This window comes from Nannocystis pusilla (assembly GCF_020073745.1).
Classification (GTDB): domain Bacteria; phylum Myxococcota_A; class Polyangia; order Nannocystales; family Nannocystaceae; genus Nannocystis; species Nannocystis radixulma.
The window spans coordinates 212,501-270,171 of record NZ_JAIRAU010000057.1 but is presented as its reverse complement, the minus strand read 5'-3'; the positions used below and the strand labels follow the sequence as shown (position 1 = coordinate 270,171).

The 57,671-nt window shown below is 71.4% G+C and carries 40 protein-coding genes, 2 rRNA genes and 2 pseudogenes (1 of these 44 cut by a window edge); 21 read left to right on the top strand and 23 right to left on the bottom strand.

Features of this window, described 5'->3' with window-relative positions; translation table 11 throughout:
- Positions 1–90 precede the first annotated feature (90 nt).
- Entirely contained in the window at positions 91–1,731 is a 1,641-nt protein-coding gene (gene lysS, locus K7C98_RS40770; RefSeq protein WP_224197343.1) for a lysine--tRNA ligase, read from the top strand.
- Between the two features lie 220 nt (positions 1,732–1,951).
- Here the strand turns inward: lysS and K7C98_RS40765 are convergent, their stop codons facing one another.
- Positions 1,952–3,073, bottom strand: coding sequence for a UDP-N-acetylglucosamine pyrophosphorylase (locus K7C98_RS40765; protein WP_224197342.1), 1,122 nt, complete (start codon positions 3,071–3,073; stop codon positions 1,952–1,954).
- 55 nt (positions 3,074–3,128) lie between these two features.
- On the opposite strand from K7C98_RS40765, the gene K7C98_RS40760 reads away from it, so the two are divergent.
- From K7C98_RS40760 to K7C98_RS40745, 4 genes are read left to right on the top strand one after another with little or no spacing between them, the layout of a single operon-like run.
- The gene (locus K7C98_RS40760; RefSeq protein ID WP_224197341.1) at positions 3,129–3,764 is read left to right on the top strand and encodes a hypothetical protein; all 636 of its coding nucleotides are present in this window, start codon (positions 3,129–3,131) and stop codon (positions 3,762–3,764) included.
- 47 nt (positions 3,765–3,811) lie between these two features.
- Positions 3,812–4,327, top strand: a complete 516-nt coding sequence (gene greB, locus K7C98_RS40755; protein WP_224197340.1) for a transcription elongation factor GreB — start codon at positions 3,812–3,814, stop codon at positions 4,325–4,327.
- Between the two features lie 18 nt (positions 4,328–4,345).
- The gene (locus K7C98_RS40750; protein WP_224197339.1) at positions 4,346–5,167 is read left to right on the top strand and encodes an SDR family oxidoreductase; all 822 of its coding nucleotides are present in this window, start codon (positions 4,346–4,348) and stop codon (positions 5,165–5,167) included.
- A 15-nt stretch (positions 5,168–5,182) separates the two neighbouring features.
- On the top strand, positions 5,183–6,568 hold the full coding sequence (locus K7C98_RS40745) for a sodium:solute symporter family protein (protein WP_224197338.1): 1,386 nt from the start codon (positions 5,183–5,185) through the stop codon (positions 6,566–6,568).
- A gap of 8 nt (positions 6,569–6,576) precedes the next feature.
- On the opposite strand, the gene K7C98_RS40740 is transcribed toward K7C98_RS40745, so the two are convergent.
- Positions 6,577–7,179, bottom strand: coding sequence for a hypothetical protein (locus tag K7C98_RS40740; protein WP_224197337.1), 603 nt, complete (start codon positions 7,177–7,179; stop codon positions 6,577–6,579).
- Between the two features lie 66 nt (positions 7,180–7,245).
- Between K7C98_RS40740 and K7C98_RS40735 the strand changes: the two genes are divergently transcribed.
- Positions 7,246–8,028 carry a GNAT family N-acetyltransferase gene (locus tag K7C98_RS40735; RefSeq protein ID WP_224197336.1) on the top strand — a complete coding sequence of 261 codons (783 nt, stop codon included), beginning with the start codon at positions 7,246–7,248 and terminating at the stop codon, positions 8,026–8,028.
- A gap of 99 nt (positions 8,029–8,127) precedes the next feature.
- Here the strand turns inward: K7C98_RS40735 and K7C98_RS40730 are convergent, their stop codons facing one another.
- Positions 8,128–8,919, bottom strand: coding sequence for a hypothetical protein (locus K7C98_RS40730; RefSeq protein WP_224197335.1), 792 nt, complete (start codon positions 8,917–8,919; stop codon positions 8,128–8,130).
- Between the two features lie 224 nt (positions 8,920–9,143).
- Between K7C98_RS40730 and K7C98_RS40725 the strand changes: the two genes are divergently transcribed.
- Positions 9,144–9,893 carry a hypothetical protein gene (locus K7C98_RS40725; protein ID WP_224197334.1) on the top strand — a complete coding sequence of 250 codons (750 nt, stop codon included), beginning with the start codon at positions 9,144–9,146 and terminating at the stop codon, positions 9,891–9,893.
- A 310-nt stretch (positions 9,894–10,203) separates the two neighbouring features.
- Complete coding sequence (locus K7C98_RS40720; protein ID WP_224197333.1) at positions 10,204–10,779, top strand: hypothetical protein; 576 nt, start codon at positions 10,204–10,206, stop codon at positions 10,777–10,779.
- A 55-nt stretch (positions 10,780–10,834) separates the two neighbouring features.
- Here K7C98_RS40720 and K7C98_RS40715 read toward each other — a convergent pair whose 3' ends face one another.
- From K7C98_RS40715 to K7C98_RS40705, 3 genes are all read right to left on the bottom strand, one after another.
- Positions 10,835–12,154 (bottom strand): radical SAM/SPASM domain-containing protein, encoded by a 1,320-nt coding sequence (locus K7C98_RS40715; protein ID WP_224197332.1) that lies wholly within the window; start codon positions 12,152–12,154, stop codon positions 10,835–10,837.
- Positions 12,155–12,175: 21 nt separating this feature from the next.
- A complete protein-coding gene (locus tag K7C98_RS40710; protein ID WP_224197331.1) occupies positions 12,176–13,120 on the bottom strand; it encodes a class I SAM-dependent methyltransferase in 945 nt (314 codons plus the stop codon).
- Positions 13,121–13,365: 245 nt separating this feature from the next.
- Positions 13,366–14,397 (bottom strand): hypothetical protein, encoded by a 1,032-nt coding sequence (locus K7C98_RS40705; RefSeq protein WP_224197330.1) that lies wholly within the window; start codon positions 14,395–14,397, stop codon positions 13,366–13,368.
- Between the two features lie 269 nt (positions 14,398–14,666).
- Between K7C98_RS40705 and K7C98_RS40700 the strand changes: the two genes are divergently transcribed.
- Positions 14,667–16,571: an acyl-CoA dehydrogenase family protein gene (locus K7C98_RS40700; protein WP_224197329.1), complete on the top strand. Its 1,905-nt coding sequence runs from the start codon at positions 14,667–14,669 to the stop codon at positions 16,569–16,571.
- 30 nt (positions 16,572–16,601) lie between these two features.
- On the opposite strand, the gene K7C98_RS40695 is transcribed toward K7C98_RS40700, so the two are convergent.
- The gene (locus K7C98_RS40695; RefSeq protein WP_224197328.1) at positions 16,602–17,345 is read right to left on the bottom strand and encodes an OmpA family protein; all 744 of its coding nucleotides are present in this window, start codon (positions 17,343–17,345) and stop codon (positions 16,602–16,604) included.
- A gap of 321 nt (positions 17,346–17,666) precedes the next feature.
- On the opposite strand from K7C98_RS40695, the gene K7C98_RS40690 reads away from it, so the two are divergent.
- On the top strand, positions 17,667–19,448 hold the full coding sequence (locus K7C98_RS40690) for an IgGFc-binding protein (protein ID WP_224197327.1): 1,782 nt from the start codon (positions 17,667–17,669) through the stop codon (positions 19,446–19,448).
- A gap of 53 nt (positions 19,449–19,501) precedes the next feature.
- Here K7C98_RS40690 and K7C98_RS40685 read toward each other — a convergent pair whose 3' ends face one another.
- The 4 genes from K7C98_RS40685 to K7C98_RS40670 are packed head-to-tail and all read right to left on the bottom strand — an operon-like array spanning position 19,502 to position 24,926.
- On the bottom strand, positions 19,502–20,044 hold the full coding sequence (locus K7C98_RS40685; RefSeq protein WP_224197326.1) for a hypothetical protein: 543 nt from the start codon (positions 20,042–20,044) through the stop codon (positions 19,502–19,504).
- Positions 20,045–20,060: 16 nt separating this feature from the next.
- The gene (gene xdhB, locus K7C98_RS40680) at positions 20,061–22,484 is read right to left on the bottom strand and encodes a xanthine dehydrogenase molybdopterin binding subunit (protein WP_224197325.1); all 2,424 of its coding nucleotides are present in this window, start codon (positions 22,482–22,484) and stop codon (positions 20,061–20,063) included.
- Positions 22,481–23,956 (bottom strand): xanthine dehydrogenase small subunit, encoded by a 1,476-nt coding sequence (gene xdhA, locus K7C98_RS40675; protein WP_224197324.1) that lies wholly within the window; start codon positions 23,954–23,956, stop codon positions 22,481–22,483. The genes xdhB and xdhA overlap by 4 nt, the downstream gene beginning before the upstream one ends.
- 31 nt (positions 23,957–23,987) lie before the next feature.
- Positions 23,988–24,926 carry an SMP-30/gluconolactonase/LRE family protein gene (locus tag K7C98_RS40670; RefSeq protein WP_224197323.1) on the bottom strand — a complete coding sequence of 313 codons (939 nt, stop codon included), beginning with the start codon at positions 24,924–24,926 and terminating at the stop codon, positions 23,988–23,990.
- A gap of 231 nt (positions 24,927–25,157) precedes the next feature.
- On the opposite strand from K7C98_RS40670, the gene K7C98_RS40665 reads away from it, so the two are divergent.
- The gene (locus tag K7C98_RS40665) at positions 25,158–25,991 is read left to right on the top strand and encodes a hypothetical protein (protein ID WP_224197322.1); all 834 of its coding nucleotides are present in this window, start codon (positions 25,158–25,160) and stop codon (positions 25,989–25,991) included.
- Between the two features lie 91 nt (positions 25,992–26,082).
- Here the strand turns inward: K7C98_RS40665 and K7C98_RS40660 are convergent, their stop codons facing one another.
- On the bottom strand, positions 26,083–26,700 hold the full coding sequence (locus K7C98_RS40660; protein ID WP_224197321.1) for an MBL fold metallo-hydrolase: 618 nt from the start codon (positions 26,698–26,700) through the stop codon (positions 26,083–26,085).
- Between the two features lie 157 nt (positions 26,701–26,857).
- Here K7C98_RS40660 and K7C98_RS40655 point away from each other — a divergent pair, with 157 nt between their 5' ends.
- Positions 26,858–28,927, top strand: coding sequence for an ATP-dependent helicase (locus K7C98_RS40655; RefSeq protein ID WP_224197320.1), 2,070 nt, complete (start codon positions 26,858–26,860; stop codon positions 28,925–28,927).
- Between the two features lie 70 nt (positions 28,928–28,997).
- Here the strand turns inward: K7C98_RS40655 and K7C98_RS40650 are convergent, their stop codons facing one another.
- Complete coding sequence (locus K7C98_RS40650) at positions 28,998–29,777, bottom strand: SMP-30/gluconolactonase/LRE family protein (protein ID WP_224197319.1); 780 nt, start codon at positions 29,775–29,777, stop codon at positions 28,998–29,000.
- A gap of 663 nt (positions 29,778–30,440) precedes the next feature.
- Here K7C98_RS40650 and K7C98_RS45335 point away from each other — a divergent pair.
- The 4 genes and pseudogenes from K7C98_RS45335 to pbpC all read left to right on the top strand — a co-directional run.
- Positions 30,441–31,016: pseudogene (locus tag K7C98_RS45335) on the top strand (histidine kinase dimerization/phospho-acceptor domain-containing protein); the annotation flags it as partial.
- A 255-nt stretch (positions 31,017–31,271) separates the two neighbouring features.
- A pseudogene (locus K7C98_RS45330) lies at positions 31,272–32,360 on the top strand (adenylate/guanylate cyclase domain-containing protein); the annotation flags it as partial.
- Positions 32,361–32,848: 488 nt separating this feature from the next.
- Positions 32,849–38,581, top strand: a complete 5,733-nt coding sequence (locus K7C98_RS40640; RefSeq protein ID WP_224197317.1) for an alpha-2-macroglobulin family protein — start codon at positions 32,849–32,851, stop codon at positions 38,579–38,581.
- Between the two features lie 88 nt (positions 38,582–38,669).
- Positions 38,670–41,072 carry a penicillin-binding protein 1C gene (pbpC, locus tag K7C98_RS40635; RefSeq protein WP_224197316.1) on the top strand — a complete coding sequence of 801 codons (2,403 nt, stop codon included), beginning with the start codon at positions 38,670–38,672 and terminating at the stop codon, positions 41,070–41,072.
- Between the two features lie 48 nt (positions 41,073–41,120).
- Here the strand turns inward: pbpC and dcd are convergent, their stop codons facing one another.
- Positions 41,121–41,687 carry a dCTP deaminase gene (dcd, locus tag K7C98_RS40630; protein WP_224197315.1) on the bottom strand — a complete coding sequence of 189 codons (567 nt, stop codon included), beginning with the start codon at positions 41,685–41,687 and terminating at the stop codon, positions 41,121–41,123.
- 105 nt (positions 41,688–41,792) lie between these two features.
- Between dcd and K7C98_RS40625 the strand changes: the two genes are divergently transcribed.
- Positions 41,793–42,233, top strand: a complete 441-nt coding sequence (locus K7C98_RS40625) for a Fur family transcriptional regulator (protein WP_224197314.1) — start codon at positions 41,793–41,795, stop codon at positions 42,231–42,233.
- Between the two features lie 265 nt (positions 42,234–42,498).
- Positions 42,499–43,095 carry a hypothetical protein gene (locus tag K7C98_RS40620; protein ID WP_224197313.1) on the top strand — a complete coding sequence of 199 codons (597 nt, stop codon included), beginning with the start codon at positions 42,499–42,501 and terminating at the stop codon, positions 43,093–43,095.
- A gap of 286 nt (positions 43,096–43,381) precedes the next feature.
- Here K7C98_RS40620 and K7C98_RS40615 read toward each other — a convergent pair whose 3' ends face one another.
- Positions 43,382–44,122 (bottom strand): hypothetical protein, encoded by a 741-nt coding sequence (locus tag K7C98_RS40615; RefSeq protein WP_224197312.1) that lies wholly within the window; start codon positions 44,120–44,122, stop codon positions 43,382–43,384.
- Between the two features lie 253 nt (positions 44,123–44,375).
- A complete protein-coding gene (locus K7C98_RS40610; RefSeq protein ID WP_224197311.1) occupies positions 44,376–46,226 on the bottom strand; it encodes an acyl-CoA dehydrogenase in 1,851 nt (616 codons plus the stop codon).
- 238 nt (positions 46,227–46,464) lie between these two features.
- Here K7C98_RS40610 and K7C98_RS40605 point away from each other — a divergent pair, with 238 nt between their 5' ends.
- Positions 46,465–47,343: a class II glutamine amidotransferase gene (locus K7C98_RS40605; protein ID WP_224197310.1), complete on the top strand. Its 879-nt coding sequence runs from the start codon at positions 46,465–46,467 to the stop codon at positions 47,341–47,343.
- Between the two features lie 99 nt (positions 47,344–47,442).
- Here K7C98_RS40605 and lpdA read toward each other — a convergent pair whose 3' ends face one another.
- Genes lpdA through K7C98_RS40585 form a run of 4 tightly spaced genes read right to left on the bottom strand, consistent with a single transcriptional unit; the run spans position 47,443 to position 52,142 of the window.
- Complete coding sequence (gene lpdA, locus K7C98_RS40600; protein WP_224197309.1) at positions 47,443–48,867, bottom strand: dihydrolipoyl dehydrogenase; 1,425 nt, start codon at positions 48,865–48,867, stop codon at positions 47,443–47,445.
- Positions 48,868–48,888: 21 nt separating this feature from the next.
- Complete coding sequence (locus tag K7C98_RS40595) at positions 48,889–50,202, bottom strand: dihydrolipoamide acetyltransferase family protein (RefSeq protein ID WP_224197308.1); 1,314 nt, start codon at positions 50,200–50,202, stop codon at positions 48,889–48,891.
- Between the two features lie 18 nt (positions 50,203–50,220).
- Positions 50,221–51,186, bottom strand: coding sequence for a transketolase C-terminal domain-containing protein (locus tag K7C98_RS40590; protein ID WP_224197307.1), 966 nt, complete (start codon positions 51,184–51,186; stop codon positions 50,221–50,223).
- Complete coding sequence (locus K7C98_RS40585; protein WP_224197306.1) at positions 51,183–52,142, bottom strand: thiamine pyrophosphate-dependent enzyme; 960 nt, start codon at positions 52,140–52,142, stop codon at positions 51,183–51,185. The genes K7C98_RS40590 and K7C98_RS40585 overlap by 4 nt, the downstream gene beginning before the upstream one ends.
- Before the next feature lie 426 nt (positions 52,143–52,568).
- On the opposite strand from K7C98_RS40585, the gene K7C98_RS40580 reads away from it, so the two are divergent.
- A complete protein-coding gene (locus K7C98_RS40580; protein ID WP_224197305.1) occupies positions 52,569–53,789 on the top strand; it encodes an aspartate kinase in 1,221 nt (406 codons plus the stop codon).
- Between the two features lie 128 nt (positions 53,790–53,917).
- Complete coding sequence (locus tag K7C98_RS40575; protein WP_224197304.1) at positions 53,918–54,475, top strand: hypothetical protein; 558 nt, start codon at positions 53,918–53,920, stop codon at positions 54,473–54,475.
- Positions 54,476–54,544: 69 nt separating this feature from the next.
- On the opposite strand, the gene K7C98_RS40570 is transcribed toward K7C98_RS40575, so the two are convergent.
- From K7C98_RS40570 to K7C98_RS40560, 3 genes are all read right to left on the bottom strand, one after another.
- On the bottom strand, positions 54,545–56,185 hold the full coding sequence (locus K7C98_RS40570; protein WP_224197303.1) for a L,D-transpeptidase: 1,641 nt from the start codon (positions 56,183–56,185) through the stop codon (positions 54,545–54,547).
- A gap of 125 nt (positions 56,186–56,310) precedes the next feature.
- Positions 56,311–56,427 (bottom strand): 5S ribosomal RNA (gene rrf, locus K7C98_RS40565).
- Between the two features lie 176 nt (positions 56,428–56,603).
- A 23S ribosomal RNA gene (locus tag K7C98_RS40560) occupies positions 56,604–57,671 on the bottom strand; it runs 1,875 nt beyond the window's last position.

The window sequence follows — 57,671 nt, the reverse complement described above, 5'->3', positions numbered from 1 at the left end:
CGGTTCTGCGGCCGTCGCCGCAAAGTCACCAGCGGTGTCGTGAGCGCGGGGCTTCTCGCCGCCCCGCGCTTCTGCGACAACCTTTCCGCCATGGATCCCGCAGCGGGTCAAGATCCGTACTTCAACCACTGGGCCGACGCGGCCGCCGCCAAGACGCTCGCCGCTCACCCCGACAAGTCGGTCGTCACCGTCGCCGCCGGCATCACGCCCTCGGGCGTCGTGCACGTCGGCAACTTCCGCGAGGTCATCACCGTCGACCTCGTCGCCCGCGCCCTGCGTGACCGCGGCGCCGAGGTCCGGTTCATCTACTCGTGGGACGACTTCGACGTCCTGCGCAAGGTGCCCGCCGACATGCCGCAGCGGGACATGCTGACCGCGAACCTGCGCCGCAGCATCAGCGCCGTGCCCGACCCGTACGGCGAGCACGACAGCTACGCCGGTCACAACATCGCCGCCTTCGAGAGCAGCCTCGCGCCGCTGGGGATCCAGCCCGAGTTCATCCGCCAGTCGCAGCGCTACCGCGCCGGCGCCTACGCCGAGGGCATCCACCTCGCGCTCAAGCACGCCGCCGACATCCGCGCGATCCTCAACAGCGTCCGCGACAAGAACACCGCCAACACCCGCCTCGAGGACGACTGGCTGCCGCTGTCCGGCTTCTGCGACAACTGCGGCCGCGACACCCTCGCCTTCCACGTCGCCGGCGAGTGGACCGTCCACTACGACTGCAGCGCTTGCAAGCACGCCGCCGACGTCGACCTGCGCGAGGGCGGCAACCTCAAGCTGCCGTGGCGCATCGACTGGCCGATGCGCTGGGCCCACGAGCGCGTCTGCTTCGAGCCCGGCGGCAAGGACCACAGCACCGCCGGCGGCAGCTTCGACACCGCCAAGGACATCGTCCGCGTCGTCTACGGCTGGAAGGCCCCCGAGTACGTCGGCTACGACTTCGTGCGGATCAAGGGCCGCGCCGGCAAGATCTCCAGCAGCAAGGGCGACGTCGTCACCGTCGCCGACTGCCTCGAGATCTACGAGCCCGAGGTGCTGCGCTGGCTGTTCGTCTCGTTCCGCCCGAACACCGAGTTCCAGATCAGCTTCGACCTCGACGTCATCACCCTCTACGAGAGCTACGACCGCACGCGCCGGATCGCCTACGGCGTCGAGCCGGCCAAGGACGCCCAGGCCAGGCTCGTCGCCCAGCGCACCATGCAGCTGGCGAGCGTCGACCACCGCCGGATCGGCGAGGGCGACGTCATGCCGTTCGTGCCCGGCTTCCGCCACCTCAGCATGACGCTGCAGATCTTCGAGGGCGACCTCGACAAGACCGTCGCCTACTACGAGGAGGCCGGCCAGGTGAAGGGCGACGAGTCGCGCCGGCTCACCCGCCAGCGCGCCCGCTGCGTGTGGAACTGGATCTCCGAGTGGGGCCCCGACGAGTTCCGCTACAAGCTGCGCCGCGAGCCCAAGCAGCGCGAGCTGTCCGGCGACGAGGCCACCTGCCTCGGCCGCCTCGTCGCCGCCCTCCGCGGCCGCGACGAAGTCCGCGAGGACGACCTCGTGCCGACCATGAAGTCGCTGTGCCAGGGCACCAGCCTCGACAACAAGACTTTTCTCCCGGTCGTCTACGACCTCCTCATCGGCCGCGACAAGGGCCCCAAGCTCACCACCCTGATCACCGCCATCGGCCCCGCCCGCGCCCTCGCCCTGCTCGCTCCGAGCCTGCCCGCAGGGGCATGACCTGAGCGACAGGTCACCAAAGACATGGCCCCGAGGACCTGTCCTCGGGGCTATTCGCGTCCAGCGAGCCGGGTCCACGCCGAACCCACGCCAGCCGCACCGCGTTGAGCGCCAGCCACCGCAGCGCCAGCGGCCGCACCAGCTCGTCCGGCACTCGGTCGCTCGTGCATACCCGAGCATACCGCCGCCGCTGCGGCCTGGGCGTTCGTTCACTCGCGCGTCACGGCTTCGCCCCGGCGATCACCGCGGCCTCGACCGCCCGCAACCACTCCACGCACGCCGCCACGTCCGCGGCCGCCAGCCCGCGCACCCACGCCACGTGGTCGACGTACGGCTCGTCGGCCGCGATCGCCAGCGGGCACGCCAGCTCGGGCGCCGTCAACCTCGGCACCGCCTCGCCGCGCTCCTTTAAAAAAGCCGCCAGCCGCTTCTCGCGCTCGGCGACGCACAGCGAGAGCGTAGCGATCGCCGCCGACATGACCTCTCGGACATCTTCGCGCGACCCCGGCACCCGCGCCAGCCGCACCTGCCGGTACCAGGCCAACAGCGCGTGCAGCTGGGCGATGTAGCGGATCTGCCGGCCCGCGCGCGGTTCGGCGGCGTCGAGCTGATCGGCCGCGAACGGCTGGTCGACCGCGCGCGGCGGCTGCACCACCAACCTGTCCTCCGGGACATCCTTGCGCACGACCTGCCCGGCCCCGGTCACCGCGCCGAACCCGACCTGTCGCGGCCCGACCATCCCGCCCGCGCCGCCGAGGAAGATCCGCCGCTCGCGCAGCAGCACCCCGCGCGGCACGTCGCCGACCAGCGACGCCGTCGCCTTGTCCCCGCGCGCCCCCCACGGCGTGAAGTTGAAGTGAATGAACCCGCTGCCGACCTCCGAGTGGTCCTCGCGCGACGTCCCGCCGGCGAGCAGCGCGTCGCAGAAATTGATCAGCGACCCGAGCGTCCCGAAGCAGAGGACGATCGTGTGCTTGAGCCCGACCGCGTGGGCCGTGCTCGCCTCCTCCTCGAGCAGGGTCCCCTCGCGCAGGTGCGCCGCCGAACCCGCCGAGGCGCCGCGCAGCAGCACCGCGCCGCACGCGTAGCCGCCGTCGATGCGGGCCTTCTCGCCGAGCACGCAATCCACGGCCACCACCGGCCCCTCGCGGCCGAGTTCGGCGCCCGGCCCGAGAAAAGTGCGCGGGCCCTGCAGCCGCGTCCCTGGGTGGAGCACCACCCCTGCGTGGATTCGCTCGACGCGCACTTCGGGCGCCACGTAGGTCTGGCGTGGATCGATGATCTGGACCCCACGCTGCGCCAGCGCCGAAAGCCGCGCCTCGATCGCTGCGACGTCCGTCATGCCGGCCGCTATACCACGCGCCGCGAGCGCAGAGATCGGGTACGCTTCGGAGGCGATGAACGCGGGACCTGGCCTTTCGGAACAGGAGCTGCGCGAGGCGGCAGCGGAGGCGGGAATCTCGCCGGAGGAGCTCCGCCGGGCGCTGGTCGAGCGCAACAGCCCCCAGGCCAACGGCAAGGCCCTGGTGCGGCGGCCCGAGAGCGCCGCGATGGCCCAGTACAGCGCCGAGACGCGGCTCGAGCTCCCCCCGGAGCAAGCCCTCGACCTCGTCCGCCGCTCCCTCGCCAAGCAGGTCGGCAACACCGGCCACCGCCAGGGCCCGAGCCGCGCCGACATCGTCGACGACAGCGCCGGTGTCGTCTACAAGATCAGCGCCGAGAACGACGGCCAGGGCGGCGCCCTCGTCAAGGTCGACGTCGACGCCGGCGCCGGCCGCAGCAACCTCGCCCTCGGCGGCTTCATCCTCGGCGGCTTCTCGCTCGGCATCACCGCCTTCGGCGCCCTGCTCGCCCCGCTCATCATGTGGGCCGGCATCACGCTCGGCGTCGTCGGAGCCACCGCCCTGTTCTTCGCCGCCGCCCGCCTCAGCCAGGGTCGCCGGCGCGCCGAGCTGATCGTCGCCCAGGCCCTCGTCGAGGCCGAAGAGGCCCCTGCCCCCGCCGGCCCCCCGCGCGCCCTCCGCCCCGGTTGAGCGATCGGGGTTGACCGCGGACCGCTCGCGCGGCCATCGTCAGGCGCATGGCGAACGACGCGCCCGAGGGCGAGCGCCCCAAGGCGCCGCATTACATCACCGCCGACGGCATGAAGAAGCTCCGCGACGAGCTCGACCACCTGTGGAAGGTCGAGCGCCCGCGGGTCACCAGCGAGGTCTCGGCCGCGGCTGCCCTCGGGGACAGGTCGGAGAACGCCGAGTACATCTACGGCAAGCGCCGCCTGCGGGAGATCGATCGGCGCCTCGAGTTCCTGGCCAAGCGCATCGAGTCGCTGACCGTGTTCCACCCGCCGGCGCGCGCCCCCGAGAAGGTCACCTTCGGCACCTGGGTCACGCTCGAGGACGAGGACGGCAACACCGTCCGCTACCAGCTCGTCGGCCCCGACGAGTTCGACGTCGAGGCCGGCAAGATCAGCGTCGCCTCTCCGGTCGCTCGCGCCCTCCTCGGCAAGGAGGTCGACGACGAGGCCACCGTCCAGCGCCCGCGCGGCAGCGTCACTTTCACGATCACCGCCATCTCTTACCAGCCGCCCCGACCCTGACCCGTCACGCGTGAAATCATGAGCACCCTGCAAGGCAAGACCCTCTTCATCACCGGTGCCAGCCGCGGCATCGGCCTCGCCATCGGCGTCCGTGCTGCCCGCGACGGCGCCAACGTCGTCATCGCCGCCAAGACGGCCGACCCGCACCCCAAGCTGGCTGGCACGATCTACACCTCCGCCGCGGAGATCGAGGCCGCCGGCGGCAAGGCGCTGCCGCTGGTGTGCGACATCCGCAGCGACGAGCAGGTGTACGAGGCGGTCGAGCGCGCGGTCAAGCACTTCGGCGGCATCGACATCCTCGTCAACAACGCCAGCGCGATCAGCCTCACCGGCACCCTCGACACGCCGATGAAGCGCTACGACCTGATGCACCAGATCAACACGCGCGGCACCTTCCTGTGCTCGCAGGCCTGCATCCCGCACCTCAAGCAGGCCCAGAACCCGCACATCTTGAACCTCGCCCCGCCGCTGTCGATGAAGGCGAAGTGGTTCAAGCCGCACGTCGCCTACACCATGGCCAAGTACGGCATGAGCATGTGCGTCCTCGGCATGGCCGCCGAGTTCGAGGCCGACGGCATCGCCGTCAACGCCCTGTGGCCGCGCACCACCATCGCCACCGCCGCCGTCAACATGCTCGGCGGCGAGATGATGATGTCGGTCAGCCGCAAGCCCGACATCATGGCCGACGCCGCCTATCACATCCTCACCCGGCCGAGCCGCGCCTGCACCGGCAACTTCTTCATCGACGAGGACCTCCTGCGCAGCGCCGGCGTCACCGACCTCGACCACTACTCGGTCAACCCCGGCGCCGAGCTGGCTCCCGACTTCTTCGTCGACTGAGCCCGCGCCGCGTCCGTGCTGATCGCCGGCGTCATCGCCTACGTCCTCGGCCAGCTCGCGCTCGGCCTGTGGGTGGCCCGGCGCGTGCGCAGCCAGGAAGACTTCCTGCTCGCCGGGCGCGACGTCGGCTACGTCCTGGCGACCTTCACGATCTTCGCCACCTGGTTCGGCGCCGAGACCTGCATCGGCGCCGCCGGCCAGATCGCCGAGCACGGCCTCGGCGGCGGCTCGGCCGACCCGTTCGGCTACGCCCTGTGCCTCCTGCTGATGGGCACCCTGTTCGCCGCGGCGCTGTGGCGCCGCGGGATCGCCACGATCGCCGACCTCATGCGCCAGCGCTACTCGCCCGCCGTCGAGCGGGTCACCGCGCTGCTCGTCGCGCCCACCTCGTTCCTGTGGGCCGGCGCCCAGATCCGCGCTTTCGGACAGGTCCTTTCGGCCAGCACCGGCATGAACATCGAGGTCGCCATCGCCCTCGCCGCCGGCACCGTCGTCGCCTACGCGTCCGCCGGCGGGCTCATGGCCGGCGTCGTCACCGACCTCGTCCAGGGCATCGCCCTCGTCATCGGCCTCGGCCTGCTCGGCTGGGCCGTCGTCGACGCCGCCGGCGGCCTCGGCCCCGCGCTCGCCGCCGTCGAGCCCGCGCGCCTGTCCTTCGGGTCATCCTCGACCGGCCTGCTCGACACCCTCGACGCCTGGGCGATCCCGATGTTCGGCTCACTCGCCGCCCAGGAGCTGATCGTCCGCGTGCTCGCCTGCCGCTCGGCCACCGTCGCCCGCCGCTCGACCCTCCTCGGCGGCGGCCTCTACCTGCTCGTCGGCCTGATCCCCATGCTCGTCGGCCTCGTCGGCGTCGGCTTCGTCGGCCCGCTCGAGCACCCGGAGCAGATCCTCCCCGCCGTCGCCGCGGCGCTGCTCGGCCCCGTCGCCTACGTCCTCTTCATCGGCGCGCTGATCTCCGCCATCCTCTCCACCGTCGACGGCGCGCTGCTGGCCGTCTCGTCGGTGGTCGCCCGCAACCTCGTCGAGCCGATGCGCCCCGGCATGACCGACCGCCAGCGCCTGCAGGTCTCCCGCCTCTGCACGCTCGTGTTCGGGATCCTCGCCTACCTCGTCGGCCGCAGCGCCGACGGCGTCCACGACCTCGTCGAGGACGCCTCCGGCTTCACCGGCGGCGGCCTCGTCGTCGTGTTCGCCTTCGCCCTGTGGAGCCGCTTCGGCGGCCCGCGCAGCGCCCTCGCGGCCATGCTCGTCGGCATCGCCCTGTGGCTGGTCGGCCGCTACGTCGGCTTCGTCCCCGCGCCCTTCCTCGCCTCGATGCTGGCCGCTCTCGTCGTCTACGTCGCCGTCGCCCTGCTCGAGCGCCGCCGCGCCGCCAGTCTTTCAGAACATGACCTTTAGAGCATGTCCTAACCGGCACCCGGGAACCCCGGGTCGCACAGGCACGCGCACTCCGGCGGCCCCTCGGTCAGCTGCCCCTCGAAGTCGAAGATGCACGCCCGCGCCGGCGCGGGCGGGCTCTGGCACCAGTCGGCGAAGCCGACGTTCACGGCGTCGTCCTCGCCGACCATGAACGCACCGCCGAAGCCCTCCGGGCCGCACGGCGACAGCGTCGCGCAACCTTCCTCGGAGCACGGCACGAACGCACACTGCCCGCGGGGGTCGCCGAAGCCGCACACCCCGTCCATCAGGCGCACCGGGAACCAGGCGATCCACACACAGCTGCCGCCCTCGAGCGCCAGCCCGTTGCAGCTCGCGCGGTCCGGCTGGCTCGCACACTGCTGCTCCGCCTCCGGCGGCGCCGCGTCGCCGCACACCCCGTTCATCGTCGTGCCGGTGGTGCCCACGCTCGTCCCGCCCGTGTCCGACCCGCTCGTCGGCGTCCCCGTCGTCGGCTCGACGCCCGTCGTCGCCGCCGTCGAACTCGAGCTCGTCGGGCTCTCCGTGCTCTCGTTCTTCTCCGGCCCGCACCCGCCCAGCGTCACCGTCAGCGCCGCGATCCACCGCACCATCCCGCCACTTTATCCCAACCCGGCCGGCGCGTGGCCAACCGCCGCCGTCTTCGTTACGCTCCGCCCATGACGATCGCCGGCTTCACCCGCGACGAACTGCTGCACGAGGCCCTCGTCGCCCCCTGCGACGGCCGGAGCGTCTGCGCCGACACCCAGGTCCACCAGCGCCCGGGCTGGTTTCAGCTCCTCACCCCTTCGTTCCGCCACGGCGGCTTCAACGAGGTCGCGTTCGCCCGCCTCGACGACGCCGACGTCGAGTCCGTCATCGACGCCACGATCGCGCAGTACGACGCCCACGGCCTGCGCTTCCGCTGGACCATCACCCCCGACTGTCGCCCCCTCGACCTGCCCGAGCGCCTCGCGCGTCGCGGCTTTCGCAGTGAAAGCGTCGTCGTCATGGCCGCCGCGATCGCCGGGCTGCAGATCCCCGAGGCCGAGGGCGTCGTGGTCGAGCGCGTCGGCCCGCACAACGTCGAGGTCCACGCCGACGTCTCCGCCCGCGGCTGGGGCACGGAGCTCGCGCCGCTCCTCGCCTTTCAGCGCGGCGTCCTGGCCGACCCGACCGACGACCGCAGCCACTTCTTCCTCGCCTCCCGCGACGGCGAGCCGCTCGGGATCGGCAACTACAAGGCCCTCCCACGCTCCGCCTTCCTCATCGGCGCCGTCGTCCTCGACGGCCACCGCTCGCGCGGCGCCTACCGCTCGCTCCTCGCCGCGCGGGTCCGCCACGCCGCCGCCCGCGGCCTCGAGCTCGTCACCACCCACGCCCGCGCCGCCACCTCCGCGCCGATCCTCGAGCGCCTCGGCTTCGCCCGCATCGCCGAGCTCCCCGTCTTCTTCAACCGCTGACCGCCGCCCGCGGCCGCATGTCCTCCGTGACATGCTCGATCAGGCATGTCGCCAGAGACATGCGCTTTGGGGCATGCCCGAACAGCCATCCCGCTCGGCTCACCCGCCGAGTCGCCGGCGCAGGAACAGCGCCGCCCCGAGCGCAGCGCCGCCGAGCACCCCCGCGACCGTCCGGCGCTGGCGGCGTCGTTCCTGGCAGCGGATCGTCTCGCGCGCCTCTTCCAGGCGGCGGCGCGTGTCCGCGTGCGAGGCGGTCTCGTCGGCCAGGGCCCGCTTCGCCGCCGCGGCGCGCTCGCCGAGCAGCGCCAGCTCCTGCGCCTGCGCCTCGCAGCGCGCCTGCGCCTCGAGCAGCACCGTCTGGTCGGCCGTCAGCTTCAGGCGCAGCTCCGTCGCCTCCGCGTTCGCGCGCTCGACCTGCGCCTGCATCGCGGCCAGCTCCTCGCCTGTCTTCGAGCGTCCGCCCTCGAGCGCAGCGACCCGCTCGCGCGTCGCCCGGTGATTGGCCTGCTCGGCCTGCAGCTCGCGTCGCGCGCCCTCGAGCTCGCGCTGCGCCTTGTCGGCGCGCTCGCGCTGGCGACTCGTCTCGCGCCGCGCGTCGGCCAGCTCGGTCTGCAGCTCGGCCACCTTGCTCTCCATCAAGTCGTGCGCCCCGCGGGTCTGCGCGTGGGCCTGCGCCTCCGCGTCGAGCCGCCGCCGCGCCTCCGCCAGGTCGCCGCGCAGCCCGCCGCGCTCGAGGTCCCAGCTCGCGTGCTGCGAGCGTTCGCGCTCGAGCGTCTCGTGCGTCGCTTGCAGCTCGGCCCTCAGCTCAGCCAGCCGTCGCTCGGCGTCGGCGAGGGCCGCTTCGGCGGCCTGGACCTGGGCATCGCTCGGGGCTGACTCGGGCTTCGGCATGGCGCCCGCATTATGCACCGATCGCCGCTCGCCCTCCTCCGCCGACTCTCGACCGCGGCCCGCCGCCTCCGCGTGCGCAGACGCGCCCCAGGCGCGAAGGCGATCGGTCCCCCCTCGCAGCGCGCGCAGGCGGCCGTGCGCCCGGGCGCTGCGCCGGCCTCGACCTTGCCCGAAGGACAGACGGCCTCAACCGCGACGGCCGGCCGATCTCGTACGATGGAGTCATGCGCGTCCTCTGCCTCTCGCTCCTCCTCGCCCTGCCGGCCTGCCAGATCATCGGCGATCCGGCGGACTCCAACGCCAGCGCCACCGACACCACGACCGAGGGGCCCGACCAGACCACCACCACCACGACCACCGACGGCGCCGTGACCACCACCGAGGGCACGACGAGCGAAGGCACCACCACCCAGGCGCAGCCCACCACCACCGGCACCACCGGCCCGGCCGACATGTGCCAGGGCTTCGACCAGGCCGAGTGCGCCGCCGCCGAGGGCTGTCGCTCCGTCGTCGGCACCCCGCTCGATTTCGCCGGCTGCAACCCGTTGCCGGCCTACCTCGGGTGCGCCGTCGAGGCCGACTGCGACCTCGCGCTCACCACCGTGTGTCGCCCCAACAGCCTCGAGGTCTACGTCATCGACGACACCTGCGTCCCGTCCGACCTCGAGGTCTGCGACAGCATGCTCCCGCTGTGCGGCGAGGAATGCCTCGGCCTCGACGAGGCCGCGTGTACCATGGACCCCAACTGCAGCGCCCACTTCGGCGCCCCGCACATCGAGGAGAACATGGCGGTCTGCGTCGACTTCGCCAACCCGCAGTTCCTCGCCTGCGACAAGTTGCAGCCGGCCTGTCCCCCCGCCGTCGTCACCGTCTGTCCCGAGGGACAGCCCGATGTCGCCTTCGACGTCGCCTCGGGCTGCACCCCCCCCGGCTTCGAGTCCTGCATGGACAACGCCGCCCCCGCCTGTCCGTGATCGCGCCGACGACCCGGCCGCCGAGCGCAAGAGAACACGGCCTGCATGTCCTGAAGAACATGTCTCATCAGCAAGTCGCATCTCTCGTCACCGTGCTCGGCCGTGGAGGCACCGACCGCGAAGTCGCTCGCGCGTCGCGGTTTCGCGGACTCCGCGCTCTGGGGGATGCGCCGAACCTCGCCTGCGTCGTCCCACCGACGTCCCGGCCCGCGCAGCGAATCGCCGTCGATCCGCGCGCGCGATCACGTCGCGCGACGTCGTCGTTCGCGCGGGGCTACTCGTCGGCCGCGAACTCGCCTATGCTGCTCGGGTGCAGCTCTGCCCCGCGTGTTCCCGTCACATCCTGGGCGACGTCGCCACCTGCTTCTTCTGCGCCGCTCCGCTGCGTTCGGCGCCGCTGATCCCCGCGCTCGTGCTCGGCGCCGTGCTCGGCATCGGGCTCACGGGCTGCGCCGGCGAGCCCGGCGACACCACCGTCAGCACGGGCAGCGACAGCGCCGGCAGTGACGGCGACACCAGCACCTCGCAGTCGACCCAGACCAGCCAGACCACCCTGACCGACGGCGGCACCGCCAGCGCCAGCGACACGGCCGAGCCTGACCCCACGACCGGCACCACTGCCACGGGCACCACGTCGACGAGCACCTCGACCACCACCGAGGGCACCACGACGTCGACCTCGACGACCACCACCGAGGGCACCACCACCCTCGACACCGACGGCACCACCACCCTCGACACCGACGGCACCACCACCCTCGACACCGACGGCACCACCACCACGAGCACGGGCACCGACACCGACTCGACCACCGGCGACACCTTCGACACCCTGCCGCTCCCCTACGGCGCCCCGCCGGCGCCGGACCCCGACGACCTCCACTGAACGCACATGTCCCCCGGGACATGGCCGCTCTTACTTTCTTGATATTTTTAAAAATTCACTTGAGCGGCGACCCGGGGCCGCGCGGCTCGTCGACACGGGAGCGCCTGGGCTCGTCGACGTGCACCGGCCCGTGCAGCGCCCGCAACGCCGGATCCTTGTACTCGCGGATCAGGCGGAACAACGCGTGGTCGAACGGCTGCCCCGGTGCCGCCCGGACCGGCTCGATGCGCTCGCGCAGGCCCTGGCGGTCGAGCTCGAGCGCGCGGTGGTGGCACATCGGGTTGTTGCCCGGACGGCCGAGCAGCGGCTCGCTCATCGACGTGCAGCCGCCCATGCACACCGACGCGTAGTAGCAGCTCGCGCACAGGCCCCACAGCTCTTCGCGCGTCCGCTGGCGCATGTACACGATCTCCGGCGCGCGCTCCCACAGCGCCGCGAACCCGTGCTCGCGCCACGACCCGCCGGTGCCCTCCTCGCCGAGGCTCGGGCAGCTCTTCACCTCGCCGTGGCTCGACACCGCCGCCCCGGAGATCCCCGCCTGACAGCCGAAGTAGTGCCCGCGCTGCGTCGAGTTGCGGCGCAGTCGCTGCTCGAGCGGACCGAAGTAGCCGAGGCTGTTGCCCGGGTAGAGCCGGATCCCCAGCGCCTCGCAGCGCACCAGCAGCCGCTCCACCACCTCGTACAGCGCGATCATCTGGTACGGCTGCAGCAGGATCTCCGGGTGATCGGCGGCGGCCCCGTGGGCCATCGTCACCTGGATCTGCCACGAATGGATCCCCTCCGCGGCCAGCAGCTCGAGCAGCGCCTCGAGGTCGGGCAGCGTGCGCGCGTTGAGCTGCGTGTTCGCCGAGATCTGCGAGCCCGCCGCCTTCAAGTGGCGCAGCGCCGCGAACGCCCGCGTGAAGCTGTCGGGTCGGCCGCGCAGCGCGTCGTGGCAGGCGGCGAGCCCGTCGATCGACACCGACACGCTCTGCACGCCGGCCTCGACCAGCGCCTCGGCGATCTCGCGCGACAGGCTGTAGCCGCCGGTGGTCATCGTGCAGCTCATGCCGTGCTCGCGGATCTGTCGCACGATCCGGAGCACGTCCGGGCGCAGGTACGCCTCGCCGCCGATGAGCGTCACCTCGCCGACGCCGGCCGCCGCCAGCTCGTCGACCAGGCGCAGCGCCTCGTCGGTGCTCAGCTCGTCGGGGCGCCGCTTGCCCGAGCGCGGCCCGCAGTGGGCGCAGCGCTGGTCGCACGCGCTCGTGAACTCCCACACCACGATCCGCGGCACCGGGGCCTGGCCGGGCGCGACCGGCAGCGCCTTGCGCGAGCGCGTCGGCGGGGCCAACGCCACGATCGGCAAGCGGCGACGCTCCTCGCGGATCCCCACCGCGGCAGCCTATCACGAACCTCAGGCCAGCCGCTCGACGTGCGCCGCGTAGGCCAGCTCGAACCCCGCCGCGCGCTCGAGCGCGTGCACCGCCTCGCTCACCATCGCCTCCGGCAGCGGCACCCGCGTGCAGCGGTACAGGTTCGCCGGCAGCATCGCCTCGACGAACGGCAGCCCCGGCACGTAGACGAAGCGCCCGCCCGGCTTCAGCGAGCGCAGCACCGCCATGTACACGCGCGCGTACGCGTACGCCTCCGGGCTCTGGGCCAGGTGGTGGTGGATGAAGTGGAGCGAGAACGCCTGGTGCGACACGATCGTGCCCCAGCGGTCCTGTCCGAACGGGAAGGTCAGCCAGTCGCCGACCAGCGCCACGTCTTCGGGCGCCTCGCGGTCGAGCCCGGTTGCCGCCAGGCCTTCGGCCCGCAGCGCGCGCACGAACCCTGCCGAGCTCCCGCAGCCGACATCGAGGATCGGCGGGGCCAGCGGCGCGTCGCCGAGGCCCAGCGCGTCGCGCTGCAGCGTCACCGCGTACTCGCTGCACACGACCTCGGCCTTGGCCCCGCCGCCCGCCCGCACCAGCGCCGCGACCCGCGCCTGCAGCTCCTGTCCCGCGCGCACTAGCCGTTCGGACATGTCCTTCGCGCCATCTTCGCCCGCGGCAGCCAGCGCGTCGGCGACCTCGTTCGCCGCGCGCCCGCAGGCCGCCGTCAGCGCCCCGCGGTCGAGGCGGACGTACTGGTTGCGGCTCCACAGCCACCGGGCCAGCCGCACGCACAGCGCCTCGGCGCAGGCGGGCGTGCGCAGCCAGGCCGCCAGGGTCGCGGTGTGCGCCAGCAGGTGCTGGATCAGCGCGGCCTTCGGCTCCGGCAGCGCCCGCCCGGCCACCAGCTCGGCCAGCGGCACCTCGGCCAGCGCCTGGAGCACCTCTTCGAACAGCGCGGCGAGCCTCTGGACCTCGGGCGACACGCCCGCAGCATAGCACCACCCGGGCCCCGAGCCCTGGCCGACCGCTCGCGTCGCTCCCTTCCATCACGCGCAGCAGGGCACGCCCGATGGAGGCGGGCGCTCGACCTCCACGCACCATCGCATTCGCACTCGCCCCTTCGCCGCCATGGCGTGCCCGCGTCCTCGGTCCCCTCCAGTGCGGCGACCTCTATCTAACATGCCCTTGAGGACATGCCCAATCAAGCATGTCCCGACGACCACCCCACTCACAGGTCGACGACGATCGTCGCCTGCGCGCTCGTCTCGCCGCTCGGCGCGATCGTCACCGCCTGGTTCGGCAGCGACACCCCGTCGCCCGCGTCGGGGAACAGCGTCTCGTCCATGTTGCCGTTGCGGTCGAGGACCACCGTCATCTTGTAGTCGCCCGGGTGGATCTGCTCGAGCGTCAGCGTCGACGACGTCGCCCCCGCCGGGGTGGCGGCCAACAGCGAGCGGCTGTGCTTGCAGGTGAATTGCAGGTCGCACGGCTGCGTCGTCAGGATCACCCACACCCCGCCGTCCTCCTCGAGCGCTCCGGTCCAGTTCACGTCGACCTTCAGCGTGGGCATCGTCGGGAACGGCGCGTCCTTGGCCAGCGGCGTCAGGTCGGCCGGGAACGGCTCCGGCAGCGCGCGCGTCTCCTCGCGCAGCGCGTCCCAGTACACGTGCTGCATCCCCTTCACCTTGACGTCGAGGATCACGTGGTCGTCGCCGTCGAACGAGAACGTGGCGTCGATGTAGTCGCAGCCCTGCGTCGCCGAGCAGAACCGCCAGCTCGAGTCGGTGTGCTCGGCGAGCAGCGCCCGGGAGTCGCGCAGCAGGCCGAGGAAGTAGCCGCCGTTGCGGTACACCAGCACCGGCCCCGAGCCGTGGTCCTCGACCTCGAAGGCGAAGCGCAGGCTGTTGTTCGCGTCGAAGTCGACCCGGCTGAACAGCACCTGGCCCGACGCCGCGCGCACGTCCATGTTCATCAGCGGGAACGTCCCGAGCGGCGTCATCGAGGCCTGCCCGCTCCACAGCCCCGCGAGGCGCTGCACCAACTCGAGCCCCGCCGCCACGCCCTCCTCGCCCGTCGTGCCGGTCGGCTCGCCCGTGGTCGGAGCCTCCGTCGCGCTCGTCGTCGGTGTCGCACCGGTGGACGTCCCCGTCGTCGGCGAGCCGGTGCTGGTCGGCTCGCCCGTCGAGCTGGCCGAAGAGACAGTCATACCCTCGCCCGGGCAGGCGACGAGGAGCACCAGGGTCATCGCAAGCAAACGCATGCCGCCGCACTATCACCGCCCGGGCCCGCCCGGACAAGCGCGGCATGCTTGCACTTTCTCCACCTGTCCCGGCAGACATGTGTTGCAGAACGCGGCGAGCGAGTGGCAGAACGCCGCGGGGCAGCGCCCCCAGCCGTGGAGCGCACGCGGGGCCCGCCGCGCCGCTCGGCGCAACACCCGCGGCGGCGTAGCCCTGCTTGTGCGGCCCTGTGTCTGGAGCGCCCGGAGCGCCCGGGGCGAGGTCGCGCAAGTGCGATCAGACTCGCGGCATGACGACACGCTCCACGAAGACGTTCACCGAGGCCGAGGCCCGCCAGGTCGCGGAGGAGTCCCGCGAGACCGAGTGGAGCGCCCCCAGCTTCCTCAAGGAGCTGTTCCTCGGCAACTTCCGCCTCGACCTCGTCCACCCGTTCCCCGACGCCCCGCCCGAGCGCCCGGCCTTCCGCGCCTTCTACGAGCGGATGCGCCGCTTCCTCGCCGACGAGGTCGACTCCGACGAGATCGACCGCGACGGCCAGATCCCGCAGCACATCATCGACCAGCTCGCGGCCATGGGCGCGTTCGGCATGAAGATCCCCGTCGAGTACGGCGGCCTCGGACTCACCCAGCGCGAGTACTGCGAGGTCATCAAGCTCGTCACCAGCCAGGACGGCAACCTCGTCGCCCTGCTGTCCGCGCATCAATCGATCGGCGTGCCGCAGCCGGTCAAGCTGTTCGGCACCGACGCGCAGAAGGCCAAGTACCTGCCCCGCTGCGCCCGCGGGGCCGTGTCCGCCTTCGCCCTCACCGAGCGCGACGTCGGCTCCGACCCCGGCAACCTCACCACCACCGCCGAGCGCACCGAGGGCGGCGACTACATCCTCAACGGCGAGAAGCTGTGGTGTACCAACGGCACCATCGCCGAGCTCTACGTCGTCATGGCCCGGCACCCCGACACCGGCAAGATCTCCGCGTTCATCGTCGAGCGCGACTGGCCCGGCGTCGAGGTCGTCCACCGCTGCCGCTTCATGGGCCTGCGCGCCATCGAGAACGGCGTCGTCCGCTTCACCAACGTCCATGTCCCGAAGGACAACTTGTTGTGGGCGGAGGGCCGCGGCCTCAAGCTCGCGCTCGTCACCCTCAACACCGGCCGCCTCACCCTGCCCGCCTCGTGCGCGGCCGCCAGCAAGCGCGCGCTCGAGATCTGTCGCCAGTGGGCCAGCAGCCGCGTGCAGTGGGGCCAGGCCATCGGCAAGCACGACGCGATCGCCCAGCTGCTCACCGACATGGCCGCGACCACCTTCGCCATGGAGGCGCTGTCCGACCTCGCCTCGGCGATGGCCGACATGGGCGACCGCGACATCCGCCTCGAGGCCGCCGTCGCCAAGATGTGGAACAGCGAGGAGGGCTGGAAGATCGTCGACCGCACCCTGCAGATCCGCGGCGGCCGCGGCTACGAGACCGCCGAGTCGCTCGAGGCCCGCGGCGAGCCGCCGATCCCGGTCGAACGCATGCTGCGCGACTTCCGGATCAACCTGATCTTCGAGGGCTCGTCGGAGATCTTGCGCCTCTTCATCGCCCGCGAGGCGCTCGACCGCCACCTCGCGGTCGCCGGCGCGCTGGTCGACCCCAAGGTGCCGCTGAAGCAGAAGCTGGCCACGCTGCCGCGGGTCGGCCTGTTCTACGCCGGCTGGTACCCCACGCGCTGGCTCGGCTGGGGTCGATGGCCGCGCTACCAGGCGTTCGGCCCGCTCGCGCGCCACGTCCGCTGGCTCGAGCGGACCACCCGTCGCCTGTCGCGGGCGATCTTCCACCTGATGGTCGGCAAGGGCGCCAGCCTCGAGAAGCGCCAGGCCCTGCTGTTCCGCTGCGTCGACATCGGCGCCGACCTGTTCGCCACCACCGCGGCCGTCACCCGCGCGGCGGCGCTCCAGCGCTCCGACCTGCCCGAAGGGGCAGCCGCCGTCGAGCTGGCCGACGCCTTCGCCCGCCAGACCCGCCGCCGCGTCCAGGACCGCTTCCGCGCGATCCGCTCCAACGACGATCGCGCCCGCTACCGCACCGCCCGCCGCCTGCTCGACGGCGAGTTCCGCGACCTGCTCGAGTCCGGCCTGGCCGACAGCGAGGCGCTGCGCGAGCTGTCCGAAGAGACAGTCCGCGTCCGGCCCGACGACAGCCGGATCGCCGCCGAGTGAGCCGAGGTCCGCGACCGGGGATCACGAGCATCACCGACACGCGTGCTCGCGCCGCACCTCGCCGAGCACGCTCTCGTTCGCCACGCTGACATCGATCCGCCGGTTCGCCGCCGGATCGGCCGCGTCGCCCGACCGCGGCTTGCTGTCGCCCCACCCGATGGCCTCGAGCCGCTCGCGCGCGATCCCCTGGCGGGCCAATTCATCCAGCACCAGCTGCGCCATCTCTTGCGAGCTCCGCCGCGCGACCTCCCGATCGCGCTGCGGCTCGACGTGCGCCTCGATCCTCACCCGTGCCGCCGGCGCGGAGCGCAGGTCCGCGGCCACCAGCTCGAGCGGCGCCAGCTCCTCCCGCGCCAGCCGCCCCACCAGCGCATATCGGATCGTCGCCAGCAGCGGCGGCGACCCACACACGATCGTCGGCGACCGCTGGTCCGGGCAGCCGTCCTCGTCCTCGATCCCGTTGCGATCCTCCGGCATGTCGCGGCAGTCGATGACCTCCCCGGCCTCGACGCGTAGCGCCCCGCCCCCGCCGCGCGCCGGATCTTGCGCGTGCCAGTCGTAGCTCACGCGATCGACGACCTTCAGGTCGCAGTTGATCCACCGCCCGTCCTCGAACCGCAGCGCGTCGACGATCCCGTCGGCGTCGTTGTCCCGGTCCACACAGCCGTCGTCGTCCGCGAAGCCGTCGTGATCCTCGGGCTCGTCCGGACACGCGTCGCGCACGTCGATGAGCCCATCCCCGTCCCGGTCCGCCACCGGCGACCCGGTCTCCACGACACGCCTCCCGCAGCCCGTATCGATGAGCATGACGGCGCCGAGCCTCACCAGCCGACCCGCGGCTCGAACCCATGGTGACGCCCCCATCACCTCCCTATCCTCATCCTATCCTCGACACCCGCGTGGCTCCACCGAGTCCACCCTCGAGCACTCGGGCGCGTGCGCGGGCCCATGAACGCCCCTGCGCGCTCTCGCCCGCGCCACCGCGAGCTTCGCCGCCCAAGTCACATGACTTGAAGAACATGTCTCCAAGTTTCCGCCATGTAACTCACGGCGCGCAGCCCAGGGTCTGGCGAGCGACCCTCATACCATGCGTTCATGGTCCGCTCTCTCTCGTGTGCGGTGCTCGCCCTCTCGCTCGCGGCCTGCGGTGACAGCGGTGGTCAGGTGACCACCGTCGCCAACCCTACCAGCGCGACCGCGCCCGGGACGAGCGCCTCGACCGGGGACACGAGCAGCACCACGAGCGAGGACCCGACCACATCGAGCGCGCCGACGACGTCGACGACCACCCCCGACCCGACCGCGCCGCCGGGTCCGTGTCCTGCGGGCGACATCATCTGCGACGGCGACGTCGCGCAGGTCTGCGACGGCATGGGCGGTTACAGCGACGAGACCCAGTGCGCCGGCGAGTGCGCCCCCGGGCTCGGCTGCGTCGACTGCATCCCCGGCACCAAGAAGTGCGAGGGCCAGAACGTCTTCACCTGCAACGAGGACGGCAACGGCTACGACGAGGGCTTCTGCGACCCTCTGCTCGGCCTCAGCTGCGACGACCAGGGCGGCGGCTGCGTCGGCGCGTGCGCCCAGCTCGGCAGCCTGAGCTACATCGGCTGCGAGTACTACCCGACGGTCACCCAGCAGTACGACATCTTCGACCTCAACAACCCGTTCGCGGTCGCCGTCTCGAACGCCGCCGACGCCACCGCGATGGTGACGGTCACCCGCGGCGACGAGCTCATCGCCCAGGTCACCGTGCCGGCCGCGGACGTCAAGGTCGTCACCTTGCCGTTCGTGAACGAGCTGATTCAAGGGTCGGGTCCGACCAAGCACGCCAAGAAGGGCGCCTACCGCCTGCGCTCGACCAAGCCCGTCACGGTCTACCAGTTCATGCCGCTCAACGCGGCCCAGTCGAACGACGCCTCGCTGCTGCTGCCGGTCAACACCTGGACCGGCAACTACCTGGTCGCCTCGTGGCAGTACTGGAACGACTACCTGCTGCCCGGCTTCTACGCGGTGGTCGCCAGCCAGGACAACACGATCGTCAAGCTCCAGGGCCCGCCGGGCGGCACCAACACGCAGGCCGGCGGCGGCGTCGACAACACCGGCAACGGCATGGCGCTGCTCAACACCGGCGACGTGCTGACCGTCTTCGCCGCCGCCGGCGGCGACCTGACCGGCTCGTTCGTGCGCGCCGACAAGCCGGTGCAGGTGATCGGCGGCCACGAGTGCACGCAGATCCCCATCGGCGTCGAGGCCTGCGATCACCTCGAGGAGTCGCTGTTCCCGATCGAGACCCTGTCGGGCGAGTACTTCGTCGGCCCGCCGGTCCAGACCCCCGACAACGCGCTCGAGAAGGCGATGTTCGTCCGCATCGTCGCCGCCGAGGACGACACCAACCTGGTCTACACGCCCGACCAGGCGGCGGCCAAGAAGCTGGCCAAGGCCGGCGATTTCATCGAGATCGCCAGCACCGTCGACCGCTTCAAGGTCGACGCCGACAAGCGCGTCCTCGTCGTCCAGTACATGGTCGGCCAGGGCGCCGGCTACGGCACCAGCGACCCGGCCATGGTCCAGGCGGTCCCGATCCTCCAGTACCGCGAGGACTACATCGTCTACGCCAACAAGCTGTGGGTCGAGAACTTCGCCGACATCATCGCCCCCGACGGCGCGACGGTGACGATCGACGGCGCCATGGTCACCGGCTTCGAGCCGATCGGCGGCGGCTACTCCCTGGCCCACGTCGAGCTGGCCGACACCCCCACCGGCGGCCACACCATGAGCTCGAACATCAAGTTCGGCGTCACCACCTACGGCGTCATGGACTACGGCAGCTACTGGTACCCGGGCGGCCTCGACCTGGCCCTGCTCCCGCCGCGGTGAGCTCGAAGGACATGAGCCCACGGGCCCGCCCGGGAGCGCGCGACGGAATGACATCAGCGCTCGATGACCGAGTGCTGCGCCACCATCTGCGCGGGCGTCATCTCGCCGTAGAACCGCGAGCCCACCAGGAGCCACGCCTCGCCGGGGAAGTTGGGGCCCTCCGTGACCCGCACGGCGCCTGCCCTGCACTCGAAGTTCTTCTCGAGGTCGTCGGACCGATCGACGCAATCTCCGAGCGCCGCGACGGCTTGCGCGAGGCTGGCCCCTGCCGAGATCCGCGTCTCGCCGACGCGAAGGTCCTGAGTGGCGCGAGTGACGGCCGCCTCGATGCCCTGCACGTACCCGCCCGGGCTCCAGTGGAGCGTGTAGGGCAGCGTCGTGAGCCCGGAGCTCTGCGGGTGACGCGGGAGTCGCACGACGGCGCGTACCTCGCTCGCCGTCATCCCCAGGCGCACGGGGCCGATCCCATGCTCGGGGTGCACCGCGATCGCGCCGTCCACCTCGGCCGGGAGCACGACCGGAGCGGCGGGAGCCGCCTCGCACCCCAGCAGCGCCGTGAGCACCGCGACCTTCACCCATTCGACAGTGTTTCGCATCGTGTCCTCGTGAGCATTACTCCGCCGCGTCGGCCGCCGGAGTCGCTGTCGCCGCGGCGCGCTGACGGACGACCGCGCGCAGGATCGCCTCCGGCGTGCACGGGATCTGCAGCGCCACCTCGCCGGGGCCGAACGCCGCGATCGCCTGACGCAGCGCCGAGACCACGCCGAGGCCGAGCATCAGCGGTGGTTCGCCGACGGCCTTGCTGCCGTGGATCGTGCCGTCCTGCTCGGCGTGCTCGAGCAGCGCCACGTTGAACACCGTGGGGCAGTCGCCGACCGCGGGAATTTTATACGTCGACGGCCCGTGCGTGAGCAGCCGGCCCTTCGCGTCCCAAACCAGCTCCTCGCCGGTGACCCAGCCGACCCCCTGGATGAATCCGCCCTCGATCTGGCCGAGATCGATCGTCGGCAGCAGCGAGCTGCCGACGTCGTGGAGCAGGTCGGCGCGCAAGATCCGGTGCTCGCCGGTCAGCCCGCTGACCTCGACCTCGATCGCCGCCGCCCCGTACGCGAAGTAGTGGAACGGCTTGCCGCGCCCGGCCGCGCGGTCGTAGGCGATGTTGGGCGTCGCGTAGTAGCCGGCGGCGCTGAGCGAGACCCGGCGCATCCACGCCGTCTTCGCCAGCTCGCTCCACGGCAGCTCGCGGCCGTCGGGGGCCACCGCCGCGCCGGCGACGAACTGCACCGCCTCGGGCGCCACGCCGAGCAGCTCGGCCGCCAGCGGTCGCACGCGCTCGCGGAGCTCCGCGCAGGCGCGCTGCACCGCCATGCCGTTGAGGTCGGACCCGCTCGAGGCCGCCGTCGCCGACGTGTTCGGCACCTTGTCGGTCGCCGTCGGCATGCAGCGGATCTGCGCCGTCGTCACCCCGAGCTCGTGGGCGCACACCGCCAGCATCTTGCTGTGCAGGCCCTGGCCCATCTCGGTGCCGCCGTGGTTGAGCTGCACGCTGCCGTCGGCGTAGATCAGCACCAGCGCGCCGGCCTGGTTGAGCATCGTGTTGGTGAACGAGATCCCGAACTTCACCGGCATGAAGCCGAGCCCGCGCTTTTGCCACGGCGAGCGGGCGTTGTATTCGGCGATCTCGGCCCGGCGGGCGTCCCAGTCGCAGCGCTGCAGCAGCTCGGCGTGGATCCGCGGCAGCCGGCAGTGCGGGACCTCCTGGTAGTACGGCGTCAGGCAGCGCGCCCGCACCAGGCTGATCACGCTGGCGCCGGCGCTGGTTTCCTCGCCGTCCGGGACTGGCACATCGACCATGTTCTCCGGGCCATGTTCGTCGGGGCAGTCGCCGTAGTAGTTGCGGCGGCGGATCTCCGCCGGGTCGAGGCCGAGCCGCTCGGCCGCGCGCGACAGCACCTCCTCCATCACCGCCATGCCCTGCGGCCCGCCGAACCCGCGGAAGGCGGTGTTCGAGGCCTTGTTGGTGCGCACCGCCTTGCCGACGAAGTGCAGGTTCGGCACGAAGTAGCCGTTGTCGATGTGGAACATCCCGCGGTCGAGGATGGCGGGGCTGAGGTCGACGCTCCAGCCGCCGTCGGCGACGAGCTCGACCTCGAGGCCGAGCAGGCGCCCGCGGGCGTCGAGGCCGGCGCGGTAGCGCGACCAGAACGGGTGGCGCTTGCCGGTCATCGTCATGTCGAGGTCGCGGCTGAGCCACACCTTGACCGGGCGGCCGGTGTGACGGGCCGCCAGCGCCGCGAGGGCCGCGAATTGCGACGCCTGCGACTCCTTGCCGCCGAACGCCCCGCCCATGCGCGGCACCGCCACGACGATCTGGTTGCGCGGGCAGCCGAGCACCTCGGAGCAGGCGATCTGCACCTCGGTCGGGTGCTGCGTCGAGCTCTCGAGGTGGATCGTGTCGTCCTCGCCGGGGATCGCCAGCGACGCCTGGGTCTCGAGGTAGAAGTGGTCTTGCCCGCCGGTGCTGAGCTCGCCCTCGATCACCAGCGCCGCGCGGGCCAGCGCGGCCGCCACGTCGCCGCGGCGCATCTCGTGCGGCGGGCACAGGAACGACCCGGCCGCCAGCGCCTCGGCGACGGTGAGGATCGCCGGCAGCTCCTCGAACTCGAGCTCCAGCGCCTGCGCCCCCGCGCGGCAGGCCGCGACCGAGTCGGCGATCACCAGCGCGACCGTCTGCCCGACCGCGAACACCTCGTCCTCGGCCAGCAGCGGCTCGTCGTGCACGATCGGCCCGATGCGGTTGTGGCCCGGCACGTCGGCGGCGAACAGCACCGCGCGCACCCCCGGCAGCGCCAGCGCGCGCTCGGCCCGGCGCGCCACCACGCGCCCGCGGGCCACCGGCGAGCCGACCGGCAGGCCGTGGAGCATCCCGCCCGGCTCGGGCAGGTCGTCGACGTAGCGCGCCGCCCCGGTCACGTGGGCGTGGGCGCTCTCGTGCACCGCCGGCTGGCGCAGCGGCGATCGCGTGGCGTCGGTCATCGCATCACCTCCAGGCGCACCGTGGCCGCCGGCCGCGGCGGCAGCTCCGGCCGCGGCGTCTCGGCCGTCTCGAGGAAGAAACCTCGGACCAGGTTCTCCGCGACATGTCCTCTGAACCAGGCCGAGGCGCGCTGGTCGGACAGCGGGCGGAAGTCACTCGCCAGCGCCGGCAGGGCCGCCTCGACCGTCGCCGGCGTCCACGGCCGGCCGCGCAGCGCCGCCTCGAGCCCGCGCGCCCGCGCCGGCGTGGCCGCCATCCCGCCGAACGCCGCCCGCACCTCGGTGACAAGGCCCTCAGGACATGTCTCCACGTACAGCCCTGCCGCGACCGCGCTGATGTCGAGCTCGCGCCGCTTCGACACCTTGTACGCGGCCGTGCGCGCCCCCGCCGGCGGCTCCGGCACGCGCACCGCCGCCAGCACCTCGCCGGGCTGGAGCGCCGTCTTGCGGTAGGCGAGGAAGAACTGGTCGAGCGGCAGCGTGCGCGCCGCCGCGGCCGAGCGCAGCACCACCTGCGCCCCGAGGGCCAGCAGCGCCGGCGCCAGGTCGCCGATCGGCGAGGCGTTGCACAGGTTGCCGCCCACGGTCGCGCGGTGCTTGATCTGGCGCGACGCGAAGTAGCGCAAGATCCGGAGCAGCGGCGCCAGCGGGCGCAGCGGGCCCATGCACGCCGCCTCGAGGTCCGCCAGCGTCGTCGTCGCGCCGATCTCGAACCAGCCGTCCTCCCCTTTCGAGATCCCGCGCAGCTCCGGCACGCCCTCGAGGCCGATCAGCTCCGGCAGGTCCTGGTAGCGCTGCGTCACCAGCAGCGCCAGGTCGGTCCCGCCGCACACCAGGCGCGCCTGCGGCCGCGCGGCGATCGCCGCGAACAGCGCCGGCAGGCTGGTCGGTTGCACGTAGCAGCGGCCCTCGCTCGCGCGCGCGAACTCGAGGTCGGCCGGCGTCGCCTCGGCGCGGCGCGTTTTAAAGATGTCTTCGGGACATGTCCCCGCGACCATGCCTACCGCGTCCCGAATGGGACGGTAGCCGGTGCAGCGGCACAGGTTGCCGCACATCTGGTCGTCGAGCTGCCACGGCTCGCGCAGGTCGTCGCGGTAGCAGGCCTCGAAGGCCGACATCACCACGCCCGGGGTGCAGTAGCCGCACTGCGAGCCGAGGTGTTGCACCATCGCCGCCTGCACCGGGTGCAGCGCGCCGTTGTGGCGCAGGCCCTCGACCGTGTACACGCGGCGGCCCTGGACCATCGGCACGAACATCAGGCACGAATTGACGGCGCGGAAGCGCGGCGCCGCCGGGTCGGTCTCGGCGTCGAGCACGACGACGGTACACGCGCCGCAATCGCCCTCGGCGCAGCCCTCCTTGGTGCCGGTGAGGTGCGCGCGCTGGCGCAGGTAGTTGAGGAGCGTGGTGGTCGGCGGGACCTCCGCGTCCTCGATCAGGCGGTCGTTGAGATGAAAGCGCAGGTTCGACATCGACGCCGGGCCGCCGAGCGTAACACGCGAGTCACGCCCCGTCGAAGAGCCCGGTGTCGATGTGTACGACCGCGAACGGCGGATCGGCCTGCTTCTGCGCGTGGAGCACCCGGAACGCGTCGCCGTCGATCGCGTAGAGCCGCCCCGCCGCATCGACGAGGCTGGTCAGGCCCGGGGGCACCGCCGTGGTCGTGCGCACCTCGGCGCGCGTGTGGCCGTCGCCGACGAAGCGCAGCTGCTGCACCCCACCGTCGTAGGCGACGTAGAGCGCCTCGCTGACGAACGCCACGCCGTCGGGCCCGGGGAACCGCGGGTCCCCCGACATCCCGAACGCGTCGCCCGTGAATTGCACCGCCACGACATCCGCCGGATCGGCCAGCCGCACGCGGAACAGCGTCGGCGGCGCCAGCTTGGCCACCAGCAGGCTCTCGCCGTCGGGCGAGACGTCGAGGCCGGTCAGCCCGAGCCCGCCCGGCTGCGGCGCGAACCGGGGGTCGTCGGCGAACACCGTCACCCCCGCCGCGTCGACGCGGAACACCCGCGGCTGCAGCGAGTCCGTCGCGTACACCGTCCCCTTCGCGTCGGTGACCACGTCGTTGCAGTACGCCTCCCCGAGCTCGACCGCGCGAGCGAGTCGACCGTCGCCGACGCGCAGCGCCAGCACCCGCGACCTCGGCCCCGCCGTCAGCGCGACCTCGCAGAGCCACAGCAGCCCGCGCTCGTCGTCGACGTGGGCCCCCATGAACGACACCGAGGGGTCCTCGGCGCGGTGGAACACCGCCTCCTGCCCGAGCGGCGAGAACCGCGTGACGACCCCGCCCTGCACCGCCGTGGCGAAGAACGTGCCGGCGCCGGCATCGAAGGCCACGCCCTCGGGCAGCGCCTCGCGGTCGGCCAGCACGTACTGCTCGCGCATCGGGGCCTCGCACGCCAGAGCAGCTGCGGCGACGACCATGGGGAGAGCTTTCATGGGCATGGATCCAAGCAGCGTTGCGTGATCCGGCCGGGGCCATCCGACCGTGATCGGACCTGCGCGGTCTCGGCGTCCTGGGCCGCCGGCCCACGAATCACACCGCCGGGGTTGTAGCGGCCTCGCGCCGGGCCGGGCAAATTCGCGGCCGAGATCGCCGCTCCCTGCACCCTGTCCCGAGGGACACGCGCGCCCCTGGTCAGCCTCGCCCCTGTCCGGCACCATCGGCGCATGCTCCCGTGGATCTTCGCGCTCGCCGCCGCCGCGGGTTCACCCGCACCCGAGGGCCCCCCGCCGCGCCCTCGCCTGGTGATCGCCGGCGGCGCGCTGTTCGGCCCGCACGCCCCGGGCGAGTCGACCTGTCAGGTGCGCCAGGGCGTGCAGCGCTGCGAGCACACCGGCAACTTCCTCGGCGTCGGCGCCAACCTCGAGCTGCGCGCGCGCATCGTCGGCCCGCTCTACTTCCACGGCCGCGCCGCCGTGGTCGGCAACGTGCGCCAGCGGCCCTACGGCGTGCACAGGGGCCTCGTCGACGTCGGCGGCGGCCTCGGCGTGTACTCGCGCCTCGCGTTCATCCGCGTCGAGTACATGTTCGTCCCGACCTTCGGCCCCAACACCTATCTCCCGCCCTTCTACGACAAGCAGTCCGGCCGCGACGTGTGGGGCCGCTCGGCCGGCATGGTCAGCGGCGGCGTGCGCAAGTACTTCACCCCGCGGCTCGCCGGCGAGCTGTGGGGCGGCCTCGTCATCGGCCCGCACTCGAAGCGCACCACCTTGCAGGAGGACGCCGGCATCGACCGGATCCTCGTCACCTTCCTCGCCAGCGTCGGCATCTCGTTCGACCTCATCCCCGGCCGCGAGCCGCCGCCGCCGAGGCCCGCGCCGACCGCCACGCCCGTCGCGCCCGCGCCCGCGCCCGCGCCCACCCCCGAGTCCGCACCCGCCGTGACCGCACCCGCGCCCGCTGCCCCCGTCGAGCCCGTCGAGCCCGCGCCCGCCGAGGCCGCGCAGCCCTCGCCCGCGGGCGGGCCCGCGATCGGCCCGTGGCAACCCGCGCCGCAGTGACGCTCGGTTCGACCGAGCTCCCGCAACCCTCGCTCGGCCCGCCTTCGCCGCAGTGATTCTCGCCGCTCGCGAGGGCCCGCCGCAGTGACGCTCAGCGCCGCTGCATCAGCTTGCGAAACGCCGCCGGCGTGTCCGCGCGCAGCCCAGGATTGGTCGCGAACTCGTAGCCCAGCGTGCTCGTCGGCGTCTTGCCGTAGTCGTGCCCCGGGTACACGCGCGTCTCCTCGGGCAGCGCGCCGAGCCGTCGCTGCAGCGTGTCGACCATCGCCTCGACGTCGCCGGCTCGCCCGCATGAGCCGACGAACAGCACGTCGCCGGTGACGATCGCCGCCGGCTCGGCGACGAACCAGCACACGCAGCCGGGCGTGTGCCCGGGGGCGAAGATCGCCCGCACGCGTCCGCGGCCGATCGTCACTTCTTCGCCGTCGGCGACCGCCGCGACCCGCGGCGCCAGCGACTGCGCCGCCGCGACCTCGAGCGGGTGACAGCGCACCACCGCGCCCGTGAGCGCCGCCGCCTCGTCGAGCCCGGCCACGTGGTCGTCGTGCGTGTGCGTGAGGAAGATCGTCGTCACCCGCCAGCCGCGCCGGCGCACCTCCGCGAGCAGCCGGTCGACCTCGAACGCCGGGTCGACCAGCGCCGCCTCGCCCGTGCGCGGGCAGCCGATCACCTCGCAGAAGTTGTGGAGCAACCCCACCTCGATCTGCACGATCTCCAGCGCACCTCGCGGCGCGTCTCGCTCGCTCAGCGCGTCTCCCGCTCGCGACGACTCGTCCGCCACCCCCGCAGGACAGCAGAACGGCGCCGTCGACTCAAGCCCTTGCGGCGCGCCACCGATGCGCCGTATGTCTGCGCCCCATCGACGCATGGCCCTCGATCTCAGCGGACTCAACCCCGACCAGCGCGCCGCCGTCCTCACCACCGAGGGCCCGCTGCTCGTGCTCGCCGGCGCCGGCTCCGGCAAGACGCGGGTCATCACCCACCGCGTCGTCTACCTGCTCGAGCGCGGCGTGGCCCCGGGCAACATCGTCGCCCTCAGCTTCACCAACAAGGCCGCCGACGAGATGCGCGAGCGGCTGCAGAAGATGACCGGCAAGGCCGTCGCCGACTCGCTGGTGCTCGGCACCTTCCACAGCGTCGGCGCGGCGATGATGCGCGAGCAGCCCGACCACTTCGGCGTGCCGAAGAAGTTCGGGATCCTCGACCAGGGCGACGTCTACGGCCTCGTGCGCGCCGTCCTGCGCGACCTCGGGCTCCACGGGCAGGGCGCGGAGCGGCGCTTCGACCTCGGGGCGATCGTCCAGCGGATCTCGCTGTGGAAGAACGACTTCGTGTCGCCGGCCGACGCGCAGGGCCTGTACTTCGAGACCGAGTACGACGAGGCCGCCGCGGCCGTCTACGGCCCCTACGAGGAGCGGCTGCGGGCCCTCGGCGCCGTCGACTTCGACGACCTGATCGTCCGCATCGCCACCACCCTCGAGGAGAACGCGGCGGCGCGCGCCTACTGGCAGGACAAGTTCCGCTACCTGATGGTCGACGAGTATCAGGACACCAACCGCGCCCAGCTCGAGGTCGTGCGGCGGCTCGCGGGCGAGCGCGAGAACGTGTGCGTCGTCGGCGACGACGACCAGGCCATCTACGGCTGGCGCGGGGCCAAGGTCGCCAACATCCTCGGCTTCGACATGTACTTCAAGCGCGCGCGGACCATCAAGCTCGAGCAGAACTACCGCTCGTACGCGCCGATCTGCACCTGCGCCAACGCCGTCATCGCCCGCAACACCTCGCGCCACGAGAAGCAGCTGGTGCCGCAGCGGCGCGGCGGCGACAAGGTCACCGTCGTCGTCGCCCCCGACGGCGACCAGGAGGCGCGCTGGATCGGCCGCACGATCTTCCGCGAGGTCCGCGAGAACGGCACCAAGCCCGAGGACATCGCCGTGCTCTACCGCAGCGCCAAGCAGTGCGACGCCATCGAGGCGCTGCTGCAGGAGCACGGCCTCGCCTACCGGATCCTCGGCGGCCAGGCCTTTTACGACAAGAAGCAGGTCAAGGACGCGCTCGCCTACCTCAAGGTGATGATCGCCCCGAAGGACGACCTCGCCACCCGGCGCGCGCTCGACGTCCCCTCGCGCGGCGTCGGCCTCAAGACCATCGAGCACCTCAGCGAGTTCGCCCGCCACCGCAACCTCTCGCTCGCCGAGGCGATCCACCGCAGCGACGAGATCGCCGACATCCCGAGCCGCGCCGCCGCCGGCCTGCGCAGCTTCTCCGCCGCGGTCAAGCGCGCCCAGGCCCACTTCTACGCCAGCGGCTCGGCCGTCGCCCCGCTGCAGGGCCTGCTCGAGGGCGTCGGTCTGCGCGAGTACGTGCTCAAGGAGGCCGGCTCGGAGGCGGCCGCCACCGCGCGCTGGGACGGCGTCGTCTGGCTGCTCGAGGCGCTCGGCCGGTTCGAGCAGCGCGGCCGGGCCAGGGGCCAGGTCCGCTACAACGACTTCTTCCAGGTCATGAACGCCAACAAGGACAAGGACGAGGGCGACGAGGAGGACGCCGCCCGCGGCAAGATCACCCTGTCCACCCTCCACAGCGCCAAGGGCCTCGAGTGGCCGCTCGTGCTGCTGATCGGCTGCGAGGAGGGCGTCATGCCGCACAAGCGCGTCAGCGCCCCGCGGATCAGCGACGCCATCGCCGGCGACCTCGAGGAGGAGCGGCGGCTGTTCTACGTCGGCATCACCCGCGCGCGCGACCGCCTGTTCATCACCCGCGCCGCCACCCGCCTCGAGCGCGGCGCCCAGGTCCCGCGCAAGCCCAGCCGCTTCCTCGACGACCTGCCCGAGGCGGAGATCCGGGTCCACGACATCGCCCGCGACGAGCGCCTCGGCCACGACAACATCGCCTCGATGGCCGAGGCCTTCCTCGCCAACCTCGCCAAGGGGCTCTGACTATTCGACCATGTCCCCGAGGGCATGGCCGCGAGGACATGGCCGCGCGGTCATGCTCCGCGCGCCATGTTCAAGCGAACAGCTCGAGCGGCACGCGGTAGATCTTGAACGGCAGGCGGGGCGGCAGCCGCATGTGCACCGACTGCACCACCTCGCTCTTGATCACGTAGAGCTCGCCGCCGGCCACCGTCGCCGTCGACAGCCCCGGCTCGCGCACCAGGCGGGCCTTGACCGTCCCGGCGCGGTAGCCCGGGGCGGTGAAGGTGACCTGCTGGACGCCGCCGTCGTGCACCACGTAGAGCTTGTCGTCGACGAAGATGATGCCGTCGGCGCCGGGGAAGTGCGGGTCGCGCTCGGGGGCGAAGGGGTCGCCGTCGAGGGAGATCTCGCTGACCTCGCCGCCGGCTCGCGGGACCACGAACAGCTTCGAGGGCGAGGTGAAGCCGCCGATGACGTACGCGTCGTCGGGGCTCACGGCGATGCCGTTGAGCCCGAACTGCCCCATCGGCGCCGACATCCGGACGTCACGTACGAACTCGCCGGCCGTCCCGGCCTGTAGGTCGACCCGGTAGATCACCGGCTGGAAGGAGTCGGTCACGTACGCGACGCCGTCGGACGCCAGCGCGACGTCGTTGCAGATGCCGCCGCGCGCCAGCTCGATGCTCGCCAGCCGCGCACCCGTGTCGACATCGAACACGAGCACGCCGCCGAGCATGTTCTGGATCTCCGAGTAACAGACCCACAGTCGGCGCCGCTCGCCGTCGACCTTGGCGCCCGTGAGCTGCTGCGGCTGCCCGTCCGGCGTGTAAAACGGGCGCTCCTCGCCGGTCTCCGCGTCGATCTGCGTCACCGCGCCGCTCATCAGCCCGGTCGCGAAAAAGCGCTTCGTCCTCGCATCGAAGGCCACGCCCTCCGGCACTGAATCCGCCGCGTGCAAGGTGTACTCGTCGCGAAAACTCTTCATATCCTCCGCGTGCCGCGCTCGCGCGACCGGCCGCAACATCTTCGAGGCTGGCCACTTTGGCGGTCAAGTTTCCATCACGGCGCGACGATGTCCCAAAGGACCGGTGACCGCGGCGGGGAGTTCGCCGATGAGTTCGCCGCGGCCGCGCGCTCTCGCGCCGCGACCCGGCCGAGTCATCGATCCCCCGGCCGATCCGCGGCGTGGTCATCTCGCTCGGAGGACGTCGTCCGCGGACAGTCGTACACTGTGAGCCAAGCTGGGAACCCGTGGCGGCCGCGGCGCCTGCGGCCATCTCGTGAATCGGCGCAGAAGTCCCCGCAACGGCGACCGGCCGGGACCAGGAGCGTTCCCGCACGGGGCGTGGGTGTTTTGACCGACACCGAGGGTTGTCCTTCGCCCCCGAGGCGGCGAGAGTGGTGCTCGCGCGGCCGCGATTTGTCGGGTGATCGCACTCACGGTGTTCGCGCTACGATCGAAGCCTCCAGCTTTTTCCAGCCCGCGCGGCTTCACTAGACTCTCCCTCTCTCCGCGTCCGCGACTGCTGCCTGAATGCGAGAAAAGGATCCAAATAGCCGCGGCAACAGAGGCTCCAAAGATCCCGCGGGCGAGCCTTTGGCGGGCACGGACTCGCGGATCGGGATCCCCGACGACGACGACGATCCGTTCAAGGGCAGCATCATCGAGGAGCAGGAGCCGGACCCGAGCCACGCCGTCGAGACTGCCGCCGACGAATCGGAGCTCGACTTCACCGGCATCGCCACCGACGACACGCCCTCGGACCTCACGATCGACGTCGACGACGAGCAGGCCGCCTCGCAGATCCCCAACTTCCTGATCGCCGCCGGCGAGAACTCGATCGTCGCGCCGATCCCGCGCGGCATCTCGCAGCCGCTGCCGAAGGCCAGCGGGAGGCCGCCGGAGCCCGACGCTCCGCGGGCGCCGACCTCGTCGACCAACCGCTCGTCGGCGGCGCAGCTGCGGCACGACCTGCGCACGCCCTTCAACCAGATCTTCGGCTACAGCGAGATGTTGCTGGAGGACGCCGAGGCGCAGCGCGACGAGTTCGTCGGCTCGCACGTCCGCCAGCTGCTCAGCGACGGCCGCCAGCTGCTCAGCGTCATCGACGAGCTGCTCGACCCCAAGGCGCAGCGGCCGAGCCAGGAGCGGCTGAACCGCGACCTGTTGTTCCCGCTGGCGCACCTGCGCACGCACGTCGAGCGGCTGGTCCAGATCTTCAAGCAGAACGACCGCGACGACGTCAGCGCCGACGTCCAGCTGATCTTCGACGCGGTGCAGCGCCTCGACGAGATCGTCAGCGGCGGCGCGGTCAACAAGATCCTGCACCGGGCGGCGCCGGCGCCCGAGCCGAGCCAGGCCACCATCGCCCCGGCCCCCGCGCGCAGGACCAGCCTCCCGCGCAGCACCGACACCGGCCGGATCCTCGTCGTCGACGACAACGAGTCGAACCGCAGCATGCTCGCGCGCCGGCTCGAGCGCGAGGGCCACACCGTGCAGGTCGCCGACAACGGCCGCAGCGCGCTGAACATGCTGCGCAGCCAGGACTTCGACCTCGTCCTGCTCGACGTCATGATGCCGGAGATGGACGGCTATCAGGTGCTCGAGCAGCTGCACGCCGACGACAAGTTCCGCGGCCTGCCGGTCATCATGATCTCCGCGCTCGACGAGATCGACACCACCGTCAAGGCGATCGAGCTCGGCGCCGAGGACTACCTGCCGAAGCCGTTCGACCCGGTGCTCCTGCGCGCCCGCATCGGCGCCTGTCTCGAGAAGAAGCGCCTCCGCGACCGCGAGCGCGCCTACGTCCGCAAGCTGCGCAGCGAGCAGGAGCGCAGCGAGCAGCTGCTCCTCAACATCTTGCCCCGGCCGATCGCCGAGCGCCTCAAGGAGGGCCAGCGGACCATCGCCGACGTCTTCCCCGACGTCACGGTGCTGTTCGCCGACCTCGTCGGCTTCACCCGCATGTCCGAGCAGCTGCCACCGGCCGAGCTGGTGGCGATGCTGAACCGCATCTTCTCGATGTTCGACCAGCTGGCCGAGAAGCACGGCCTCGAGAAGATCAAGACCATCGGCGACGAGTACATGGCCGCCAGCGGCCTGCCGATGCCGCGCCCCGACCACGCCGAGGCGATGGCCGAGATGGCGCTCGACATGCTCGCGGTCATCGAGCGCTTCAACGCCAAGCGCAACCGCGGCGTACGGATCCGCATCGGCCTCAACTGCGGCCCCGTCACCGCCGGCATCATCGGCACCAAGAAGTTCGCGTACGACCTGTGGGGCGACACCGTCAACATCGCCAGCCGCATGGAGTCGCACGGCATCGCCAACGCCGTCCAGGTCACCGAGGCCACCTACAAGCGGCTGCGCCACAAGTACGCGTTCCAGCGCCGCGGCATCATCCACGTCAAGGGCAAGGGCGCCCTCTGCACCTACTTCCTCGTCGGCCGCCGCCCGCAGAAGTCGGCCAGCAGCGAGCAGAGCGACGTCAAGCCCGCCGTCATCGTCACCCGCCACTCCTCCTCCGTCGACCTGAGCAAGCCGATCACCATGGACGTCCCGGCCCGCGTCCCGATCATCGACGACGAGTGACCGCCTCGCGCCCCTGTCCCGAAGGACCTGCCCTGAAGCGCCTGCCCTGAAGGACCTGCCCTGAAGGGCCTGTCGCAAAAACCATTGCCCTGAGGACAGGGCTCCACCCGCGGCCCCCGCCCGCGACGACGAAGTCGAGGTCGCCCGCGCGACCCCGGCCGGCGCCGCCGAGCTCGCTGCGCCGCGCGGCCTCGCCGCGCGGGCGCTTCCGCGCCGCGGGCGTGGGATTTTGTCCCCCCGCTCGCGCGTCTTGCCGGCGAAACAGCGTGCATCCGCGACCGCTCGCGCTTCCGTCGGGCACCGCCTCGCATGCACCATTGTCGCCGCGGCCCCGCCGCGTCCTCCCCGTCATGCAGCACCCACGCGGTCCTCGTCTCCGTCTGCTCCCCCTCTCGCCGGCGCTGCTCGCCCTCGCCGCCTGTCAGCCCGTCAACAAGCCAGCGACCGACACGGGAGCCACCGTCGTCGACGACCAGCCGGCGGGTGACTCGCTGGTGCGGACGATCCCCGACAAGACCGGCGCGCCGCTGGTCTTCCCGCCGCCGCCGACCGACCGCGGCCCGCGGCCCGAGCTCGACATCGCCGGCGAGGATGTCGGCAGCGATCGGCAGCTCACCGTCAACTGGCCGACGCTCGAGGACGGCAAGTTCGAGGTCGAGGGCCAGATCGTGCGGCTGCGCTTCAACCGGGCGGTCAAGCTGCCGGGCAAGATCGTCAAGGACAAGCCGGTCGCCGCGGCCGCCGGCACCATCACGCTCGAGCCCGCGGTCGCCGGCAAGGCCGTGTGGACCAGCAATCGCACGCTCGAGTTCCGCGCCGCCAAGCCCTTCGACCCCGACGTCACCTACGCGCTCGCCGTCCAGGGCCTCACCACCGAGGACGGCGGCGCCATGGAGCCGTGGAAGGCCGGCTTCACCGCCGAGCCGCGCATCGAGATCGCCGGCAAGACGATCACCTACCTGCCGACCCCCGGCGACTACGGCGTCGTCAACCTCTACCCGCAGTGGGGCGGCCGCGTCCGCACCGACGCCAGCTTCTTCGTCATCTTCGACCAGCCCGTCAACCTCAAGAAGGCCGAGGGCCTGATCGACCTCGCCTACGAGAACGGCGAGAAGATCGCCGTCACCCTCGCCCACCTCAAGGGCAGCCGCCTCGACGGCTTCACCGTCAACCCGCGCCAGGTCGTCGAGGTCAAGCCGAGCGCCCGGCTGCGCGAGGAGGCGGCCCTCACCCTCAAGGCCCGCGGCGACCGGGGCGACGAGTTCGAGCGCCACTTCGAGGCCGCCGGCCCGCTCGAGCTCACCACCGTCAGCTGTGGCTACGCCTGGGACCGCAGCGTGTGCGACTGGCAGAGCCCGCGCCTGCGCACCGACGGCCGCGAGGTCGCGCTCGAGTTCACCAACCGCCTCGACGCCTCGCAGGCCTGGCTCAAGAACCAGGTCTCCGTCACCCCCGCGGTCGACAACCTCAGCGTGTGGAGCAACGACACCTGGGAGAGCAGCGGCCGCGTCGTCGTGTCCGGCAACTTCCTCCCGTCGACCACCTACCGCGTCGCGCTGCCTGCCCTCAAGGACATCTACGGCAACACCGTCCCGCCGACCGCGATCACCGTCGAGACCACCCCGCTGGCCGCCAGCGTGGCGATGCCCGAGGGCGTGATGATCCTCGACGGCGCCGCCAGCCGCGCCTTCACCGTCAGCTCGCGCAACACCGCCCGCGCCGAGATCCACGCCTGGGAGGTCGCCGACGACGCCGCCGCGCTGGCCCGCGCCCGCGAGCAGGTCGACCGCCGCACCGCCCCCGACGGCCCGCCCACCACCGCGATCACCATCGAGCCCGCCGCCGAGTCCGACAAGTTCGTCACCACCCAGGTCGACCTCCTCTCCAAGCTCGAGCCCGGCAAGAGCTACGTCCTCGGCATCAAGCTCGTCGACCCGGTCGCCGGCGCCCAGCCGATCCAGTACCCCGCGTGGATGAGCGCCTCGCGCCAGCCGCTCGCGCTCGTCACCCCCGGAGACGACCGCGCCCTCGCCGTCCACACCCACGTCCTGCCCGAGGTCACCCTCGTCCACGTCGCCCGCCTGGCCACCGGCGAACCTGTCCCCGGGGCCAGCTTCAGCCTCAACGGCGACAAGGTCGCCGGCCGCACCACCGACGCCAACGGCTTCGCCGTGCTCCCGGTCGGCCTCGACCGCGCCGGCAGCACCGCCGTGCGCGTCGAGGACGGACCTACCGCCCTCACCGTCCAGCTCAAGAACCCCTCGAGCGAGAACCGGCTGTTCCCCCACTACTCCGCCGAGTCGGCGCCGCAGCTCGGCGACCGCCGCGGCATGGTCATCACCGACCGCGGCATCTACCGCCCCGGCGCCGTCGTCCACGTCAAGGCCAGCGTGCGCCAGCGCCTCGGCGACGACATCACCCCGCTCGCCGGCAAGCCCGTCGTCGTCAAGGTCATCGGCCCGACCGAGGAGGAGCTCGCCAGCTTCCCGCTGATCACCGACGACATGGGCAGCGTCGCCGCCGACTACACCGTCCCCGCCGAGGCGCGGCTCGGTCGTCACCTCATCGTCGTCAGCGAGGCCAACAGCGACGCGCGCCTCGACGAGGCCGTCGTCCAGGTCGCCGAGTTCGAGCCCCCGCGCTTCACCGTCGACGTCGACGCCCGCGAGGCCAAGGGCGTGCTGTCGGCCACCGTCGTCGGCAAGTACCTGTTCGGCGCCGCCATGGACAAGGCCCAGGTCGAGTGGACCGTCACGCGCGAGCCGGCGGCCTTGCCCTCGGGCCCGCTCGTCGACGCCGGCCTCGTCTTCACCGAGCAGCGGGACGAGTGGTGGGAAGAAGAGGACGGCGACGACGACTGGTCGCGCGCCGGCAGCGGCCAGCTCGGCCCCGACGGCACCCTCAAGATCTCCCAGAAGCTCGACGTCTCCGGCACCGTCGGCCCGCAGAACTTCACCCTCGAGGCCGACGTCGCCGACACCTCCTATCGCCACATCGCCGGCCGCGGCAGCGTCGTCGTCCACCCGGCCAGCCGCTACGCCGGCCTGAAGATCGCCCGCCCGTGGAGCGACGTCGGCGCCCCCGTCAGCGTGCAGCTCGGCGTCGTCGACCGCGACGGCAAGTCGGTCGAGGGCGTCCCCGTCACCGCGCGCATGTACGAGGTCGACTGGACCTACAGCAAGAAGCCGATGAAGGGCGGCGGCTACGACTATCAGTGGCAGCGCACCACCAAGGAGGTCGGTCACTGCACCGCCACCAGCGGCAAGGTCCCCGCCAGCTGCGACCTCGTGCCCACCAGCTCCGGCTCCTACGAGGTCCGCGCCGAGGTCGACGGCCGCCCGGGCGGCATGACCGATCTATGGGCCTGGGGTCGCGGCGGTGACAAGCCGGTCGTCCCGAGCAAGGGCCGCACCGTCGAGCTCACCCCCGACAAGTCGCGCTACGCCCCCGGCGAGACCGCCAAGTTGCTGGTGCGCAGCCCCTTCCCGGCGGCCACCGCGATCTTCACCGTCGAGCAGGGCGGCCTCCTCAAGCAAGAAGTGCGACGTCTCGACGAGGCCGCCGCCCTCTTCGAGGTCCCGATCACCGCCAGCCACGCCCCATACATCCACGCCACCGTCACCTTGCTGCCGATCGGCGCCGGCGACGAGCGCACCGACTGGAAGATCGGCGTCCTGCGGATCCCCGTCACCTTCGACGACGTCCGACTGAGCGCCGGCGTCACCAGCGACAAGACCACCTACGAGCCGGGCGAGGAGGTCGCGATCACCGTCGACGTCAATCACAAGGGCCGGCCCGTCGCCGGCGCCGAGGTCGCGCTCGCCGTCGTCGACGAGGGCGTCCTGCGCATGACCAACTTCCACGCCGAGGACCCCGCCTCCGCCCTGCGCCCCGGTCAGCCGCTCGCCTTCGAGGTCAGCGACTCGCGCGACCTGCTCGCCGCGCTGTTCAAGCACAGCCAGACCGCCGGCGACGGCGACGCCAGCGCCTCCGTCACCAACACCCGCAAGAACTTCGTCCAGACCGCCTTCTGGAAGCCAGACCTGCGCACCGACGCCGCTGGCAAGGCCACCGTCAAGTTCACCTTGCCCGACAACCTCACTCGCTTCCGCATGATGGCCGTCGTCATCGACAAGCAGGGCAAGGGCGCCGCCGTCGAGAGCGACTTCACCGTCCGTCGCCCCGTCATGATGATCCCCGTCGTCCCGCGCTTCGCCGCCACCGGCGACAAGTTCGAGGCCGCGGCGATGGTCCACAACAACACCGACCTCCCGCTGTCCGCCACCGTGGCGATGAACGACCTCACCCAGGTCGTCACCGTCCCCGCCCAGGGTCACGAGCGCGTCGGCTTCCCGCTCGTCGCCACCGTCCCCGGCGAGCTCAAGCTCGACTTCAACGTCCGCGACGGCAGCAACGCCGTGCGCGACGCCGTCGAGTCGGTGATCCCCGTCGACGTCCCCGGCCTCGCCGAGCGCCCGCACCTCGACGGCGCCTTCGTCGGCAGCCAGGAGATCACCCTCGACATCCCGGCCGGCATCCTCGTCGGTCGCGGCGACAAGGACTACATCAAGGTCCTCGTCGGCCAGCACCTGTGGCCCGAGCTCGGCGCGCGCCTGCAGTACCTCCTCGACTACCCGCACGGCTGCGCCGAGCAGACCACCTCGAGCACCCTCCCGCTGCTGGCCGCGCGCGACATCCTCCCGCGGATCGGCGTCGGCGGCATGACGCGCGAGGAGCTCGACAAGCGGATCCACGTCGGCCTCAAGCGCCTCGCCAGCATGCGCACCTCCTCCGGCGGCCTCGGTTACTGGCCCGGCGACACCGTCCCCAACGTCTACGGCACCGCCTACGCCGTGCGGGCCCTCGTCGCCGCCAAGCACGCCGGCCTCACCCTCCCCGACGGCCTGCTCGAGGGCGTCACCGACTACCTCGAGCAGATGCTCCTGTCCGACGGCACCGAGGCCGAGGTTCAGGCCGCGATCGCCCACACCCTGAGCGAGCTCGGCGCCCTGCCCGAGAGCGCCGCCGACCCGCTGTTCGACCGCAAGCAGCACATGGGCGTGTTCGGCCTCGCCAGCCTCGCCATCGCCCTGGACAGCCTCAAGGGCCAGGACGACCGCGTCAAGCAGCTCCTCGACGAGGTCGAGGCCAGCTACGACGCCGACGGCAAGCTGACCAAAACGCCAGGTTACAACGACTTCTACTACTTCGGCTCCTCGACCCGCACCAAGGCCCAGACCGTCATCGCCCTCGGCCGCCTGCGCAACAGCTCGGTCCTCAAGGCCAGGCTCACCCAGCAGCTCGCCGACGCGACCGACAGCTACACCACCCAGGCCACCGCCTACTCGCTGATGGCGATCGCCGAGCAGCTCAAGAATCAACCGCCGACCGGCGCCGGCGTCAGCGTCAGCCTCGACGGCGACGCCCTCGCCCCGGCCGCCGAGCTCGGCGCCGGCGCCCTCGAGTTCCGGATCGCCGTCGCCGACCTGCGCGGCAAGAAGTCCGCCCTCAAGCTCGCCAGCGACAGCACCGCCGCCATCGCCTTCATGGTCGAGGGCGCGTGGAAGCGGCCCCTCGACGACGCCCGCGGCCTCGTCGCCACCAGCGCCGACAAGGGCCCCGACATCTACCGCGCGATCACCGACGGCAACGGCGGCCCGATCGACCTCACCGCCATCAAGCCCGGCCAGGTCCTGCGCGTGGCCCTGCTCGCCGACTTGCCGGTCGGCGACCTCGACCACAACCAGATGAACTTCCTCGCCGTCACCGACCGCCTGCCCGCCGGCTTCGAGCCGATCCAGCCCGACCTCTGGACCGTCGCTCGCGCCCCCGACATCACCGACCGCCACCCCTTCTACGACCACCTGCGCTGGGGCGGCAGCGACGCCAGCTACGTCGAGCTCCGCGACGACCGCGTCCTCGTCTACTTCGACCGCGTGTGGGGCAACCGCGTCGTCGCCACCTACCTCGTCCGCGCCTCCACCCCCGGCACCTTCGTCCTCCCGCCCGCCTCCGCCGAGTTCATGTACGTCGGCGGCAGCCACGGCTACAGCACCGCCGGCAAGGTCGAGATCAAGCCCTGACGCATCATTCACGAGTGAGAGGCGCACGAGCTCGCGCGCCTCTCACTCGGCGAGAATGTCGCCCCCACTCTCCCGCGTTCTCCCTGCGATGCGTCCCCGCCTCCGCCGCTGGCTCCTCGGCCTGTCTCTCGGGACAACTGCGATCGCCGCCCTCACCTGCGGCGCCTGGTCGATGGTCCGCGCCAGCGCCGGTGAGCCCACCGCCGCGCTCGCCGACACCTGGCACGAGGGGCACAGGATCCTCGACCGACGCGGCCGTCTCCTGCGCGAGCTCACCAGCGACCTCGGCCTGCGCGGTCAGCCGCGCGCGCTCGAGGACATGGGCCCGCGCCTCCTCGCTGCCACCCTCGTCAGCGAGGACAAGGCCTTCTTCGAGCACGACGGCCTCGACCCGCAGGCCATCCTCCGCGCCGCCCTCCAGACCGTGCGCCACGGTCGCCTCGTCTCCGGCGCCAGCACGATCACCCAGCAGCTCGTCAAGATGCTCGACGCCGGCGGCCGGACGCGCGCGCGCGGCCTCGGCGACAAGCTCCTCGAGGTCGCGCGCGCGCAGAACCTCGAGGAGCAGCTGAGCAAGGAGGAGATCTTGCTCGCCTACCTCAACCGCCTCCCGTACGGCCACGGCCTCACCGGCCCCGAGGTGGCCGCGCGCGGCTATTTCGGCGTCGCCCCCCGCGACCTCAGCTGGGCCCAGGCCGCCTTCCTCGCCGTCCTCCCGCGCGCCCCCTCCTACCTCGATCCGTACGTCCGGCCCGATCGCGTCCTCCTGCGCCAGCGCGCCCTCCTCGGCGCCCTGCGCGACGCCGGCGAGCTCAGCGACCTCGAGCACGACCGCGCCGTCGCCGAGCCGATCGAGCTCCGCCCGCTGACCCGCCCCTTCTTCGCCCCGCACCTCGTCGACGCCCTCAAGCTCGAGGGCCGCCTGTCCCCGGGGACAGCCACCACCACCACCCTCGACCTCGACCTCCAGCGCGACATCGAGGGCGCCGTGCGCGTCCACCTCGCCGCGATCGAGGATCGCGGGGCCAGCGACGCCGCCGTCCTCGTCGTCGACAACGACACCGGCGACGTCCTCGCCTACGTCGGCAGCGCCGACTTCCACAGCGACGAGATCTCCGGCCAGGTCGACATGGTGCGCGCCAGGAGGCAGCCCGGCTCCACCCTCAAGCCCTTCGTCTACGGCCTCGCCTTCGCCGCCGGTCACTTCGGCCCCGAGCTCACCGCCGACGTGCCCACCACCTTCCAGGAGCGCGGCGGCGGCAGCTACACCCCCGAGAACTTCAACCGCGGCTTCGAGGGGCCGATCCCCCTGCGCGAGGCCCTCGCCGGCTCGCTCAACATCCCCGCCATCCGCCTCGCCGCCGAGCTCGGCCCCGCCGCGATCCTCGGCACGCTGCGCACGCTCGGCCTGCGCAGCCTCGACCGCGACGCCGACCACTACGGCCTCGCCCTCGCCCTCGGCAGCGGCGAGGTCGAGCTGCGCGAGCTCGCCGGCGCCTACGTCGCCCTGGCGCGCGGCGGCGAGGCGATCGCCCTCCGCTACACCACCACCGACCCCGTCTCGGTCCCCGTGCAGGTCTTCGCCCCCGACGTCGCCGCCCTCGTCACCGAGGCCCTCAGCGACCCGCTCGCGCGCGTGCGCGGCCTCCACGGTCGCGGCCCGTTTCAGCTCGCCTACCCCGTCGCCGTCAAGACCGGCACCTCCTCCGGGTACCGCGACACCTGGACAGTCGGCTACACCCGCGAGCGCACCGTCGCCGTCTGGCTCGGCAACGCCGACGGCTCGCCCACCGCCCGCCTCACCGGCGCCTCCGGGGCCGGCCCGCTGTTCGCCGACGTCATGCGTCGCGCCATGGACGACGTCCCGCAGCGCCGCCCGCTGTGGCAGCCCGAGCTGCTCGTCGACCTCGAGGTCTGCCCACTGTCCGGCGCCCCCGTCGGCCCCGCCTGCGACGAGGCCGTCCATCGCAAGTTCTCCAGGGACCATGTCCCGAAGGACACGTGTGAATTGCACGTCCATGTCCGCCCCGATCGCTCTGCTCCGGCCGGCCTGCGCTGCGACCCCCAGGCCGCCGCCACCGCCGTCGTGTTCCCGCCCGAGTACGACGAGTGGCTGGCCTACAAGACAGCCGGCGGCGACACCCCCGACGTGCACGGCCGGCCGTGGCTCGCCCGCGCCCGCGTCCCCGGCTGCGACGACCGCCCCGCCGCGCTGCCCGTCCTCCGCGTCGTCGCGCCCGCCCCCGGCACCGTGTTCGCGCTCGACCGGCGGCGCGACGCCCAGACCATCGAGGTCCGCGCCGAGCTCGACGGCGGCGGCGTCGACCTCGGCGAGCTCGCCTTCCTCGTCGACGGCCGCGAGGTCGGCCGCAGCACCTGGCCTTACAAGCTGAAGATCGCCGCCGAACCCGGCGACCACGAGGTCCTCGCCCGCCCCGCCGACCCGCGCCTGTCCGCCCGCCTCGAGTCGACCCGCTTCAGCGTCCGCTGACCCGTTGATCTGCGGCTGCCCCCCGGGACATGCCCTTGGGGACCGGCGCTACGTCTGCGGCAGCGTCACCCCGCGCTGCCCCTGGTACTTCCCGCCGCGGTCCGCGTACGATGTCTGGCACGCCTCGTCCGACTGGAAGAACAGCATCTGCGCCACGCCCTCGTTGGCGTAGATCTTGGCCGGCAGCGGCGTCGTGTTCGAGAACTCGAGCGTCACGTGGCCTTCCCACTCCGGCTCGAGCGGCGTCACGTTGACGATGATCCCGCAGCGCGCGTAGGTCGACTTGCCGAGGCAGATCACGAGCACGTCGCGGGGGATCCGGAAGTACTCGACGGTGCGGGCCAGCGCGAACGAGTTCGGCGGGATGATGCACACCTCGCCCGTGAAGTCGACGAAGCTGTTCTTCTGGAAGTCCTTCGGGTCGACCACCGCCGAGTTGATGTTCGTGAAGATCTTGAACTCCGGCGCGCAGCGGACATCGTAGCCGTAGCTCGACGTCCCGAACGACACCACCCGGCGACCCTCCGTCTCGCGCACCTGGTACGGCTCGAACGGCTCGATCATCCGGTGCTCCTGCGACATCTGGCGGATCCAGCGGTCAGACTTGATCGTCATGGCGGGCCCCGCATACCACAGCTGCGGCCGCTTCTGCGCCCCAGCCGCGTGAGGCCGCCCCGGCCTGCTGCTGCGGCTGGGCCGCCGGTGCTATCCTCTCGCGGCATGCCGCGCCCGAAAGCCCGCGCCTCGCTCGACCTCCTGCGCGACGCCATCCGCGAGGCCGGTCTTCGCGTCACCGGCCCGCGGATCGCCGTCCTCGAGCACCTCCACGGCACCGGCACCCCCTCCAGCCACGGCGAGCTCGTCGAGGCCCTCGCCCACCTCGGCTTCGACGCCGCCACCCTCTACCGCAACCTCGTCGACCTCACCCGCGCCGGCCTGCTCAACCGCATCAACCTCGGCGACAACGTCTGGCGCTTCGAGCTGCGCGCCCGCGAGGCTCACCACCCCGAGCACCCGCACTTCGTCTGCACCCAGTGCGGCGAGGTCACCTGCCTCTCGACCGTGCGCGTCAAACTCACCCCCGCCCCCGGCTCCAACAAGTCGGTCGTCGGCAACATCTCCGAGATCCTCATCAAGGGCCAGTGTGCCCGCTGCGCCTGAAGCCGCGCCATTCATCGCCCTCGCCCGCGCCTGCCTGCCGCGTCTGCGTCGCCGCCTTCGCACCACCCGTGCGCGCATCGTCGTCGTCTCGTACGACGTTCTCCGCCCATCTGCCAGCGGGGCTATTCACCGCGGCCTGATCTGATCCGGATCAGCGCTCGCGCCATTCGGCAGACAGCCTGAATTCGCGGCGATACGCGCTCGCAGGCTTGATCCGCAGCGGATCAAAGTCATCGCCTACGGTCCTCCTCGAATCGAGGAGCCCATGCACGCGACCCGCATCTCGTTGACCGACTTCGTCGACTACGTCAACCGGCCCAGCATGACCGGCAAGCTGGCCAAGGTGCGCGAGATCAAGCACCGGGGTCCGTACACGACCACCTCCGATCTGTATCGGCCGCTGCGCGAGGCCATCATCCGCACCCACGCGGCCGGCGGGGACAAGTGGGAGATCCGCGTCCACCTCGCGCGCAGCGGCGTCGGCGGTCGCTACGACAACTTCGCCGACGCGTACCTCGGCTGGTGGGGCCAGCGGCGGCTCGAGTGGTTCGAGCCCGGCTGGCAGATCGGCAGCCTGCAGGGCCTCCCGGTCAGCGTCAATCCCGAGCTCGGCCTCGAGATCGACGGCCGCCCCCACCTCATCAAACTCTACTTCAAGGAGGACGCGCTGCCGCACACGCACTCGGACATCGCCGCGCGGCTGATGGCCCGTGTGCTCCGCGAGCAAGGCCCGCGTGACGTCGCGTTCGCCGTCCTCGACGTCCGCCGCAAGCGCCTCCTGTGCATGCAAGACCGCCCCGACCTCGACCTCCTCCTCGACGCCGAGGTCGCCGCCTTCTCGGCCCTGTGGGCCCAGGCCTGAACCCCGACACGTCCAGCCGCGCCTCCGAGCACCACGCAGCCACGGCAACCCGGCGGCGCCTGCCCACCACCGGGAGCCTGAACCCCGGACGCGTCCAGCCTCACGCAGCCACGGCAACCCCGCGTCGCCTGCCCACCAGCTGAGGACATGTCCGCGAGGACATGTTCTCAGCGTTTCCTCGGTTCGCTCCGTTCCGCCGAGTTACATGTCCGAACGGACATGTAACTCGACCCGAGCGGTGGCCTCGCCGCGCGTCCGCGGGCTCTCGGCCTTCAGCCCGTCGGCCTCAGGGCACGACCGTGAGCGCGTCGGCGAACGTCGTGAACGTCGGCTTCCACACCGCCAGCGTCGTCTCCGGACCGACCGCTTTAAAAAAGTACGGGTCGCCTGCGCCCTCGACGATCGCCGCCAGCATGCGGAAGTTCGGGTCCTTGTAGCGCTCCGCCGCGCCGGGCGTCACCTGGGCCACGTAGGTGCCCGTCAGGTCGACCAGCGTCACCTTGAGCGGCGGCTTGGACACCTCCTGCACCTCGCCGTCGCTGTCGCCGAGCGGCGTCCCGTCGGCCTTCGTGAACTGCGTGCGCCAGCGGTGCACGTTCGACTTCGCGTCGCCGCCGCCGCCCGCGAACCGGTACACCGCCAGCTCTGCGTCGCCGCCCGGGCCGGGCAGGGTGAACTCGGCCAGTCGCATCGCCGACGAGCCCGGCTTCTTCGTCCACTCCTCCGGCACCTTGTAGTTGAGCCCGGGAACCGCCTCCTCGCGCGTCTTGCCGCTCGGCGTCACCGGGTGCGGATTGACGGCCTCCCGCGCCGGCCGCGACGTCTCCGTCCCCGGAGCGTCGCCCGCGTGCGGCCCCATCGCGTGGGGGTTGCCCGCGTGCGGATTGGCCGCGTGCGGGTCGGTCTTCGCCGGCGGCTCGGTCGTCTTCACCTCCGGCCCCGACTTGGCCGCAGGCGGCCCCGCGTTCTGCGGGTTCTGACAGGCGAGGACGAGCACGGCGAGGACGAGCGAAGCGCGGTGAGTCATGGTCGCGCGAAGAGTAGCAAGTCCCGTGCGTCCGCGCGCCCCTCCGCGACCTCGCGGTCGCTCGCCGCGAGTGGCGCCCGCGCTGCGACCGTCCGACGCACGCGACCACCGACCTCGTCAGCGACCCCGAGCGACCTCGAGCGAGCGCACGTCCCACGGTCCCCCGGAACGGCGATGGCCGCGAGCGTCACGCTCGCGGCCATCACTTCCAACAGGATCTCCGTCGCGCGCGACGGCCTCGCTCACGCGAGCCTCAGAACGCGCCTTCGGGCACGTCGAGCAGCTCGAGCGTCCCCTGCTCGATCAGCTTGCGCGTCAGCGTCACGCCCGGCAGCACGTTGCGGGCGTAGAACCGGACCGCCGCCAGCTTGCCCTGATAGAAGTCGCGGTCCCTGTCGGACGCCGTCTCGCGGCGCGCCGCGGCCACGATCCCCTGGCGCAGCAGCAGCCAGCCGATCACCACCTCCGCCGTGGCGAACAGGATCCGGTTGCCCTGGAAGCCGACGTGGTAGAGCGACTCCTGCAGCTTCCCCGGCATCGTCATGAAGATCCCCTGCAGGTCGGCGAGCGCCCGCGACAGCGCCGCGTGCTCGACCGCCAGCGGCCCCTTCGTGTCGACCTCGGCCAGCGTCGCCTCGATCTTGCCCATCAGGACGCGCAGCGTGCCCCCGCCGTCGCGGACGATCTTGCGGAAGAACAGGTCGAGCGCCTGGATGTGCGTCGTCCCCTCGTAGAGCGAGTCGATCTTCTGGTCGCGGATGTACTGCTCGATCGGGTAGTCCTGGCAGTAGCCCGACCCGCCGTATGTCTGCAGCGACAGCGCCAGCAGCTCGTACACCTTCTCCGAGCAGTAGCCCTTCACCAGCGGCAGCAGCAGGTCGTTCAGCTTGTCGAGCTCGTCGCTGCCGGAGGCTCCGTGTCCGCCCTTCAGCTCGACCGCGTCCTGCACCGACGCCGTGAACAGCGTCAGCGCGCGCATCCCCTCGGCGAACGCCTTCTGCGTCATCAACATCCGGCGCACGTCGGGGTGCTCGATGATCCGCACGCGCGGCGCCGACTTGTCGGTCGCGCGCAGCAGGTCGGGGCCCTGCACGCGGATCTTGGCGAACTCGAGCGCGTTCAGGTACGCCGTCGACAGCGTCGCCATCGACTTCGCGCCGACGGCCATGCGCGCGTGCTCGATGACGTGGAACATCTGGCGGATGCCGTCGTGGACCTCGCCGACCAGGAAGCCGCGGGCCGGGTGGCGCTCGCCGAACGTCAGCTCGCAGGTCGCCGACGCCTTGATGCCCATCTTGTGCTCGATGTTCGTGCAGTAGACCCCGTTGCGCTCGCCGAGGCTGCCGTCCTCGTTCACCCAGAACTTCGGCACGATGAACATCGACAGCCCCTTCGTCCCCGGCCCGGCCCCTTCGGGTCGCGCCAGCACCAGGTGCACGATGTTCTCCGCGGCGTCGAAGTCGCCGTTGGTGATGAACCGCTTGACTCCTTCGATCTCCCACACGTCGCCGTCGACCTGGCGCGCCTTCGTGCGGCCCGCCCCGACGTCCGAGCCCGCGTCCGGCTCCGTCAGCACCATCGAGCCGCCCCAGTGGCGCTCGAGCATCGGCTTGCAGAAGCGCTCGCGCTGCTTCTCCGTGCCCAGGCGGTCGATGATGTGGGCGATGATCGGCCCGAACAGGTAGAACGCGATCACCGCGTTGGAGCCGGCCGTCAGTTCGAACGCGCTCCAGATCACCGACGGCGGCGCGCCGCTGCCCCCGAGGTGTTCGGGGAGGCTGAGCAGCGGCCAGCCTTGCTCGAGCGTCGTGCGGATCGCCCGGCCCACCGCCTCCGGCAGCTTGACCGTCCCCGTCTCCTTGTCGAGCTCGAGCGGGATCCGGTCCGAAAGCGCCCACGTCGGCGCCAGCTCCTTCTGGCAGAATTCCTCGTAGCCCTCGAGCGTCGAGCGAACTGTCTCTTCGTCCATGTTCGAATAGACACCCTTGCCGAGCGACGACTCCTGGATCTTCAGGACCTCGAACAGATTGAAGAAGATGTCGCGCAGGTTGCTCTTGTAGTGATTCTGGGCGGTGATCACGAAGGCCTCGATCGCCGGACGCATGCCGGCATGCAGCCGTGGTAGTCCGATCCCGAACTCCTTGTCAACGCCGTTCCTCGGCCTCCTCCAGGCATTTCGGCCCGTACATCATCGCCATCCTCGGCAATGTGGGGCGCCGCGTTGGGCCGCGTGGCCGGCATGCCGCGCTCACGCGCGCGCGGCAAGTGTTGCCGGATCCGGCAGCGCGGCCGAGCGGCGGGCGCGGCGCTCCCTGAGCGTGGTAAGCTCGCCGGCAGCTTCCATGTGCCGGATCTTCGGGTTTCGCTCCGTCATGCAAAGCGGTGTCCACCGGAGCCTCGTCAGCGCCGACAACGCCTTGATGCTGCAGAGCGAACACCACCCTGACGGTTGGGGCGTCGCGTACTACGTCGCCAACGCCCCGCACGTCATCAAGAGCGCATCCGCGGCCGTCAGCGACCACCTCTTCCGCCACGTCTCCGGCATCGTCACCTCCGAGACCGTCCTCGCCCACATTCGCAAGGCCACCCAGGGCGAGCTCTCGACCATCAACACCCACCCGTTTCAGTTCGGCGCCTGGGTGTTCGCCCACAACGGCAACGTCCGCGGCTTCGCCACCATCCGCGACAAGCTCGTCGCCCGTGTCCCGCCGATCTTGCGCCGCTTCATCCTCGGCAACACCGACAGCGAGGTCCTCTTCTATCTGATCCTCGGCAAGATGGCCCAGCGCCACGAGCTCCACCGGCCCGGCTTCCCGCTCGCCGACGTCGCCGGCGCCGTGCGCGACGCCCTCGCCGAGGTCGAGTCGCTCGCCGGCCCGTGCTGCGCCGACAACGAGGGCTCGCCGAGCGAGACCTACCTGACCTTCGTCCTCACCAACGGCCACGTCATGCTCGGCCACCAGGGCGGCAAGCAACTGTACTTCAGCGCCCACAAGCAGCGCTGCCCCGAGCGCGACACCTGCGCCTTCTTCGCCTCCGAGTGCGAGCGCCCGCCGCCGCCCGACCGCGGCTTCGTCAGCCACCTCATCTTCTCGAGCGAGCCCCTCCACGGCGACAACGTCTGGACCCCGCTCACCCCCGGCGACATGGTCGGCGCCGACGGCCGCATGCAGATGCAACGCTTCCACGCCGGCGAGCCCGTCGACCGCCGCACCCACTGAGCCCCGAGAGCGCCGGAGCCGGCCTCATGTCCCAAAGGACATCCAGACCGGCCCCGTCTACGACAGGTCCTTGGGGACATGCCCCGAAGGACACCCGTCTCAGTGCGCCTTCTTGCGCGGGTTGGCGATGTGGATCGCCTCGCCGAGCGCGTGCTTGGCGGCCTCCATCAGCGCCTCGCTGAGCGTCGGGTGCGGGTGGATCGTCAGCGACACGTCCTCCGCGAACGCGCCCATCTCGATGGCCAGGCCCGCCTCGCTGATCAGGTCGCTCGCCTCGGGCCCGACGATGTGGACCCCGAGGATCCGGTCGTCGGCCGCGTCGGTGATCACCTTGACGAAGCCCGCCGTCTCGCCGATCGCCATCGCCCGGCCGAGCACCGAGAACGGGAACTTGCCGACGTTGACGCTGCGGCCCTGGGCCTCCGCCTCTTCCTTCGTCAGCCCCGACGACGCGATCTCCGGCTCGGTGAACACGACGTTGGGGATCTGGCGCGCGTCGTTGATCGTCTTCTTGCCGGCGATGACCTCGGCCAGCACCTCGCCCTCGTGCGACGCCTTGTGCGCCAGCATCGGCTGCCCGCACACGTCGCCGACGGCGTAGAAGCCCGGCACATTGGTCTGCTGGCGCTGGTCGACCGGCACGAACCCGCGCTCGTTCACCTTCACGCCCGTCTTCTCGAGCCCGAAGCCCTTCGTCACCGGCCGGCGGCCGACCGCCACCAGGATCACGTCGGTCACGAACTCTTGCAGCTTGCCGTCGATCTCCGCCTTCACCACGGCCTCGCCGTTGCGCTCCTCCCAGCCGACCGCCTTCGCGTTGGTGAAGATCTGCCCGCCGTCCTTCTTGATCTGGCGCGCCACGACGTCGGCGCACTCGAGGTCGACGCCGTTCAAGATGCGCCCGAGCCCCTCGAGCACCACCAGCTGCGTGCCCAGGCGCTGGAACGTCTGGCCCAGCTCGAGGCCGATGATCCCGCCGCCGATGCACACCATCCGCTTCGGCACCGACGCCAGGTCGAGCGCCGACGTGCTGTCGAGGACGCGCTTGTTGTCGACCTTGAACCCGGGGATCTCGATCGGCAGCGAGCCGGTCGCCAGCACCACGTGCTCGGCCTCGACGATGTCGTCGGGCTTGCCGTCGGCGTAGCGCAGGCGGACCTGCTTCGGCCCGAGGAATTCGGCCGTCGCCGTGACGTACTGCGTACCTGCCCCTTTGACCAGGCTGCCCACGCCGCCCGTCAGCTTCTTGACGATCCCGGCCTTCCACGCCTGCATCTTGACCATGTCGACCGTCGGCGACGAGAACGACAGCCCCATCTCGGTCGCGTGCTGGGCCTTGTGGAACAGCTTTGTCGCCGAGATCAGCGCCTTCGACGGGATGCAGCCGACGTTGAGGCACACCCCGCCGGGCTTGTCCTTCTCGACGAGCATCGCGTCGACGCCGAGCTGGCCGAGCCGGATCGCGCACGGGTAGCCGCCCGTGCCCGCGCCGATGATGAGCGCCTTCTTCTTGATCGTGGCCACGACTGTCTCCTGTGCGAGAGGTCAGATCCCTGCGAGCAGCAGCAAGTTGGGGTCTTCGAGGAAGCGCCGCACCTCCTGCAGGAAGTTTGCGCCCTCGAAGCCGTCGACCACGCGGTGGTCGAGCGAGACCGAGAGGTTCATCAGGTGCCCGACGACGATGTTGTCGCGCTCGTCGACGATGGGCACCTTGCGGATCGCGTGCACGCCGAGGATCCCGACCTCGGGGAAGTTGATGATCGGCGTCGCCAGCACGCCGCCGATGTTGCCGAGGCTCGAGATCGTGAACGTCCCGCCGGTCAGGTCCTCGCGCCTCGCCGTGCCGGCCTTGGCCGCCTCGCCGAGCCGCGCGATCTCCCGCCCGATCTCGAGGATGCTGAGCTTGTCGGCCCCGTGGACCACCGGCACCATCAAGCCCTGGTCGGTCGCCGCGGCCACGCCGATGTTGTAGCGCTTCTTCAGCAAGATCCGGCCGCCGGCCTCGTCGAGCTCGGCGTTCACGATCGGGTACTTCTTCAGCGCGTGCACCACCGCCTTGACGATGAACGGCAAGAACGTGAGGCTCACGCCCTGCTCGGCCGCCGCCGCCTTGGCCTCCTGGCGCAGCCGCACCAGCTTGGTCACGTTGACCTGCTCGACGTACGTGTAGTGCACGGCGCTCGTGTACGAGCGCGTCATCGCCTCGGCGATCCGCCGCCGCATGCCGCGGAACGGCACCACCTCGTCGTCGACCGCGGCCTCGGCCGTGTGCGGCGGGCGCACCACCGGCATCGACGCGACCGGAGCGGCCGGCACCGGCGCAGCCGGCTTGCCGACCGCGGCAGCCGCGACCGGCGGGGCCGCCGGAACGACGATCGGCGGCGGCACGGGCACGCTCGGGGCCGGCGGCAGCTTCGCCGCCTCGGCCGCCTTGAGCACGTCCCCCTTGGTGATCCGGCCGCGGTCGTCGGTCGGCAGGCCGCGGAGGTCGATCCCCTCCTCACGCGCCAACGCGCGGGCCGCCGGCGTCGCCAGCACTGTCCCATTGGACATGCCCGAAGGAGCAGCCAATGGCGGCGCGCTCGGTGCAGCCGGAGCGGCCGGGCTGGCGGCCGGTCGTGCGCCGCCGACCTCGAGGATCGCGATCACCTGCTCGACCGCACAGATGTCACCGACCTGCGCCTTGAGCTCGCGGACCACCCCCGCGACCGGCGACGGCACCTCGATCGTCGCCTTGTCGGTCATCACCTCGACGAGCGCCTCGTTGGCCTGCACCGGCTCGCCGGGCTGCTTGTGCCAGCGGACGATCTCGCCCTCCACCACGCCTTCGCCGATCTCCGGCAGCTTGAACTCGAGCATGAAGACTCCGGCTCCTGATCAGTAGGTCACGACCTGGTGGATGGCGTCGGCGATCGCCGCCACGCCGGGCAAGCCCGACATCTCGTCCTGGCGCGCGAGCGGCCCGTCGCGCCCGCTGACGCGCACGATCGGCGCGTCGAGGTGGAGGATCGCGCGATCGGCGAGGAGCGCCGCCAGCTCGGCACCTGGCCCGAAGGACAGTCCGCCTGCGTGCGCGATCACCAGCTTGCCGGTCTGCGCCGCCGCGGCCACCACCGCCTCGACGTCGAGCGGCGCCAGCCCCCCGAGCTCGTACACCGCCGCGTCGTGGCCCGACTGCTCCGCCGCCGCGCACGCGACGTCGACCGCAGCGCCCCACGCGAACACCGTCGCCGCCGCGCCGTCGCGGACGCACCGCGCCGCGCACAGCGGCCGGCCGAGGTTTTCGACCACATCGCCGTCCTCGACCTCGCGCAGGAGCAGCGCGCGCGGCAGCAGCAACACCGTCGGGTCCTCGCCCGCCTCGAAGTTGGCCGCCGTGCGGAGCATCGCCCCCGCCTCGCGCGCGTCGCCGAGGATCGCCACGCGCAGCCCCGGCACGCCTGCGATCGCCCCGTCCGGCGAGTCCGCGCCGTCGCCCCCGAGCCCGAAGCCCGGCCCGGTCGGCGCCACGATCAACACCGGCGCGCTGCGTTCGCCCGCCGACGTCCCCGCGATCCGGCCCAGCTCGCGCAGCGCCGCGTAGCCCTCGAGCAGCGCCGTCGCGGACTGCAGCAGCACGATGGGCCGCCGTCCCGCCAGCGCGAGACCTGTCGCATGGGCCAGGCCGGCCGCCGGCGTCAGCGGCGTGGCCAGCACCCGCAGCCCGAGGCTCGGGTCGCGTGTCGCCGCCCGCGACAGCCCGAGCATCCCGCCCTGGCGAACATCCTCGCCGAGCAGCACGCGGCGGACATCGTCGCGCAGCAGCTCGGCGACGATCGTGGACAAGCGTTCGAGCGTGCTCATCGCCCTGCCTCCTTCGCCTGCGCGTGCGTGAAGGCTCGCTCGAGCTGCCCCCGCACCTCCGCCTCGATGACGTCCTGGAACGTCGGCGTCCACTGTCCCTCGCGGTCGAGGTGTCGGCGGAGCCGCTCGATCGGGTCGCGGTGCGCCGGGATGTCCGCCTCCGTCGCGCCGGCCTGCAGCTGCGTCACCACCACCTCGACCAGCCCCGGCCCGCGCGCATCACGGGCGCGTCGCAGCGCCTGGTCGAGCGCCGAGTGCACGGCCACGACATCCGCGCCGTCCACCCGCCGCGACCACAACCCGCACGCCTTCACGCGCTCGGCCACGCTGTCCCCGAGCAGCCCCGCCTCGGCCGGCGCGCCCTCGGGCCAGAGCTGGCTCTTGCACACCAGCACCAGCGGCAGGTCGCACGCCGACGCGAGCGCCACCGTCTCGTGGAACAGCGCCGTCGTCGTCAACCCTTCGCCGAAGATGACGACCGTCGCCCGGCCGGTCCCGGCGAGCTTCTGCGCGTGGGCCTGACCGGCCGCGAGCGGCAGGTGCAGGCCCAGCGGCTCGGGTGCGTAGGCGATGCCGAGATCGGCAGCCGCTACCGCGCCCGGCCGGCCGTTGTAACCGCGGTCGGCGTCGCCGGCGACGCCGAGGATCTGGCGCGCAAAGTCATCGAGGTCGAGGCCGCGGATGGGCGCCAGGGCGAAGTCGCGGACGCCCGGGTAGATCCAGTCTTCCTGGCCCGCCAGCATCGCCGTGAGCACCGAGACCGCCTCTTCTCCCGCGCACGACACCCACATCGGCAAGCCGAGCCGGCCGACCCGCAGGTCGAGGCACCGCGCCGCCACGAGTCGCTTGTACAGCCCCCGCAGATCGACCCCCTGTGCCGCCCGCCTGTCGACGAGCTGCCCCTCCGGATCGAGGCAGACCTCCACTCCTTCGGGATCCCAGGGACAGTCTTCCATGCGCGCGGAGGGGTTGTAACTGCGCGCCAAACCCAACGTCAAGGTCGGCCGCGGCCCCGGAAGCCCGTTCACGCCCGGCCACGGCCGCCGCCTCCGTGATGTTGCGCGCCGACTCACCTGCGCAACGCGACGCACAGCGCGATCACGTCGCCGCGAGCGGCCTGTTGCCGCGCTCGGCAAGTCGCCTATCTCCGAGCGCCGCGTGCGAATCCCCGCCGACCAGCGCCCATCGCGCACCGTCCTCTACCCGCAACGATCTGTCCTCTTCGACATGCCCATGAGAACATGTTCGTTCAGTCATCTCATTCCGCTCGGGTCGGCGCGCAGGGAGCCGCGAGCGTCGCGCTCGCCGAGCCGGCGGCGCTACTTCCGCCGCGCCGCGACAAACTTGGGTGGAGGCCCGTCGAGGGTGTACATCTCGGGGCCGTGAGCTCGCCCGCCCCGGTCGTCATGAAGTTCGGCGGCAGCAGCGTCGCCGACCTCGAGCGGATCCGTCACTGCGCGCTCCGGATCGTCGAGCGAGCGGCTGACCAGCCCGTGGTCGTCGTCGTCTCCGCCATGGGCAAGACCACCAACGAGCTGCTGGCCATGGCGCGCGCGCTCATCGACCCGCCGCCGGCGCGCGAGCTCGACATGTTGCTCAGCACCGGCGAGCGCGGGTCGATGACCCTGCTGGCCCTGGCGATCGCGGCGCTCGGGCGGCAGGCCATCAGCCTCACCGGCTCGCAGTGCGGCATCATCACCGACCACCAGCACGGCCGCGCCCGCATCGTCGAGGTCCGGCCGTTCCGCGTCCTCGACGAGCTCGCCGCCGGCAACATCGTCATCATCGGCGGCTTCCAGGGCGTCAGCTACAAGCGCGACGTCACCACCCTCGGCCGCGGCGGCTCCGACACCACCGCCGTCGCCCTCGCCGCCGCCATCGACGCCGACTGCGAGATCTACAGCGACGTCGACGGCGTCTACAGCGCCGACCCCCGCGAGGTCGACGACGCCATGCGGCTCGACACCCTCTCCTACGGCGAGATGCAGGCGCTCGCGCGCGCCGGCGCCAAGGTCCTCCACTCCCAGGCGGTCCAACTCGCCGAGGAGCGCGGGATCGCCATCTACGCCCGCCACAGTCGCCCCGAGATCACCGGCGAGACCGTCATCCGCAAGAACCCGCCCTCGCGCCCCGGCGTGCGCGCGGTCGCCTCCGACGCCTCGATCATCCGCGTGAACCTGTCTTTTCGCACAGGTGCATTCCGCCATGTCCCCGAGGCCATCCGCCAGCTCGGCCCGCTCGGCCTGCGTCACCTCCGGATCGCCGAGCAGGGGGTCACCGGCCTGTTGTCGCAGGCGCAGCGGACCGACAGCAGCGAGGCGCTCGCGCGGCTCGGCGGCTTCGCGCGCTCGCTCGGCCGCGACCTCGCCGGGCTCGAGTGCGTCGAGGGCCTCGCCGCGGTGAGCTGCGTCGGCGCCGGCCTCGAGGAGAACCCGGCCGTCGTGGCCCGCGCCTACGAGAGTCTGCACGCCGCCGATGTCCCCGTCCGCGAGGTCCACACCGACTCGCACAGCCTCGCCTTCATCGTCGAGTCCGCCCGACGCGTGCAGGCGGTGCGTGCGCTGCACGCCACGTTCATCGGCCGCGGCGTCGAGGCTCGCTGACATCTGGAGGCGTCCTCCACGCGAGGACGCCGCCCCGTGAATCCGCGACGACACACGACGTCTCAGTCGCGCTCGCGGTCGCTCGCTCGAGCGCGCGTGCCCATAACCTCTGCACATCGGAGAGAGTCATGCTCAAGAACCTTACGCTGATCGCCGTCACGGGCCTCTTCGTCGCGACCGGCTGCATCATCAACACCGGCACCACCGACTCCGGGACCGACACCAACATCACGGCCACCAACAACACGACCGACGGCACCTCGACCACCGACGGCACCGACGGCACCTCGACCACCGACGGCACCGACGGCGAGACGGGCACCTCGACCGCTGCGCCCACCACCACCGCGCCCACCACCACCGGCGACGCGCCGACGTCGACCACGAGCGACGGCACCACGACCGACGACACCGCCACCACCACCGAAGACACCACGGCCGGCACCACCGGCGGCGCGTTCGGCAAGTGCGGCTGGGACCCCAGCAACGATTACTACGCCTGCGGGTTCGAGGGCGTCGATCCGGACAACCTCAACCCCATCGAGTGCCCCGATCCGCTCCCGGCCGCGGGCGATGCCTGCGACGCGTCGTCTCCGGTCGGCGGCATCGGCTGCTGCCTCCCTGACGGCAAGAACTATTACTGCAGCGACCAGAACATGATCGTCATCGACGAGTGCGGCGCCTGAAGCTCGCGTGTGTCAAGACCCCGACGCTCGAGGAGCGCGGGGTCTCGCCACGAGCCGGCCCGCAGCGCCTCAGTCGCGCACGACCACCGTGCTGCCCGGGCTCTCGTCCGTCGCGTTCACGCCGTGCCACCCCTCGGGCAAGAACGGCGTGGTCCAGTGGAACAGCCACCGCGCGTCGCTCGGCCCCAGGTTCACGCAGCCGTGGCTGCGAACCGTGCCGAAGCTGCGGTGCCAGAAGGCGCCGTGAAGCGCGTAGCTGCCGAAGAAGAACATGGTCCAGGGGACATCCTGGATCGAGTAGTTGCCGTCAGTGGCCGAGCTGCCGTCCATCGTCGTCGACACGTGCTTGCTGTAGATCCGCCAGCGCCCGCGCGGCGTCTCGTACGGGTCTTCCTTCGTCCCCTTGCGCCCGCTCGACACCAGCGTCACGTACACCGGGCGCGTGCCCTCGTAGGCGACGAGCATCTGCTGCGACACGCTTACGTCGATCCACCGCTCCCACGGGTCGAGCCCCTTCGGCAGCGCCTGCAGGTCGGGGATCATCAGGTGATCCTTGCGCACCAGCAGACCGTCGGCCGTGATCATGTAGGCGCGCCCGCCGATCTCTGTCTCTTCGGTCAGGTCGAGGAACGTCCGCCGTTCGACCGACTTGGTCGCCTTCAGCTTGTCGTCCGCGGTCAGCTGCAGGAGCTTGGTGTCCTTCTTGACGTAGCCGAAGGGATAGGTGATCCCCTGCTCGTCGAGCGCGACGCCGACCCAGTCCTTCGCCTCGTAGCGCGAGATGTCGGCCGCCGAGACGTACGCCCCGCGCGCCGTGCGATAGAACGTCAGGCCGCGCTCCACCACCTTCTCGCCGAGCGACAGGAAGAACCCGCGCTCGAGCCACGGCGTATTCGGGCTCAGCGGCAACTTCACGTCGACGAGCACCGGGTCGGGCTTCGGCAGCTCCGCCAGCGACGAACCCTCGGCCGCTGTCTCGGCGGGGATCGGCGCGTCGGTGGGCGGCTCCTTCGTGGCCAGGCGCTCGGACTCCCGCACGGCGCGCTGGCTATTCATGGCGGTGAGCTCCTGGTCGGTGGGGATCCGCCACCACATCGGGCTGTTCCACCGGCGGACGAAGCCGTATTCGTAGGGATGACCCTGATCGAGTCGAGGCGCCGGCGGCGGGTACTTCATCGGCGGCTGCTTGTCGGCATCGACCACGAGCCCCTTGCTCGCGCACGCGTAGCCGCCCGCGGGCAGGCCGTAGAACCCGCCCTTGCAGCTCTCGTGTTCGACCTTCTCGGTCGTCATCATCCGCGTACCGATCCGGAGATAGCCGAGCTTCTCGCCGGTCATGTCGGGCCGCGAGTAGACCGTGACCACTTCGTAGCCGGCCAGGGCGTGCAGCTTCAGCAGTTCGGACGCCGGCACACCGAGCGGCGGCCGGATCTGCCCGTAGCCCTCCGGAGCCCGAACCTCGTCGTCCGGCTCGGCGCCGGCGACCTCGGCGACGGTCGTGTCCGTGCTGTCCGGCGCCGCCTCGTCCGGCGCCGTGCCGTCGGGCGCGGAGCTGTCGTCGCCCCCGGCATCCCCGAGCGCCTCCGGCGAGTGCGGGTCGGCCTCGGGAAGCCGGGTCTCCGGACGCCGCTCCTCGGCGGCCGGGGCCGGCAGCTCGGCTGGCGGTTCGGACCGGGGAGCCGAATCGCAGGCAGCGAAACCGAGTGCCAAGAGCCAATTTCTGGGCGATCCGGGCATGCGGAGTGGATAGCCTACGCCGAGCACAAGGGGAAGATTTCCGCCCATGCTCTGACGAGACCAAATAAAAAAGCCCCCTTCTTTCGAAGGGGGCATAGCGCTGGCGGCGTCCTACTCTCCCACAGGGTCGCCCCTGCAGTACCATCGGCGCTGGAAGTCTTAACGACCGAGTTCGGGATGGGATCGGGTGTGGCCCTTCCGCCATAGCCACCAGCAAAACTTGTTCGACGAGCTGCGGGTCCGGCGGCCGCCCTGTGAGGGGTGGCCGATTCGTACTCGCAAAGAGATTGTGCGCTGTGCACGGGGCTCCGGTTCGGAGCGGGCCATTTGGCCTTCGTGCGTGTGTCGCTCGGAACCTCGGACTGCAAACCGCCACACGGGAGCGGTGCCCAAGGTCAAGCCGAACGGTCGATTAGTACCGGTTAGCTCCGCGCGTCGCCGCGCTTCCACACCCGGCCTATTAACGTCGTCGTCTACGACGGACCTTCAGGGAATCCTCATCTTGTGGTTGGCTTCCCGCTTAGATGCTTTCAGCGGTTATCCGTTCCAGACATGGCTACCCGGCGATGCTCTTGGCAAAACAACCGGAACACCAGGGGTCTGTCCATCCCGGTCCTCTCGTACTAGGGACAGCTCCACTTCAAGATTCCTGCGCCCACGGCAGATAGGGACCAAACTGTCTCACGACGTTTTGAACCCAGCTCGCGTACCGCTTTAATTGGCGAACAGCCAAACCCTTGGGACCTACTACAGCCCCAGGATGCGATGAGCCGACATCGAGGTGCCAAACCACGCCGTCGATGTGAACTCTTGGGCGTGATAAGCCTGTTATCCCCGGAGTACCTTTTATCCGTTGAGCGATGGCCCTTCCATTCAGAACCACCGGATCACTAAGGCCCACTTTCGTGCCTGCTCCTCTTGTATGAGTCGCAGTCAAGCTCCCTTATGCCTTTACACTCTTCGGCTGGTTTCCAATCAGCCTGAGGGAACCTTTGCGCGCCTCCGTTACTCTTTCGGAGGTGACCGCCCCAGTCAAACTACCCACCAGGCAGTGTCCCGGACCAGGCTCACTGGTCACGGTTAGGCTTTCAGACTTCTCAGGGTGGTATTTCAACGTTGGCTCCGTGGAACCTAGCGGCCCCACATCATAGCCTCCCACCTATCCTACACAGACAAGTCCGAAAACCAGTGCCAAGCTGCAGTAAAGGTTCACGGGGTCTTTCCGTCTTGCCGCGGGTACGGGGCATCTTCACCCCGATTTCAATTTCGCTGAGTCCCGGGTCGAGACAGTGGGGAAGTCGTTACGCCATTCGTGCAGGACGGAACTTACCCGCCAAGGAATTTCGCTACCTTAGGACCGTTATAGTTACGGCCGCCGTTTACCGGGGCTTCGATTCGATGCTTCGCTTGCGCTGACATCTCCTGTTAACCTTCCGGCACCGGGCAGGCGTCAGACCCT

Bases quoted from the DNA above. Each gene is read 5' to 3' on its own strand.
- K7C98_RS40730 (WP_224197335.1), bottom strand. From the start codon at position 8,919: ATGCCGAAGCCCGAGTCAGCCCCGAGCGATGCCCAGGTCCAGGCCGCC.
- K7C98_RS40620 (WP_224197313.1), top strand. From the start codon at position 42,499: ATGCACGCGACCCGCATCTCGTTGACCGACTTCGTCGACTACGTCAAC.
- K7C98_RS40655 (WP_224197320.1), top strand. From the start codon at position 26,858: ATGGCCCTCGATCTCAGCGGACTCAACCCCGACCAGCGCGCCGCCGTC.
- K7C98_RS40625 (WP_224197314.1), top strand. From the start codon at position 41,793: ATGCCGCGCCCGAAAGCCCGCGCCTCGCTCGACCTCCTGCGCGACGCC.
- K7C98_RS40700 (WP_224197329.1), top strand. From the start codon at position 14,667: ATGACGACACGCTCCACGAAGACGTTCACCGAGGCCGAGGCCCGCCAG.
- K7C98_RS40685 (WP_224197326.1), bottom strand. From the start codon at position 20,044: ATGCGAAACACTGTCGAATGGGTGAAGGTCGCGGTGCTCACGGCGCTG.
- K7C98_RS40640 (WP_224197317.1), top strand. From the start codon at position 32,849: ATGCAGCACCCACGCGGTCCTCGTCTCCGTCTGCTCCCCCTCTCGCCG.
- K7C98_RS40750 (WP_224197339.1), top strand. From the start codon at position 4,346: ATGAGCACCCTGCAAGGCAAGACCCTCTTCATCACCGGTGCCAGCCGC.
- greB (WP_224197340.1), top strand. From the start codon at position 3,812: ATGGCGAACGACGCGCCCGAGGGCGAGCGCCCCAAGGCGCCGCATTAC.
- K7C98_RS40765 (WP_224197342.1), bottom strand. From the start codon at position 3,073: ATGACGGACGTCGCAGCGATCGAGGCGCGGCTTTCGGCGCTGGCGCAG.
- dcd (WP_224197315.1), bottom strand. From the start codon at position 41,687: ATGACGATCAAGTCTGACCGCTGGATCCGCCAGATGTCGCAGGAGCAC.
- K7C98_RS40725 (WP_224197334.1), top strand. From the start codon at position 9,144: ATGCGCGTCCTCTGCCTCTCGCTCCTCCTCGCCCTGCCGGCCTGCCAG.
- K7C98_RS40590 (WP_224197307.1), bottom strand. From the start codon at position 51,186: ATGAGCACGCTCGAACGCTTGTCCACGATCGTCGCCGAGCTGCTGCGC.
- K7C98_RS40585 (WP_224197306.1), bottom strand. From the start codon at position 52,142: ATGGAAGACTGTCCCTGGGATCCCGAAGGAGTGGAGGTCTGCCTCGAT.
- K7C98_RS40610 (WP_224197311.1), bottom strand. From the start codon at position 46,226: ATGCGTCCGGCGATCGAGGCCTTCGTGATCACCGCCCAGAATCACTAC.
- K7C98_RS40605 (WP_224197310.1), top strand. From the start codon at position 46,465: ATGTGCCGGATCTTCGGGTTTCGCTCCGTCATGCAAAGCGGTGTCCAC.
- K7C98_RS40670 (WP_224197323.1), bottom strand. From the start codon at position 24,926: ATGAAAGCTCTCCCCATGGTCGTCGCCGCAGCTGCTCTGGCGTGCGAG.
- xdhA (WP_224197324.1), bottom strand. From the start codon at position 23,956: ATGTCGAACCTGCGCTTTCATCTCAACGACCGCCTGATCGAGGACGCG.
- K7C98_RS40735 (WP_224197336.1), top strand. From the start codon at position 7,246: ATGACGATCGCCGGCTTCACCCGCGACGAACTGCTGCACGAGGCCCTC.
- pbpC (WP_224197316.1), top strand. From the start codon at position 38,670: ATGCGTCCCCGCCTCCGCCGCTGGCTCCTCGGCCTGTCTCTCGGGACA.
- K7C98_RS40760 (WP_224197341.1), top strand. From the start codon at position 3,129: ATGAACGCGGGACCTGGCCTTTCGGAACAGGAGCTGCGCGAGGCGGCA.
- K7C98_RS40740 (WP_224197337.1), bottom strand. From the start codon at position 7,179: ATGGTGCGGTGGATCGCGGCGCTGACGGTGACGCTGGGCGGGTGCGGG.
- K7C98_RS40595 (WP_224197308.1), bottom strand. From the start codon at position 50,202: ATGCTCGAGTTCAAGCTGCCGGAGATCGGCGAAGGCGTGGTGGAGGGC.
- K7C98_RS40705 (WP_224197330.1), bottom strand. From the start codon at position 14,397: ATGCGTTTGCTTGCGATGACCCTGGTGCTCCTCGTCGCCTGCCCGGGC.
- xdhB (WP_224197325.1), bottom strand. From the start codon at position 22,484: ATGACCGACGCCACGCGATCGCCGCTGCGCCAGCCGGCGGTGCACGAG.
- K7C98_RS40690 (WP_224197327.1), top strand. From the start codon at position 17,667: ATGGTCCGCTCTCTCTCGTGTGCGGTGCTCGCCCTCTCGCTCGCGGCC.
- K7C98_RS40575 (WP_224197304.1), top strand. From the start codon at position 53,918: ATGCTCAAGAACCTTACGCTGATCGCCGTCACGGGCCTCTTCGTCGCG.
- K7C98_RS40615 (WP_224197312.1), bottom strand. From the start codon at position 44,122: ATGACTCACCGCGCTTCGCTCGTCCTCGCCGTGCTCGTCCTCGCCTGT.
- lysS (WP_224197343.1), top strand. From the start codon at position 91: ATGGATCCCGCAGCGGGTCAAGATCCGTACTTCAACCACTGGGCCGAC.
- K7C98_RS40665 (WP_224197322.1), top strand. From the start codon at position 25,158: ATGCTCCCGTGGATCTTCGCGCTCGCCGCCGCCGCGGGTTCACCCGCA.